Genomic DNA, 45,416 nt, shown 5'->3' with positions numbered 1-45,416 from the left:
GTTGGCGCCCCTCCCCCCTCCCCCCCCCCCCCCCCCCCCCCCGCACCCCCCCCCCCCCCCCCCCCCCCCCCCCCCCCCCCCCCCCCCCCCCCCCCCGAACCCCTTTGATCCCTTATTAAGAGGAGACCGGAAATGAGAATGGACAAGCGCCCCTCGCGCGTCGTGCGCGCGGGGGCGGCGGCCGCCGCGGCGGCCCTGCTGGTCGCCGGGTGCGGCGACGGACGCCCCAACGGCGGGGGCGGCGACGAGGTCGTCCTCGAAGGCGTCGACGACGGCACCACCCTCACCATGTGGACGCGCGCGGCCACCGAGGCCCAGTCCCAGGCCCTCGTGGACGCCTACAACGCGAGCCACGAGAACCAGATCGAGCTCACCGTGATCCCCACGGACGACTACCAGACCCGCGTCGGCACCGCCGCGGGCAACCAGGAGCTGCCCGACCTGTTCGCCCTCGACGTGGTGTTCGCCCCGAACTTCACCACCTCCGGGGCCTACCTCGACATCACCGACCGGATCGACTCGCTCGAGTTCAAGGACGCCCTCGCGCCCTCGCACCTCGACGTCGGCACCGTGGACGGCGCCCAGTACCTCGTGCCGCACACCCTCGACCTCTCCGTCCTGTTCTACAACAAGGACCTCTACACGCAAGCAGGCCTGGACCCGGAGAAGCCGCCGACCACGCTCGCCGAGTTCGCGGAGCAGGCCCGCGCCGTGGACGCCCTCGGCGGGGACGTGAGCGGCACCTTCTTCGGCGGCAACTGCGGCGGCTGCTTCGTCTTCACCTGGTGGCCGACCCTCTGGGCCGAAGGCGTCGAGGTCATGAACGAGGAGGGCACCGAATCGCTGCTCGCCTCCCCTGAGGCGCAGGAACTCTACGCGACCTACCGGAGCCTCGTCGAGGACGACATCGTCGCCCCCGGCCACAACGAGGAGACCGGCGCGACCTGGGTCTCGCTGTTCCCCGAAGGGAACATCGGCGTCATGCCGATGCCCTCCACGATGCTCGGCCTCATGCCCGAGGACATGAACATCGGCGTCGCGCCCATCCCGGGCCTCACCGGCGGCGAGTCCACGTTCATCGGCGGCGACTCGATCGGCATCAGCGCCAACTCCGAGAACCCGAACCAGGCCTGGGACTTCCTGCGCTGGAGCCTCGAAGAGGAGCAGCAGGTCGACATCCTCGCCGCGAACGGCGACGTCATGGCCCGCACCGACCTCGGCGACAACGAGTACTACGCGGACAACCCGAACGCGGTCATCATCAACGACCTCGTCGGCGTCGGCCGCACCCCGTACTCGCTGCACTTCGGCCAGACCTTCAACGACCCGCAGGGCCCGTGGCTCCCGCTGGTCCGCGAAGCGGTCTACGGCGAGGCGGGCGCGGACCTGAACGCGCTCAACGACGACGTCACGGCCTCCCTCTCCAGTTAGGAAGCAAACTCCATATGCGTTACTCGCGCAAGCTGGCCGGCATGCTCTACGCCGCTCCCGTAGCGGCCTTCGTGCTGGTCTTCTTCGTCGCGCCGCTGCTGCTGGTCGGACGCATGTCCGCGTCCGACTGGCCGCTGCTGAAGGGCGACCTCGGCATCAACATGCCGCAGAACTACGAAGGCATCGCCGACAACCCGCTGTTCTGGCCCGCCGTGGGCTTCACGCTCAAGTACACCGGGATCGTCGTCGTCGTCCTCATCGGGCTCTCGCTGCTCCTGGCGCTCATCGTCGCCGACCGCCGCAAGGGCACCGGGTTCTTCCGCACCGCGTTCTTCCTGCCGACCACGCTCGGGCTCGCCTCGGCGTCCCTGCTGTTCTTCGGGTTCTACAGCCCCGCGATCGGCCCGCTCGACCCGATGCTGGAAACCCTCGGCCTCGAACCCGTCTCCTGGCTCGGAACCCCAACGGCCGCTTTGTGGTCCACGGTGCTCCTCGTCGTCTGGAAGATGGCCGGGTTCTTCATGATCATCCTGCTCGTCGGCCTGCAAGGGATCTCGCCGGACGTCTACGAGGCCGCCCGCCTCGACGGCGCGAACCGCTGGCAGTCCTTCTGGCACGTCACCGTCCCGCTCCTGCGGCCCGCGCTCGGACTCGTGTTCATCCTGTCCGTCACCGGCTCGCTCCTGGCGTTCGACCAGTTCTTCATCCTCACCAAGGGCGGCCCGGACAACTCCACGGTCACCGTCGTGCAGCTCGTCTACCGGGAGGCATTCCAGCGCTTCGACCTCGGCGCGGCCGCCGCCATCTCCGTCGTCGTCCTCGCCGCGCTCCTAGTGCTCAACATCGGCCAGTTCCGGGCCCTCAGAAAGGAAAGCTGATGAGCACCACTGAGCGCACAAAACCACTCTGGACGACGTCCTACTACGTGCTCGCCGGGGGCCTCTCCGTCCTCTTCCTCTTCCCGCTCGTCTGGACCGGCTACGCCTCTGTGGCCCCCGCCGGGGCCACCAACCAGCAGGACGGCTTCGGCTTCGGGAACTACGCGAGCCTCCTCGACTACGACGCCGGGCTCGGCCGCTACCTGTGGAACAGCGCGTACGTCTCGATCCTGACCGTCGCGTTCACCCTCGCGCTCTCGATCGCGGGCGGGTACGCGTTCGCGCGCTTCACGTTCCGCGGCCGCGACACCTTGTTCCTGCTCACCCTCGCGATCCTCATGGTCCCGTACTCGACCCTGCTCATCCCGCTCTACACGATGCTGGGGGACCTGGGCCTGCGCAACACCCTCTTCGGGCTCGCCCTGGTCCTCACCCTCTACCAGCTGCCGTTCGCGGTGTTCATGATGCGCATCTCCTTCGAGTCCGTGCCCAAGGAGATCGAGGAGTCCGCGATGTGCGACGGCGCCGGGACCTTCGGCGTCCTCACCCGCATCATGCTGTTCGCGGTCTGGCCCGGCCTCATCACCGTCGGCCTCTTCTCGTTCCTCGCCGCCTGGAACGACTTCATCGCCCCGCTCATTCTCGTCAGCGACGCCGACAAGGCCGTGCTGCCGGTGGCCATCGCCAACCTCCGCCAGCAGTCGATGGGCGCCATCGACTTCGGGGCGACCCAGGCCGGCGTGGTCGTCATGGCGCTGCCGTGCCTGGTGCTCTTCGCCCTGCTGCAGCGCCACTATGTCCGAGGATTCATGTCAGGAGCACTCAAGGGATGAACACCCCAACACCAGTCCTGCCTTCCACGGGCGCGCTGCGCCCGCTGGGGCTCGGCGAGGTCCGCATCACCGGAGGCCATTGGGGCCAGCGGCAGCGGACGAACGCCGAGAGCATCATCCGGCACTGCCTTCACTGGATCGAGCGGACCGGCTGGCTCGAGAACTTCACCAGGGCCGCCACCGGCGCCCCGTTCGAGCGGTCCGGACGCGAGTTCTCCGACTCCGAGGTCTACAAGCTCGCCGAGGCCATGGCCTGGGAGATCGGCCGCACCGGCGACCCGGGCCTCGAAGCGCGGTTCGCCGAGATCACCGCGCTCGTCAGCGCCGCCCAGGACGAGGACGGCTACGTCAGCACCATGTTCGGCCGCCCCGGCCAGCCGCCGCGCTACTCCGACCTCGAATGGGGCCACGAGCTCTACTGCTTCGGCCACCTCATCCAGGCCGGGGTGGCGCGGCTGCGGACCCGCGGCGAGGACGCGTTCACGCGGCTGTGCCGCCGCGCCGCCGACCACGTCTGCGCGGCCTTCGGGCCCGGCGGCATCGAGAGGGTCTGCGGCCACGCCGTCATCGAAACGGCCCTCGCCGAGTTCGCCCGCGCCACCGGCGAGACCCGCTACCTCGAGCAGGCCCGCCTCTTCATCGAACGGCGCGGCACCCACACACTCGCCGACGAAGGCTTCGGCCGCGCCTACTACCAGGACGACACGCCCGTCCGCGACGCCGAAGTCCTACGCGGGCACGTCGTGCGGTCCCTCTACCTCGCCTCCGGAGCGGTCGACGTCGCAGTGGACACCGGCGACGAGGAACTGCTGAAAGCCGTTGGACGCCAATGGCAGCGCACCCTGGCGCGCCGCACCCACCTCACCGGCGGCATGGGCTCGCGCTACATCGACGAGGCCTTCGGGCCCGACTACGCACTGCCCCCCGACCGCGCCTACTCCGAGTCCTGCGCGGGCGTCGCCGCCGTCATGACCGCCTGGCGGCTCATGCTCGCCACCGGCGACATGGGCTACGGCGACATGATCGAACGCGTCGCGCTGAACGTCCTCTCCGGAGCGGCCGCCCCCGACGGGCAGTCCTTCTTCTACGCCAACCCGCTCCACGTGCGCACCGCCGACGAAGCGCCGCCCCACGACCACGCCCTCCCGCACCAGGCCGCCCGCGGCCAGCGCGCCCCCTGGTACGACGTGTCGTGCTGCCCCACGAACCTGGCGCGCACGTTCGCGCAGTTCGCCGTCTACATAGCCACGGCCGACGATGCGGGCGTCCAGATCCACCAGTACGCCCCGGCGGTCATCGACACCGTCGTCGACGGCACCCGGTTCGCGCTCACCACGGCCACCTCCTATCCGGACGACGGCACGGTCGTGGTCCGCATCGACGCCAACGAAGGCGGCGAACGCACCGTCTCGCTCCGCGTCCCGGCCTGGGCCGAAGGCGCCACCGTGACCGGACCCGACGGCGCGCCCCGCGAGGTCGCGGCCGGGAGCACCGCCCACGTGACTGCTGCTTTCGCAGCGGGCGACAAGATCCGCCTGCACCTGCCGGTGGCCGCGCGCTGGACCGTCCCGGACCCGAGAGTCGACGCCGTTCGCGGCTGCGCCGCCGTCGAACGGGGCCCGATCGTGCTGTGCGCCGAGTCGATCGACCTCCCCGGCGGGGCCGACGTGGCGGAACTCACGGTCGACACTTCGGTCGCGCCGGTCGAGCGCGACGGCCGGATCTTCGTGTCCGCGCAGGTCCACGACCGCGAGAGCGACTGGCCCTACGGTCCGGCCGCACCGGACGCGGACGGCAAGTCTGCCGAGGTCGCGCTGATTCCCTTCCACCGCAGGGCGACTCGCGGCCCGGCGTCCATGAGGGTGTGGCTGCCGCTCGGCTGACCGGATTGGGCCGGTGCGACCCGTAATGCGGGGACACCGGCCCTTCTCGTGTAACACGACGGAAATATCCGGCGGAACATCGCACTGGGAGTCCAAGTGCCGCATGGCCTTGCACCTTTAGGATGAGGTCCGTCGGGTGGGGTCGTACGGAGACGAGGAACCGAATAATGATCGAGCTGCTGGAAATCCTGGGCACCGCGGAGCAGGCGGCCGAGACGGCGGTGGCGGCGATCCGGGCGGGACTCGGGCGCGAACGCTCCATCAGCGGCAAAGGCGACCGCGATTTCGCGACGGACCTCGACTACGCCGCCGAAGACGCCGTCCGCGCGTTCCTCGAACAGGAGACCCCCGAGATCCCGCTGCTCGGTGAGGAGCGGGGCCGCACCGGCGACACCGAATCCCACTACGAATGGGTCCTCGACCCGATCGACGGGACCATCAACTTCGCCCACGGCTCCCCGATGTTCGCCGTCTCGCTCGCCTTGATGCGCAACGGGATGCCCGTCGTCGGCGTCGTCCACGCCCCTATGTCCGAAGAGCGCTTCAGCGCGGCACTCGGCCACGGCACGGCCCTCAACAAGCAGGCGCTCCACACGACCGGCCCCGCCGAACTCGCCGAGGCCGTCGTCGCCATGGGCGACTTCTCGGTCGGCCCCGACGCGGACAAGCGCAACCTCCGCCGCCTCGCCACCCTCCAGCGGCTCGTGCCGAAGGTGCAGCGCATCCGCATGCTCGGCACCGCCGCCCTCGACATGTGCTGGCTCGCCGCCGGACGCGTCGACGCGGTCTTCCACGAGCGCGTCAACCTCTGGGACGTCGCCGCCGGCACGGTCATCTGCCGCGAAGCCGGTCTCCTGGTCACCGACCTCGACGGCGTCGACTACGGCGACGGCGCCCTGTCGGTCCTCGCGGCGGGCCCGGCCATCCACCGCGCCCTCCTCGCCGAACTCGCCTGAACCGCAAACGACTTCGGATCGTGTCTGTTTGATGTCGGACCCGTGTGGGAGAGTCGTCTCATTTCTTCGGTTGGTAGGAGGCGGATGCGGGTGGGAAGGGGCACGCCCTACGCGGCGAGCGCCTGCTCGTCGTAGGCCTTCCTCGCCTCGATGATGTCGGGCTGGTGGCGCTGGGCCCAGTCGAGCAGGCCGGTGAGGTGCCCGTACAGCTCGCGCGCGCTCGGGGTCGCGTTGTACTCGACCTTCGGCGGGACGGTCGGGTAGACCGTGCGCTCGAGGAGGCCGTCGCGTTCGAGGTTCCGCAGGGTCAGGGTCAGCATGCGGCGGCTGATGCCGGGGACCGCGCGCTCGAGTTCGGTGTAGCGCACCGGGTTCCGGATGGCGGCGACGAGGATGGACACCGACCACTTGCCCGCGACGCGGTCGATGATCTGGACGATCGGGCAGGCCTCGGCCTGCACGTCGGACTTCGGCAGCACGCAGTCGTCGCTCATCTGAACCTCCATTGACGCGGTCCGGGCCACATGTGACCCGCTTCATAGCGAGGGCTTTTGGCCGATGACCTGGACAGGAACATCCCTGTACCCCCAGGCACATGAAAGTGCCTTCTTACGGATCGCTCCATTGGAACACATGATTACCCCAGGAACAAAACGTTCCCCATGAGGTCCAGTTCTTAGGAGCATCCGATGTCACCCATTGCAGCCCAAAGCCTCCGCACCCGGTGGCTCGCCGTGATCGCCCTCGCGGCCGCCCAGGTCATGATCGTCCTGGACCAGAACATCGTCAGCATCGCGCTCCCGGCCATCCGCGAAGACCTCGCGTTCAGCCAGGCGAACCTCGTGTGGACCGTCAACGCCTACGTGATCCCCTTCGGCGGCCTGCTGCTCCTGGCCGGACGCCTCGGCGACCTGGTCAGCCGCAAGTACGTGTTCCTCGCCGGCCTGGCGCTCTTCACCCTCGCCTCCGTCGCGGCGGCGCTGTCCGACTCGCAGGGCTTCCTTCTGGCGGCCCGCTTCGTGCAGGGCATCGGCGGCGCGATCACCGCCGCCGGGCTGCTGGGCATGATCGTCACGATCTTCCCCGAGCCCGAACACCAGGTGAAGGCCATCGGCGTCTACGGATTCGCCTCCGCAGGCGGCGGCGCCGCGGGCAGCGTGGTGGGCGGCGTGCTCACCGAAACCCTCGGCTGGGAATCGGTCTTCTACGTGAACCTCCCGCTGGGCCTGATCGTGGCCGCGATGGCCTGGAAGCTGCTCCCGACCGACCGCGGCATCGGCATGAAGGCCGGGGCCGACGTGATCGGCGCGGCCCTCGTCACCTCCGGCATCATGCTCGCCGTCTACACCCTGATCGAGACCGAGCGCAACGGCTTCACCTCGGCCCGCACCCTGGGCCTCGGCGCCCTTGCCATCGTCCTGCTCGCCGGGTTCGCCGTCCGCCAGGCCAAGGCCGCCTCGCCGCTGATCCCGCCGCGCATCCTTCGCTCCCGCAACGTCAACGGCGCGAACATCGCCCAGGCGCTCATGGTCGGCTCGGCCTTCGGGTTCATGTTCTTCACCGTGCTCTACCTGCAGCAGGTGCTCGAGTTCGCGCCGCTCGCGGCCGGCCTGGCGTTCCTGCCCGCGCCCATCGTGATCGCGGTGGTCTCGATGTGGCTGGCCCCGAAGCTCCTGACCCGCTTCGGCGCCCGTCCGATGGTCCTCACCGGCCTTGCCCTCATGGTCGCCGGGTTCATCCTCTTCGCCCAGATGCGGGCCGATGGCAACTACCTGGTCGACGTCCTGCCCGGCATGATCACCGCGCCGCTCGGTTTCGGCGTGGCGATGCCCGCCCTGATGACCCTCGGGATGGCCGACTCCAAGCCCGAGGACGCCGGTGTCACCTCCGGCCTGTTCAACACCGCCCAGCAGGTCGGCGGCGCGGTCGGCCTCGCAGTCATCAGCACCGCGGTCTCGGCCCGCACCGGCACCCTCCTCGAAACCGGTGCGGCCCAGGCCGAAGCCCTGACCGGCGGCTTCCGCCTCGGCTACTGGGTCGCCGCCGGACTCGCAGCCGCAGCCCTGCTCATCGCCTTCACCGTCATCAAGGCCCGCAAGGCCTCCGAGACCGAAGCCGACCAGATCCCGGTCGCCATCGGCTAAATGAACACCAACGCCCGGGGCCGCCTTCCGCACTGGAAGGCGGCCCCGGGCGTATGTCCGTCTTCTACCTGCGCGATCATCAAGCTGACTTGACACGGCGCTTGTTCGAGCAGCGCAAAAACACCGTATCCGGTGGTGCAGGGTGTGCCGTGATCGCGTTGGCGGCCGCGGGCGCGCTCATCGCGGGCGCTTTCGCCATAGCGCAGATTCCCCGGGGCGCATAAGCGCTCAGCCGGGGAACATGATGGCCCAGGCGGGTACGTGGTCGGTGAGCCAGACGCCGTTGTCGGAGCGGTGGAAGACGTACCCCGCTTCGGCCATTCGGGCCGCGTCGACCACTAGGACCACGGGTGCGCCGCGTCGCGAACCGACCCGCACGGCCGTCTCGCGGTCGGGGGACAAGTGGACGTCGTGGCGGTTCATGGCCTTCAGGCCCTCGTTGCGGATCGCTTCGACGAAGCCGCCCGTGGTGCCGTGGAAGAGCACGGCCGGGGGGTGGGCCGGTTCCAGGGCGAGGTCGACCTCAACGGAGTGGCCCTGACTCGCGCGGATCTTCCCGTCTCGCATGGCGAACCGCTGCTTGTCGTTGCGGGCCACCACTTCGTCGAGCTCTTCGCGCGAGACCGCGAACCGCTGGGCGGCGAGGGCCTTCAACAGCACGTCGACCTCGACCCAGCCGTGTTCGTCGAGTTCGATCCCGATCCGGGCCGGGTCGTGGCGCAGGTGCCGCGAGAGGTATTTCGAGACCTTCACCAGCCGGCGGTCGTCCACTTGAAACTCCGTTCTGAGGGGACCGCCAGACTATCGCGGCGCCCTACAGCTGCGTCAACGCGAAAACCAAGGCGAGCAGCGGGAACAGGCCCTGCTTGAGCGCGGCCGAGGCCATCGACCGGTCCTTCAGTACGAGCACGAGCGCTGCGCCGAGCATTGAGCCGCACGCGAACACGATGAGCGTCATGCCCACTGCGTGCGCGGACTGGACTACGGCGACGCCGACCAGCGCCCCGATGGCGAGGAACAGGTTGTACCAGCCCTGGTTGAACGCCCAGGAGCGGACGGTCTCGACGTTCGCTGTCGCCACCCGGAACACCCCGTGGTGGACCTTGGGGTCGGAGAAGCGCAGGCACTCCATGACCCAGATGTAGACATGGAGGAGCCCGGCGAGGGCGGCGAGGATCTGGACTGCGATCAGCATGGACTGCATTCTTCCCGATGCGGAGCCGCGCCGGGCCCGGACTCAGCTCCCGTCGAGCACGAGCAGGTCGGGCGGCACGAGCGTCCGCGTACGCAGGAGCTCGGTGACGAGGTTGTGGTTGAGCATGTTTCCCACCGGTTCCCCGACCTCCTCGCGGGTCAGACCCGGCACGCCCGCCGCCGAGAGCCGCTTGCGCACGCCCGCCACCAGGTGCTCGGCCTTCTTCGGCCGCCAGCCGCCGCCGGGGTGCAGTTCGGCGAGCTCGGCCGCGACCTGCTTCCACGACACCGGCTGCGGGTAGGCGTCGTGGAGGAGGTACCGCTGGGCGAGGCACACGAGCGCCAGCCGCTCGTCCGCGTCGAGCTTCCACGGCTTGTCCTTCAATGTGGACGCTTCGGGCACGGGCGTGGGCAGGCGCCCGTCGTCGCCCGCTACGTACAGCTCGACGAGGTGCCGCCGCCGAGCGGTGCCGCTGATGAACACCGGCGTGTACCCGGTCTCGAGCGGGTAGGCCTCGTCCTCGGGGAACAGCATCCGCGCGCCGGGCAGCTGGAGCGGCAGGTGCCCGGTGTTGGCGAGCCACCAGTGGTCCCCGCGCCGCGCGAGCCGCCCTTGGTTGCGGCTGACGCGGCGGTCGTCCTCGCCGACGCAGACGTGCACGTCGGGCCGGTTGCGTCCGAACAGGACGACTCGTTCCTCCTTGGGCCGGAACCGGACCCCGCCGGAGACGGAGAGGGCGTAGATCGTGCCCGGCTCGGATTCGGGCACCCCGAACGCGAGGCTCGCGTGGCTCGCGGGCAGCGGTTCGAGGCCCTCGACCTGGGGGATGTCGGTCATGGCGACCTCCTTTCCGCCTCCAGCCTGGCACGGTTCCCCGGGACCCGTCCCGAGCCGCATCGCTTACAACGGAATGCCAAGCGCTCCTAGGCGTCCGGCAGTGCCTCCGCCGCCGGACCGGCCATGGCGACGGCGAGGTCGCACAGCTCCTCCTGCGGGTCCTCGGGGGTGCCGAGCACCCAGATCCGCAGGGTCTCGGTGGTGATGGTGCCGTCCTGATCGGCGCTGGGGAACTGGCGGTAGACGACGCTGACCAGGCACGAGTCCTCGTCCCAGTGGTTGCCCTCGTTGTACGCGGGCAGGCCGGCGAATTCGAGGCGCTCGCCGTCGTCGGCCTCCGGCGGGTCGTCCCGGTCGAAGAGGACGCGCACCATCGTGTCGCTCGTGGTGCTCACCCACCAGCAGCTCCACCCGCCGAACCCTTCGAGCGGGTCGTCGGCGGCGACGCCCGGGAAGTGTTCGAGCCCTTCGTCGTCGAGCAGTTCGCAGGCGTCGAGATAGAACAGCGACTCCGGGTCCTCCCCGTGTTCGCGCCGCGCCATAGGGCCCTGCGCGAGTACGTCGAGGGCGGCGGTGGCGGCGGTATCGATGATCGGGCAGATCTCGGTCTCCTCGCCGGGGTCCTGCTTCGCGGTCATCTCGACGAAGTGCTCGCCGTCGGGGAAGATCAGCGTCCGGGTGCAGTTGTCATGGGAGCCTTCGTCGCTGACGAGGCCGAAGTCGCCGACCATGGCGACCTCGCCCTCCTGGAGCGGGTCGCCGTTCGTCTCGTAGAGGTACAGGTTGAGGTCGACGCCGCCGGTGGCGTTCTCGATGCGCAGGTCGCAGCTTTCGAAGGAGCCGTTGTCGGTGTCGATCTCGGTCGGCCCGTAGACGCCGAGTGCCGTTTCGTCCCACAGCGCGCACGGGTCGGCGGTGGTCTGGTCGCCCACGAAGTCCCACGGGTCGAGCGCGGCGGCCTCGCCTCCGGGCGTCTCAGTGTCGTTGTCGGGCAGGCCGTTCCACACGAACGCGGCGAGCACCACCAGGGCCGCGGCGGCGGCGCCGCCGACGATCCAGCGTCTCTTGAGACCGGTCCGGCGCGCGGCCCCGACCGCCGCCTCGCCGCCGATCCTCCCGAGTTCGATCCGCGCCTCGTCGATCTTGATGCGCCGCTTCGGGTCGGTCTGGAGGAGCCGGTCGAGCAGCGGCGCGAGCGCCCCGGCCCGCTTCGGTTCGACCCGGTCGCCCTGGGCGGTCCGCCACAGCAGCGAGTGCGCGTTCCCCTCGCCGAACGGCGACGTGCCCTCGACCAGGTGGAAGATGGTGGCGCCCAACGAGAAGACGTCAGCGGCCTGAGTGAACTTCCCGCCCCGCACCACTTCAGGCGCGACGTACCCGGGCGTGCCGGTGACCGCGCCGGTCCCGGTGAACGTCGGCTCCGCGTGGACCTGCCGGGCGATCCCGAAGTCGGCGAGCTTCGCGAGCCCGGACGCGGTGACCATGACGTTCGCGGGTTTGATGTCGCGGTGCAGGATGCCCTTGGCGTGCACCGCCTCCAGGCCCCCGGCGAGCTGCGCGCCGTACCGCGCGGCCTGCTCGGCGGCCACGGTCCCCGCCTCGGCCAGGGTCCGGCCGTCCACGTACTCCATGACGATCCACCAGTCGCCGTCCTCCTCGACGGCGTCGTAGACCGTGACCACGCTGGGGTGGTTCACGCTCGCGAGCACCTCGGCCTCGCGCCGGACCTTCGCCGCGGCTGCCGCGTCACCGCCCGTCAGCGCCCGCTTGAGCGCGACAGACCGCTCGCGCAGCCGCAGGTCGGCCGCGCGCCACACCTGCCCCTGGCTGCCCGAACCGAGCCGCTCTTCCAACCTGTACCGATCGCCCACAACCTGCCCAGCGCGCAACCGTCTCTCCGCTCGCCTAAACCCGAATCGCCCCCATGTGTCGCGCTCCACATTAACGCACTGAAGCGACGCAAACCCGCCCCGGAAGGCGCAGTCCGGTCGCAACCGCACCTGTGTCCGGAACCACGCGCCAAAGTAGTTGCACTCAGTGCATCGTTGCGCTTAGTGTAATCAGCATGCCAGCGACTTCAGCGCCCGGCGACCGCCGTGCCGCTCTGAAAGCCAAGAGCCGCAAGGCGATACTCGACGCCGCCGCGGAACTCATGAACGAGCGCCGCAACGCCGACTTCTCCGTCGACGAACTCGCCGCCGCCGCCGACGTCGCCCGCCGCACCGTCTTCAACCACTTCGACTCCCTCGACGAAGTGGTCACCGCCGTCGCCGGCGACCTCCTCGTCGAGATCGTCGACGCCATGGAAGCCGAAGCCGAGAGCGCCTCCGGCGACGACGCCACCGTCCTCGGCTACCTCGCCGCCGCGAGCTCCGCCGACCACCTCGTGCCCACCGTCGCCTACCTCATCGAAGTCCTCGGCGGCTCCGCGAGGCAGCCCACCGAACGCGGCGCCGTCCTCATGCAGCGCGCCGTCGCCCTCTTCACCGCCCAGATCACGGCCGCCGTCGCCCGCCGCTACCCCGAAGTGGACGAACTCCGCGCCGGGTTCCTCGTCGACGCCTTCAGCGGCGGCATCGTCGGCCTCACCCAGCGCTGGTCCATCGCGACCGGCGGCGCCGACACCGCCGCCTCCCGCCGCGTCTGGAACGACCTCCTCACGCAGCTCATCGCCGTACTGCGCGAACCCGCAGCCTGACCGATCCTCCTGAACCCGAAAGGCCGACCCATGGCTGAATTCCTGTACCGCGTGGGCCGCTGGTGCGCCCGCCGCGCCAAAACCGTCATTGCGGCCTGGGTCGCGGTCCTCGCCGCCGCCGCAGGCGCGTACGTGCTCTTCGGCGGCACCGTCACCTCCGTGATCACCATCCCCGGCACGCCCACCGAGGCCGTCACCGAACAACTCAAGGACGCCATGCCCGAAGCCGCGGGCGGCACCGGCACCATCGTCGTCAGCACCGAGAACGGCGAGGCGTTCACCGCCGAGCAGCAAGCGGCCATCACCGGCCTCGTCACCCGCGCCGCCGACACCGACGGCGTCGAGACCGCCGTCGACCCCTTCGCCACCGAAGCCGGACGCGCCGCGCAGGCCCAGGCCATCGCCGACGGCCGCACCCAGATCGAAACGGCCCAAACAGAACTCAACGCCGCGCAGGACCAGCTCGACCTCGCCCGCGAACAGCTCGGCGACACCCCCGAGCTCGCCGCCCAGCAGGCCCAGCTCGACGCCGGGCAGGACGAACTCGACCTCCAGGCCAACGCCCTCTCACAGGGCGAGGCCCTGCTCCGGCTCGCGTCCGGCATCACCATGGTCGCCGAGGACGGCAGCGCCGCAGTCGTCTCCATCGCCTTCACCGAACCCCAGATGGAGGTCACCCCCGAGACCAAGGCCGCCGTCACCGACCTCTTCGACGACAACCCGATCGACGGCGTCGAGACCGACTACTCCTCCGACATGCTCGAATCCGTGCCCAGCGTCTTCGGCGTCGGCGAGGTCATCGGCCTCGTCGTGGCCGCCGTCGCCCTCATCGTCATGCTCGGCACGCTCATCGGCGCGGCCCTCCCGCTGCTCACCGCGCTCGTCGGCGTGGGCGTCGGCGCCATGACGACCATGTCCCTCTCCGGCGTCATCGACATGACCTCGGTGACCCCGGTCCTCGGCCTCATGCTCGGCCTCGCCGTCGGCATCGACTACTCGCTGTTCATCGTCAACCGCCACCGCCGCCAGCTCAAAGAGGGCTACGACCTCGACGAGTCGATCGCCCTCGCCACCGGCACCTCCGGCAACGCCGTCGTCTTCGCGGGCGCCACCGTGCTCATCGCGCTGGCGGCCCTGAACGTCACCGGCATCCCGTTCCTCGGCCTGATGGGCACGGCCGGGGCGCTGTGCATCGCCGTCGCAGTCCTCGTCGCCGTCACCTTCATCCCGGCCCTGCTCTCCTTGGCGGGCATGAAGATCCTCCGCCGCTCCGAACGCGCCGCCATCGCCGATGCGCACCCGACGCCCGATACCGAAGCCGAACCGGCCGTGAAGGCCATGCGCACCCCGAGCGCGCTCCTGCGCGTCCTCGTCGGCATCGGCGCACTCGTGGTCGTCGCGATCCCCGCGCTCGACCTGCGCCTCAACCTGCCCGACGGCTCCTCCGAAGCGCACGACACCACCCAGTACCAGGCGTACGCCACCGTGGCCGAGCGGTTCGGCGAGGGCGCGAACGGGCCGCTGCTCGTCGTCGCGACCCTCCCCGGCGGCGCCGACGAGGCCGAAGCCGCCCAGTTCAAGATCGCGACGGCGCTCGGCACCCAGGAAGGCGTCGTCGCCGTCGCCCCGATCGGCACCTCCGAGGACGGCACCGTCGCCGCGTTCCAAGTCCTGCCCGAATCCGGGCCGACCAGCGAGGCGACCGAGGAACTCGTGCACACCCTGCGCGGCCTCGACATCGACGGTGTCGACTCGATCGGCGTGGCGGGCAGCGCCAGCGGCAACATCGACATCTCCGACAAGCTCGCCGACGCCCTCCCGGTCTACCTCGGCGTCGTCGTCGGCCTCTCGCTGCTCATCCTCGTCCTCGTGTTCCGCTCGGTCTTCGTGCCGATCGTCGCGACCCTCGGGTTCGTCCTCAGCTACTTCGCCGCGCTCGGCGGCGTCGTCGCGATCTACCAGTGGGGCTGGCTCGCCGACGTCTTCGGCGTCGACAGCCCCGGCCCGATCCTGAACTTCCTTCCCACCTTGCTCGTCGGCATCCTGTTCGGACTCGCCATGGACTACATGCTGTTCCTCGGCTCGGGGATGCGCGAGGCCTACGCCCACGGCGTGCCGGCCCGCCTCGCCGTCGTCCACGGCCTGCGCGCCGGACGCTCGGTCGTCACGGCCGCCGCGATCATCATGATCGCCGTCTTCGGCGGGTTCGTGTTCTCGCACTCGGCGATGATCCGGCCGATCGGGTTCGCGCTCGCGTTCGGCGTCCTGGTCGACGCGTTCCTGGTGCGGATGCTCATCATCCCGGCGCTCATGCACCTGTTCGGCGAGAAGGTCTGGTGGCTCCCGAAGTGGCTCGACCGCCTGCTGCCCGATGTGGACGTCGAAGGAGCGGCCCTGGAACGGCGCCACCCGCACGTCGAGCACGTCGAACGGGAAACGGTACACAGTGCATAAATAAGCTCAGCGCATCTCGGAGGCCGCCGACCGGCTGAGTCACCGGATGCGCTGGGCCGCAACGGCTGCGGCCACCGCCATGACCCCGGTGAGGGCGAAGGTCCCGGCCAGCGCTGCGGTGGTCGTCCCGCCGTACTGGTTCGCGAACGCGATCGCCGCGCCGCCGAGCCCGCTCACCACGGCCACCGAGAGCGTCTGCGCGAGCTGCAGCGAGCCGCTCGCCTCGCCCTGGCGCTCGGCGGGCGCCTGCTCGAGCGCGTCCGTCGTGGCGGCGTTGAACGCGATGCCCATGCCGGTGCCGCCCACGGCCCAGCCGAGGATCGCCACCAGCGGCGGCACGGCCTCGACGAGGACCGCGATGCCGAGAATGACCACGCCTGCCGCGAGCAGCGCGGAGCCGAGCCGGATCGGCACCGCCCGGGAGCGCCCGCTCCAGCGCTCGTCCGCGCGGCCCTGCCAGGCCGCGCCCGCGACCCAGGTGATCGCGCCGGCCGAGAGGCCCAGCCCTGCTACTGCGGCGCTGATGCCGCGCAGTTCGATCAGGCCGAGCGGCAGGAACGCCTCGCTGCCGAAGTAGGCGCCGCACAAGAGGAACCGGATGACGATCCCGGTAGGCACGCCCCGCTCGCCGCGCAGCGTCCCGGCGGGGAGCACCGCGCGCAGGCCGATCACCGCCGCGAAGGCACCGGCGATCGCCAGCGGCACGAGCAGCAGGAGCCGGTCGAGCTCCAGGCTCAGCAGCAGCAGGCCCGTGCCGACACTGATGAGGACGCTGAGCGCGACCGGCCCGCGCCACCACGGGCCGCGCGGCACCGGGGTCGCCTCCCGCTCGCGGTCGCGGCGCAGGAGCGGCGGTAGCGACATGGCCGAGGCGAGCGCGATGAGCGGCAGCAGGAGGACGAACACCCCGCGCCAGTGCGCGTATTCGGCGATGACCCCGGCGAGCACGGGCCCGGCGAGCGAGGGCACGGTCCAGGCGCCGGAGACGAGCGCGTACATCCGGGACTTGAGCCGGTCGGGGTAGTGGACGCCGATCACGGTGTAGGCCAAGGCCATCACCGCGCCGACGCCGAGGCCCTGGATGAAGCGGCCGGCGAGGAACAGCGGCCAGTTCCCGGCGGCCCCGGCGGCGGCGCACCCGATCGCGAAGACGGCGAGTCCGATGCCGAGCGGGCGCGCCGGGCCGTGCCGGTCGGCGGCGCTGCCCGCCGCGATCGTGCCGATGACGTTGGCGAGCATGAGGGCCGAGAGCCCCCAGCCGTAGGCGCCGAGGCCGCCGAGCCGGTCCGCGACCTCGGGCAGGATCGTGGCGACGCCCATGGATTCGAACGCCACCAGGCCCACTGAGAGCACGATGCCCCAGGTCAGGGCGGCATAGGGTGGCTGGAAGACGCTGCGGGGGAGTGTCTGGACGGCGGACACGGCAACCTCCTATTATATTTCGTTACGGAACGGAACGAAATTAAGGCTACTATACTGACCGCCATGAGGGAATCCTGGAGCGGCGTGGCCCGCGCCTCCGACAAGACCGTCGGACGGCCCCGCGACACGCGGCTCGACGCCGCGATCCTCACCGCCACCAGGGAACTGCTCGACGAGGTCGGCTACACCGGACTGACCATGGAGGCCGTCGCCGCCCGCGCGGGCACCTCGAAACCGGCCATCCGCCGCCGCTGGGCCTCGCGCCAGCTCCTCGCCGTCACCGCCCTCGGCGAGATCATGGGCACCTCGCCGACCCCCGACACCGGCTGCACCCACTGCGACCTGATCCAGGGCATCGAGACCATCGGCCGGGCCTTCGGCGGCGACTTCGGCCGCCGCACCCTCCCCGGCCTCATCGCCGACCTCGCCGACGACCCCGAACTCGACCGGGTCTTCGCCGAGACGGTCTTCCACCCCCGCCGCGCCACCACGCTCGCCGCGCTCCGGCGCGGTGTCGAACGCGGCGACCTCCGCGAGGACGCCGACCTCGACCTCCTGCTCGACCTCCTGGCGGCCACCACCTACCATCGCATCCTCTTCGGACACGCCCCCGTCGGCGAACGCCTCGCCCACGACGTCGTCATCACGGTCCTCGAAGGCGCGGCCACGCCGCAATGGCGCGAGCACTACCTGGAGCAGCACCGCCACTGAAGACGAAAAGAAGCCGCCGACCGGCACTGCCGGTCGGCGGCTTTCGCGTCGAGTGGTCGACTACATGCTCTCGACGACCTCGTAGGTGCCGTCGCTGTCGTTGTCCTCGGCGTACGTGTCCAGGAAGCCGTCCGCGTCGGTGTCGGCCTCGACGGTGTTGACGAAGCCGTCGTTGTCCGTGTCCGTGCCGTAGGTGTCCAGGTACGTGTCGCCGTCGGTGTCCACGAGGATCGACTCGGAGTAGCCGTCGCCGTCCGCGTCGGTCGTCACGGTGTCGACCCAGCCGTCGCCGTTCATGTCCGACTCGACGGTTTCGTTGTAGCCGTCCCCGTCGAGGTCGTACGAGGTCGACTCGTTCACGCCGTCGCCGTCGACATCGGTGTCCGCCACGGAGGTGTAGACGTCGTCCGAGGACGAGTCGTCGGCGTAGGCGTCCTCGGTGTACGAGTCGTCCGTGTACGAAGTCGAGTCCTCAGTGGAAAACTCATCGACCGAGTCGGAACCGTAACCGTCAGTGGTGTAGTCGTCCTCGACCGTGTCGAATTCGCTCATCGCTAAGTCCTGCCTCGGGATTGAGAAGTGTTCGGTGCTGTCGTTGGAAACCATAGATCGCAAACGCAAACCGGTTCCTCCCAGGATCGTGCCACTCCTGTCGCGCGTTTCCCGGAGGTCAGGCGGCGACGGTCTCCTTCGGCTGCGTCTGCTTGGGCGGCAACGCCTCCGCGGGAACGTGGTCGTCGACCAGCACCGCCTCGTTGAACGGCTCGTCGCCCGCGAACACCCGGTTCGCCCGGTCGCGGTCGAAGCCCTTCGTCCACGTCCCGATGAGGACCGTGGCGACCGCGTTGCCCGCGAAGTTCGTCAGCGCCCGCGCCTCGGACATGAACCGGTCGATGCCGAGGATGAACCCGACACCGTCAACCAGCTCGGGCCGGTGCGACTGCAGGCCGCCAGCGAGCGTCGCGATGCCCGCGCCGCTCACCCCGGCCGCGCCCTTCGAGGCGATGACCATGAACACCAGCAGCGAGATCTGCTCGGCCAGGCCCAGGGGCTGGCCCTGCGCGGTCGCGATGAACAGCGTCGCCATCGTCAGGTAGATCGCGGTGCCGTCCAGGTTGAACGAGTACCCGGTCGGCACGGTGATGCCCACGACCGGCTTGCTCACGCCCAGGTGCTCCATCTTCGCGATCAGCCGCGGCAGCGCCGACTCCGAAGAGGACGTCGACACGATCAGCAGGAACTCCCGGCCGAGGTAGCGCAGCAGCTTGAACAGGTTGACCCGGGCCGCGAACCACAGCACCGCGCCCAGCACGCACACCACGAACACCAGGCACGTCGCGTAGAAGCCGAACATGATCACCGCGAGGCTCTTCAAAGCGTCCCAGCCGGTCTCGCCGACCACGGCCGCGATCGCCCCGAACGCGCCCACCGGCGCCGCCCACATGATCATCCCGAGGATGCGGAACACCAGCTTCTGCAGGTGCCCGATCCCGCGCAGGACCGGCTCGCCCGCCGTGCCCATCTTCTGCAGTGCGAACCCGGCGAGCAGCGCCACCAGCAGCGCCTGCAGCACCGAGCCGTCAGTGAACGCCGAGACCAGGCTCTCGGGGATGATCCCGAGCAGGAAGTCGACGGTGGTGTGCGAGCCCGCCTCGGCCGCCGTCTCCTGCGCCGCAGTGGCCGCCTCCGGGTCGAGGTCCATGCCCGAACCCGGGTTCAGGAGGTTGCCGACGACCAGGCCGATCGCCAGCGCGCACGTCGACATGACCAGGAAGTAGCAGAGGGCGATCAGGCCGACCTTGCCGACGCTCGCGGCCTTCGCCACCGAGCCGATGCCGAGCACGATCGTGCAGAAGATGATCGGGACGATCATCATCTTGATGAGGGCTACGAACCCGGTGCCGAGCGGCTTGAGCTGCACGGCGAACTCCGGGACGGCGAAGCCGACCAGGACGCCGAGCACCACGGCCGCGATGACGGCCAGATAGAGGAAGTGCGTGCGGTCGCGCCGCTTCGGGGGCGGGGGAGTGGACATCTTCGTCTCCTCGTTCATGGGGGGAATGACGAAAGTTTCCATCGACTTGTGAAGCCAGTCACGATTCTGTTCATTTCGGTCTCGTGACTGGCACGTGTACACATGGTGGGTGACCAAACCGTGGACCCTCGCCCGGCAGCTCCTCGTGCTGCAGCTGGTCCTGGTCGGCCTGCTCGTCGGCGCGGGCGCGGTCCTCGCCTACCTCGACGCGGGCCGCGCGACCGAGGACAACGCGCGCGAGACCGCCGTCGCGGTCGCCGAGACCGTCGCGGACTCCCCGAGCCTCACCGCCGCCCTCGCCCACGACGACCCCTCCCGCGACCTGCAGCCGTTCGCCGAACAGGTGCGCGCCGACACCGGGGTCGCCTTCATCACGATCATGGACCCGGACGGCATCCGCTACACCCACCCCGACCCCGCCCGCATCGGCGAACCGTTCATCGGCAACACCGCGAAAGCCCTTGCGGGCCAAGCATTCACCGAGACCTACACCGGCACCCTCGGGCCGTCCGTGCGCGCGGTCGTCCCCGTCTTCGACGCGGAGGGCGACGTGGTCGCCCTCGTGGCCGCGGGCATCACCGTCGAGGCGATCTCGGCCGAACTCAACGAGCGGCTCGCGCCCCTCGCCGGGGTCGCCGCCGCCGTGCTCCTCGCCGGCATCGCGGGCAGCTACTTCGTGAGCGCCCGCCTCGGCCGCCAGACCCGCGGGGCCGCGCCCGCCGAACTGCGCGACATGTTCGAGTACTACCAGGCGATCCTGCACTCGGTCAGGGAAGGACTCGTCCTCGTCGGCAGCGACGGCCGCGTCGTCCTCTGCAACGACGCCGCCCGCGACCTCCTCGGCCTGCCCGAGGACAGCCGCGGTGTCCCGGTCGCCGACCTCGGCCTCGCCGACGACCTCGCGGCCGCGTTCACCTCGACCGAGCCGCGCGGCGACGAACTGCACCTCACCGACACCCGGCTCCTGCTCGTCAACTCGGTGCCCGTGCGCTCCCGCGACCGCCGCATGGGCAACGCCGTCACCTTGCGCGACCACACCGAGCTGCAGAACCTCACCGGCGAACTCGACTCCGTGCGCGGCTTCGCCGAGTCCCTGCACGCCCAGGCGCACGAGTCCGCGAACCGGCTGCACGCCGTGATCTCGCTGATCGAGGTCGGCCGCGTCGACGGGGCCGTGGCGCTGGCGACGGCGGAGCTGGAGGTCGCGCAGCAGCTCACGGACCGGGTCGTCGGCTCGGTGGCCGAGCCGGTGCTGGCCGCGCTGCTGCTCGGCAAGCTGAGCGAGGCGAGCGAGCGCGGGGTCGAGCTGGAGCTGACCGCCGACACGGCCATGCAGGAGTCCGAGGGCGTGGACGCGCGCGACCTCATCACGATCCTGGGGAACCTCATCGACAACGCGATGGACGCCGCCGTCGAGCACGCGGCCGAACGCGCCCCGAAAGTCCAGGTCACCGTGCGGTCGGAACCGGACGGACTGTTCGTCCGCGTCGCCGACTCCGGCCCCGGCATCGCCGACCAGGCCGACATCTTCCGCCGCGGCTGGTCGACGAAGCCCGCCGCCGCGACCGGGCGCGGCCTCGGCCTCGCGCTCGTCGGGCAGGCCGTGCGCCGCTACGGCGGCCGCATCAAGGTCGCGAACGGCTACGAGAGCGGCGCCGTGTTCACCGTCCGCCTACCGATATCGTCGAGCCGATGATCAGGGTGCTCGTGGTCGAAGACGACCCGGTGGCCGCCGACGCCCACCGGGCCTACGTCGAGCGCGTCGCCGGGTTCACCGTCGCGGGCGTCGTGCACTCGGGCAACGAGGCGATCCGGTTCTGCTCCCGCAACCCCGTCGACCTGGTCCTCCTCGACTTCTACCTGCCCGACACGCACGGCCTCGCGGTGTGCGCGGCGCTGCGGGCCGCCAGCGCCCCCGTGGACGTCATCGCCGTGACCTCCGCGCGGGACCTGTCGGTCGTGCGCGCGGCCGTGTCCTCCGGTGTCATGCAGTACCTGCTCAAGCCGTTCACGTTCGCGACCCTGCGCGGGAAGCTCGAGACGTACGCGGCGTGGCGGGCGCAGGTCGTCGGGCCCGGCGAGGTCGGCGGCCAGAACGACGTCGACCGGATGCTGTCCGAGCTGCGCACCCCCGGCCAGGGCCCGCTCCCGAAAGGCCTCAGCGCCTCCACATTGGAGTCGATCAGCGCCGCGCTCGGCGACGCCGCCGAAGGCATGTCCGCCGCCGCGATCGCCACCACCGTCGGCATCGCGCGCGTCACCGCCCGCCGCTATCTCGAATACCTGGCCGACAACGGCATCGTGCAGCGCCGCCCCCACTACGGCAGCGTCGGCCGCCCCGAGGTCCGGTACCTCCTCGTCAGGAACTGAAAACGGCGTTTCGCGCCCGCGCAACGGGGAACTCCCGGAGGGCCGATCGTGGGAGGATGTGACGATGAAATCACAGCGGGACTTGCCGAAACACGACTCCGAGCCCGGCGTCGAGACCGACGCGCTCCGCCTGTCGGACATCGCAGGCGGCGACAGGGCCGAGTTCTACGAGCCCGAACCCGAAGACCTCCCGGTGCCCGCCTCCGAGAGCCGCACCGCGCGCATCGTCATGATCGCCGCCGTGGTCGGCATCGCGGCCGCCGCCGCAGTCGGCGCCAAGATCGCCTACGACCGCCGCAAGTCCGCCCAGGGCTACCGCAAAGCCGTCGAATACCTCGACGACGCCCGCGAAGCGCTCCTGACGGCCGCCGCCGAACTGCCCGAACGCGGCCGCGAAGTCCTGCAGCGCGTCACGCACCACTAAGGGCCGTAGCGGACCGGCGCGATCTCGGGTTGGATGGCATCCATGGCCCTCCACTCCTTCCACCTCGCCCACGCGCCCGTGCGCCGATCGGTCGGCGCCCTCGTGCGCCCGCCCGCGGCCCCCGGCCTGCGGCACGTCGAAGTCCTCGCCGCCATGGAACTGGGCGCACCCGTCGTCTCCCCGCGCCGCATGCAGCTGCGCCACCTCGCCGTGTTCGCCGAATGGGCCGACGAAGCGGCACTCGACGCGTTCCTCGCCGAACAGCCGCTCGGCCGGACCCTCGCCGCCGGCTGGCACGTCCGCCTCGAATACCTCCGCCGCTGGGGCGAGGTCCGCGAACTCGCGCACCTCCCCGCCGAGACCGGCCGCACCGACCCCGCCGAACCCGTCGTCGCCGTGACCCTCGCCCGGATGCGCCTGCCCGAACTCCCGCGCTTCCTCCACTGGGGCCGACCCGTCGAACGCCAGGTCCGCGACCACCCCGAGACCACCCTCGCGCTCGCCGCCATGCGCCCGGCCCGGACCGTCTCCACCTTCTCCGTCTGGACCAGCTCCCGCGCCATGACCGGCATGGTCCACGGCCGCGACCCCGGCCCCGCGGCCCGCCTCCACCACGAGGCCATGGCCGAACGCGAACGCCGCGACTTCCACCGCGAGTTCACCACGCTCCGCTTCCGCCCCCTCGCCGAACACGGCGCCTGGGAAGGCCGAACGAACATCGTCCCGAACTGAGGCGACAAAAAACCCGCACGGGCATCAGATGCCGTGCGGGTCAATGCTGTAGCCCGGGTGGGATTCGAACCCACACTGTACGGGTTTTGAATCCGTCTTCTCTGCCAGTTGGAATACCGGGCCGGAGCCGGTGCAAATGATACCCGGTGGGAGGCGGCCGCCGATTCGCCGGTCCCGCCGCCCGTTCCGCGCCTTCGCGGGTTGCGCCGCTCACGTTTCAGTTCCATCGTCCGAAACGCTCGGCATAGGAGCGTGCGGGCCCGGAACGCGGCGGCTAAGCTAGCGTCCTGGTGTGCCTGAAACGACGCACGCCCCCACCACGTCCATACGCGCACGAAAGGTACGGACCCGCATGACGAGCAAGGCCGCCGAGGAGCCGCGCAAGCGCGTGCTCATCGCCGAAGACGAGGGGCTCATTCGCCTCGACCTGGCCGAGATGCTCACCGAGGAGGGCTACGAGGTCGTGGCCGAGGCCGCCGACGGTGAAGCCGCCGTCCGCCTCGCCCAGGAGCACCAGCCCGACCTGGTCATCTGCGATATCCAGATGCCGATCATGGACGGCCTCCAGGCCGCGGAGAAGATCGTCTCCGCACGCATCGCCCCGGTTGTGATCCTCACCGCCTTCAGCCAGCGCGACCTCATCAGCCGCGCCCAGTCGGCCGGTGCCATGGCCTACCTCGTGAAGCCCTTCCAGAAGTCGGACCTGGTCCCCGCGATCGAGCTCTCCCTCACCCGCTTCGCCGAGATGACCGCCCTCGAGAAGGAGGTCGCGAACCTCACCGAACGCCTCGAGGTCCGCAAACTCGTCGACCGCGCCAAGGGCCTCCTCATGACCCAGTACGGCATGCCCGAGCCCGACGCGTTCCGCTGGATCCAGCGCGCCGCGATGGACCACCGCCTCTCGATGCGCGCCGTCGCCGAACGCGTCATCGCCGAGGCCGAGCAGAAGGAAGCCCAGGAAGCCGAGTAGGTTCCCACAGGTTTTCGAAGGCCCGCGTCACCTGACGCGGGCCTTTCTCTTGCCCGAGCCACGCCGTCTCCGGCTTGTGCCGGACTTGTCGGACCCACTCGCTAGGCTCGTGGACGTGACCGCTACGCAACCGCGCCTGCTCCTGATCGACGGCCATTCGATGGCCTTCCGCGCCTTCTTCGCGCTGCCCGCCGAGAAGTTCGCCACCGACGACGGCCAAGTCACCAACGCCGTCTACGGGTTCGCCTCGATGCTCATCAACCTGCTCAAGGCCGAGGAGCCCACCCACGTCGCGGTCGCCTTCGACGTCTCCCGCAAGTCCTTCCGCACCGAGGAGTACCCCGCCTACAAGGACGGCCGCGGCGAGACCCCCGAGGAGTTCAAGGGCCAGATCCCGATCATCCAGGAGATCCTGGACGCCTTCGGCATCAAATGGCTCACCAAGCAGAACTTCGAGGCCGACGACATCATCGCCACCCTCGCCACCCGCGCCGAATCCGCCGGGCTCGCCACCCTCATCTCCTCCGGCGACCGCGACGCCATCCAGCTCGTCAACGAGGCCACCACCCTCCTCTACCCGATCAAGGGCGTCACCGAACTCGCCCGCTACACCCCCGACAAGGTCGAGGAGAAGTACGGCGTCACCCCCGACCGCTACCGCGACCTCGCCGCGCTCGTAGGGGAGAAGGCCGACAACCTCCCCGGCGTCCCCGGCGTCGGCCCCAAGACCGCCGCGAAGTGGATCGTCAAGTACGGGTCCCTCGACGGCCTCGTCGCCAAAGTGGACGAGATCACCGGCAAGGCCGGGCAGAGCCTGCGCGACCACCTCGACGACGTGCTCCGCAACCACCGCCTCAACAACCTCGTCCGCGACCTCGAACTCGACAAGGCCGTCGAGGACCTGGAGTGGGAGGGCTGGTCGGTCGCCGAGACCAACCGCCTGTTCGACGCCCTCCAGTTCCGCGCCCTCGGCGAACGCCTCAACGCCAACCTCGCCGGGAAGGCCGTCGGCGCCGTCGACGCGGTCCCCGCCGCCGAGGTCGCCAGCACCGAAGCGGCCGCGCTCGAACCCGGCGGGCTCGCCGCCTGGCTCGGCGCACGCGAAGCCGACGTGGCGATCGCCTTCACCGGGACCTTCGCGTCCGGCGCGGGCTCGTTCGACTCGGTCGCGCTGGCCGAAGGGGGCCAGGCGCTCTGGTTCGAACCGTCGCAGCTCGATGCCGAGGACGAGTCGGCCTGGGCCGCATGGCTCGCCGACCCGGCCAAGGGCAAGGTCGTGCACGACGCGAAGGCGTTCCTGTGGGGCGCCGACGCGGCGGGCTGGCCCGAGGTCGCCGGTATCAAGGCCGACACCGTGCTCGCCGCGTACCTGCTCAAGCCCGAGCAGCGCTCGTACGCGCTCGGCGACCTCGCGATGCAGTTCCTCGGCCGCGAGCTGGAGACCCCGGAGTCGCCCGCCGACGACGGCGCTCTGGTCGGCCTCGATGCCGCGATGAGCGACGGTTCCGCGAAGCTCGAAGCCGACTGCGCCGCAGCCGCCGTCATCGGCGACCTCGCCGTGGAGCAGACCGCGCGGCTGGCCGACCGGCACCAGGCGGCGCTCGCCGAGAACATGGAGTACCCGCTCGCCAGCGTCCTGGCTCGCATGGAGATCCTCGGGATCGCCGCCGACGAGGGCCACTTCGCGGACATCGAGTCCGGGTTCGCGATGCAGTCGAAGGAGGCCACGGACCGCGCCCACGAGATCGTGGGCCGCCCGTTCAACGTCGGCTCGCCCAAGCAGCTTCAGGAGATCCTCTTCGAGGAGCTGAAGATGCCCAAGACCAAGCGCACCAAGACCGGCTACACGACCAATGCCGAAGCGCTGCAGCAGCTCTACGCGAAGAACCAGCACCCGCTCCTGGAGCAGCTGCTGCGGTTCCGCGACGTGGAGAAGCTGAAGCAGATCGTCGCGACGCTGCGCGCCACGATCCAGACGGACGGTCGCATCCACACCACGTTCCACCAGACCGTGGCCGCCACCGGGCGCCTCTCCTCGGCCGACCCGAACATCCAGAACATCCCGGTCCGCTCCGAGGCCGGGCGCAACATCCGCGCCGGGTTCGTCGTCTCCGACGGCTTCGAGTCGCTGATGACCATCGACTACAGCCAGATCGAGATGCGGATCATGGCGAGCCTCACCGGCGACGAGGGCCTGATCGACGCGTTCGTCGCGGGCGAGGACATCCACAACGCCGTCGCCGCGAAGGTCTTCGCCGTCGCGCCCGAGAAGGTGACCGCCGAGCACCGCCGCAAGATCAAGGCCATGTCCTACGGGCTCGCCTACGGCCTGTCCACGTACGGGCTCAGCCAGCAGCTCGCGGTCTCCACCGAGGAGGCCCAGCAGCTCTCCAACGACTACTTCGCGCGCTTCGGGAAGGTCCGCGACTACCTGCACCGCGTCGTCGAGGAGGCCCGCAAGACCGGGTACACCGAGACGATCATGGGCCGGCGCCGGTACTTCCCGGACCTCACCTCCGACAACCGCCAGCGCCGCGAGATGGCCGAGCGGGCCGCGCTCAACGCCCCGATCCAGGGCAGCGCCGCCGACATCATGAAGACCGCGATGCTCGGCGTCGACCGGGAGCTGCGCGCCTCCGGGCTCGCCTCGCGCGTGCTGCTCCAGGTGCACGACGAATTGGTGTGCGAAGTCGCACCCGGTGAGTCGAAGGCGCTCGAAACGCTCGTCCGCGAGCAGATGTCGAACGCCGCCGAACTCGCGGTGCCCCTCACGGTGTCCGCCGGATTCGGTGAATCCTGGGAAGCCGCAGCCCATTAACCGGTCAAGGCGCCCGCTTGCCGGCCTTACATGCGCGTGGCAGTCGACACGAGGTCCCGGCCCGGACTGGCGCGCCGTAATCGCGCACGGTAACCTGGATTGGCCTGGGCATGTCCGCGTCCTCAGAAGGGAGCAGGACGCGTTGCCAGCGGCAAGGGCGGCCCGGGAACGAACTGCGAGCATTCGCGTCTAGCGAGGGCGCGGGCGCGAGCCCACGAATTTACGTATCCGGAGCACCAGCCCACATGACGAGCAGCATCGAGGCCACCTCGAGCAACGCTGAGAACAGCACGGTCGAAGAGTTTCTTTCGGACGAGGACCTCCTCGCCGCGATCGACGCGACCATCAAATACTTCAATGACGGCGATATCGTCGAAGGTACCGTCGTCAAGGTCGACCGGGATGAAGTCCTGCTCGACATCGGCTACAAGACCGAGGGCGTCATCCCCTCGCGCGAGCTGTCGATCAAGCATGACGTCGACCCTGAAGACGTCGTCTCTGTGGGCGACCACGTCGAGGCCCTCGTCCTCCAGAAGGAAGACAAAGAAGGCCGCCTGATCCTCTCCAAGAAGCGCGCTCAGTACGAGCGTGCCTGGGGCACCATCGAGAAGATCAAGGAAGAGGACGGCGTCGTTCGCGGCTCCGTCATCGAAGTGGTCAAGGGCGGTCTCATCCTCGACATCGGCCTGCGCGGCTTCCTGCCCGCGTCCCTGGTCGAGATGCGTCGTGTGCGCGACCTGCAGCCGTACGTCGGCCGCGAGCTCGAAGCCAAGATCATCGAGCTCGACAAGAACCGCAACAACGTGGTCCTGTCGCGTCGCGCGTGGCTCGAGCAGACCCAGTCCGAGGTCCGCACCGAGTTCCTGCACCAGCTCGCCAAGGGCCAGGTCCGCAAGGGCACGGTCTCCTCGATCGTCAACTTCGGCGCGTTCGTCGACCTGGGCGGCGTGGACGGCCTCGTGCACGTCTCCGAGCTGTCCTGGAAGCACATCGACCACCCGTCCGAGGTCGTCGAGGTCGGTCAGCCGGTCGAGGTCGAGGTCCTTGAAGTGGACCTGGACCGCGAGCGCGTCTCCCTGTCGCTGAAGGCGACCCAGGAAGACCCGTGGCGCCAGTTCGCCCGCACCCACGCGATCGGCCAGATCGTCCCGGGCAAGGTCACCAAGCTCGTCCCCTTCGGCGCGTTCGTGCGCGTCGAGGACGGCATCGAGGGCCTGGTGCACATCTCCGAGCTGGCCGAGCGCCACGTCGAGGTGCCCGAGCAGGTCGTCAAGGTCGGCTCCGACGCCATGGTCAAGGTCATCGACATCGACCTGGACCGCCGCCGGATCTCGCTCTCGCTCAAGCAGGCCAACGAGGCCTACGTCGAGAACGAGGAGCAGTTCGACCCGACGCTGTACGGCATGGCCGCGCAGTACGACGACCAGGGCAACTACATCTACCCGGACGGTTTCGACTCCGAGACCGGCGAGTGGATGGAAGGCTTCGACGAGGCCCGCGAGGAGTGGGAGCGTCAGTACGCCGAGGCCCGCACCCGCTGGGAAGAGCACGGCAAGCAGATCGCCGAGCGCGTCATCACCGAAGCGCCCGCCAAGCCCGCCGAGGGCGAAGCGGCCCCCAAGGGTGACAAGAAGGGCGGCAAGGCCCCTGAGAAGAAGTCGGCTCCGGCCGAGCCTCAGGGCACCCTCGCCACCGACGAGGCGCTCGCCGCGCTTCGCGAGAAGCTGGCCGGCAACTAGATTCGTCGCCCGTTTAGCTGAAATACACACTGCCCGTCCCAGGCCGTTCGCCTGGGGCGGGTAGTGTTTTATTTGTGCTTAGAGTCGCATTGACAGGTGGCATCGGAGCCGGTAAGAGCACGGTCGCAGCGAAGCTGTCAGAGCTCGGGGCCCGCGTCGTCGACGCGGACGCCCTCTCCCGCGAAGTCGTCGCCCCGAACACCGAGGGGCTGGCCGCGGTGGTCTCCCGCTTCGGTCCCGGAGTCCTGGACGCCGCAGGCGCGCTCGACCGCGCCGCGCTCGCGACGATCGTGTTCGACAGCCCGCCCGCCCGGGCGGAGCTGGAGGCGATCGTGCATCCGCGCGTCCGCGCCCGTGCCCGAGAACTCACCGACGCCATGCCCGAGGACGCGATCGTCGTCCAAGACATCCCGCTCCTGGCCGAGACCGGCCAGGCGCCCGGCTTCCACCTCAACATCGACGTGGAGGCGCCGCGAGAGCTCCGGCTCGAACGGCTCGAACAGCGCGGGCTGCCCCGCGCCGACGCCGTCCGCAGGATCGACGCCCAGGCCTCCGACGCGGAGCGCCGCGAGGTCTGCGACGTCGTCCTCCACAACGACGGGGACCTCCACGAGCTCGAACACCGCGTGAAGCTCCTGTGGGACGAGCGGATCGTGCCGTTCGCCGAGAACCTGGAGGCCGGGCGGTACGAGCCCCGGCCCGACAAGCTCCAGCTGGTCCACTCGGACCCGGCCTGGGAGCACCGCTTCGAGCACTTGGCGGCCCGCATCCGCCGGGTCATGGGGCCCAGCGCCGTCCGCATCGACCACGTCGGCTCGACCGCGGTGCCGGACTTCTTCGCGAAGGACGTCATCGACATCCAGGTCACCGTGGTGGCGCTCGCGCTCGTCGACGCGTTCGAGGACGCCCTCGGCGACGCCGGGTTCTTCGGGAAGACCGGGCAGGACACGCCCAAGCCGGAGTTCCCGTCGCTCGAGCAGTGGGAGAAGCGGTTCTACGGCTTCGCGGACCCGGGCAACATCGCCCACATCCACTTCCGGTCGATCGACAGCCCCGGCCAGCGGTTCGCGCTGCTGTTCCGCGACTGGCTGCGGGCCGACCCGCAGGCCCGCGCCGACTACGCCCACTCCAAGGGCGCGCTCGCCGCGAAGTTCGACTCCGCGCAGGACTACACGGAGGCCAAGGAGTCCTGGTTCAGCACGGAGGCCTGGCCCCGTGCGAACCGCTGGGCCGCCGAGACCGGATGGCACGCCCCGGTTTGCTGATCGGGAGGTGATGCAGACGGGCCCGGCCGAAAAACGGCCAGGCCCGTCGCATCGCCGACCGGGTCAGCCGATCTTCTCGGCGAGCTCCCAAGGGATCTCGACCATTGGGAAGTCCTCATCGGACAGTTCGGCGCTCGCGACGCCGTAGAAGGTCATCATCTCGACCTCGGCGAGGTCGTCCCCGCTGAGGTGGTAGCGGAACGCCGACTGGCCGGCGGCGGCCTCCGCGTCCCCGGCTACCGGGAACTCGACGACGTTCACCTCGGTGCCTTCGGATTCGTCGGTGCGCAGCAGGAACGCCTTCTCCTGCATCGTCTTCGCGTCGTCGGCCTCTTCAGCGGCCATCTCCAGGAGCCGGAACACCAGCGACTCGACAGCCCCGAAATGCTCGGCCGCGTCCTCGTCGGCGAGCGCGTGGGCCTCCCAGCCCTCGGTCGGCACGGTATCGGGAAGCGCATCGCCTTCGGCGGCAACGGTGGCGTACCCGCCGGGCCTGGCGAGGAACAGCCGCTGGCCGTTCGCGTCCGTCAGGTGCAGGTAGGCGGTCATGGTGCGCCAGTCAACCGAGCCGTAGCCCGTGGTCACCTGGCCGTCGCCCGTGGGCACGGTCAGTTCCACCTGGGCGGTGTCCTCCCAGTTGCCTTCGCGCACTTCGGCGATCGTCTGCGCCAGGTCTTCGTCGACGGCGGCGGGCGCGATCGCCGGGCCGCCCAGGAGGTCGTTGGCGACGAGCCCGCTCGCGTCGAATTCGACGTCGCGCAGGAAGTCCACCGACGACAGGCTCGCCTCGCCGGTGTTCACCTGGAACCGGCGCAGGTCCCCGGCGGCGTCGAGCGAGTACAGCGCTTCGGGGCTCGCCGCCCCCTGCTCGTCCGTCTCGACCATGATCGGCGCGCGGAAGGAGTCCACGGGCTCGCCGTCGATGATGCCTTCTTCGCGCCAGGTGGCCTTCTCGGCCAGTTCGGCCGGGTCGTCCGCTTCGGCGGCGGTCAGTGTGAACAGCGAGGACGCGAGGATGTCGACCGTGGTCTCCAGGGGCGTGACCGCGCCGGAGAGCATCTGCCGGGTCGTCCAGCCGTCCTCGGGGACCGCTAGCCCGCTGAAGGCCGCCTCGTCGTCCGCGTGGGTCGCGATGAGGCCCGGGATGGCCTGGACCAGCCGGTGGCCCTCGCCTTCGGGCACGCGCGCGTACAGCATCGGCACCTGCCAGTCGAGGTAGCCGTCGGCGACCACCGTCTCGCCGTCCATCGGGACGCTGAAGCGCACCGCGACCGGTTCGGCGCCGTGGTTGCGTTCGCGCATACCGGCCAGCAGCGCGGCCTCCTCCTCGTTCACGGGCCGCTCGGCGTTCGAGCGGCCGGGACTGCAGGAGACGGCGAACCAGCCGGCGACCGCGATGGCGACGAGGATGGCCAGGACCCACATCAGGGCCGATTTCCAGGGAACTGCGGTAGTGGAGCTCACGCAGGGACCAACGAGTCGGGCCGGGAAAAGTCACCGCCGATCGCGAAGAGTGTCGTACCCCGGCGCTACGGTTGGGCCGTGGCATTCGATATTCCGCGCGCCGAGGGGCGCTTCGAGGTGGTATCCGACTGGGAGCCGTCGGGGGACCAGCCGACCGCGATCAGGCAGCTGACCGAGCGCGTCGAGCGGGGCGAGCGGGACGTGGTCCTGCTCGGCGCGACCGGCACCGGCAAATCGGCCACGTCCGCGTGGCTCATCGAGCAGCTCCAGCGCCCGGCCCTGGTGATGGTCCACAACAAGACCCTCGCCGCGCAGCTGGCGAAGGAGCTGCGCGAGCTGCTGCCGAACAACGCCGTCGAGTACTACGTCTCCTACTACGACTACTACCAGCCCGAGGCCTACGTCGCGCAGTCCGACACCTACATCGAGAAGGACGCCTCGATCAACGAGGAGGTCGAGCGGCTGCGCCACCGCGCCACGTACTCGCTGCTGACCCGCCGCGACGTGGTCGTGGTGGCCACCGTCTCCGCGATCTACGGCCTCGCCACCCCCGCCGAGTACCTGGAGCAGGCCACCGAGGTGGCCGTGGGCCAGGAGTGGGACCGCGACAAGCTGCTGCGGCGGCTCGTCGACGTCCAATACGGCCGCAACGACATCGCGTTCACCCGCGGCACCTTCCGGGTGCGCGGCGATACGATCGAGATCATCCCGGCCTACGAGGAGCTGGCGATCCGCATCGAGATGTTCGGCGACGAGATCGACCGGCTCTACTACCTCCACCCGATCACCGGCGACGTCATCCGCGAGGTCGACCGGGTGCTCATCTTCCCCGGCTCGCACTACGCCACCGGCAACGAGCGGATGGCCCGCGCGATCCGCGACATCGAGGTCGAGCTCGAGGAGCGCCTCACCGAGCTGGAGTCCCAGGGCAAGCTCCTGGAGGCGCAGCGGCTGCGGATGCGCACCGTGTTCGACCTGGAGAACATGAAGCAGATCGGCACCTGCAACGGCATCGAGAACTACTCGCGGCACATCGACGGCCGCGCGGCGGGCACCCCGCCGCACACCCTGCTCGACTACTTCCCGTCCGATTTCGTCACCATCGTCGACGAGTCGCACCAGACCATCCCCCAGATCGGCGCGATGCACGAGGGCGACGCCTCGCGCAAGCGCAACCTCGTGGACTTCGGCTTCCGCCTGCCCAGCGCGCTGGACAACCGGCCGCTGCGCTTCGACGAGTTCCGCGAGCGCGTGGGCCAGAGCGTCTACCTCTCGGCGACCCCGGGCAAGTGGGAGCTGGAGCAGACCAAGGGCCAGTTCGTGGAGCAGGTCATCCGCCCCACCGGCCTGGTCGACCCGCACGTGGAGGTCCGCCCCACCAAGGGCCAGATCGACGACCTCATGTTCGAGATCAACGAGCGCGCCAAGAAAAACGAGCGCGTCCTGGTCACCACGCTGACCAAGAAGATGGCCGAGGACCTCACGGACTACTTCATGGACAACGGGATCCGGGTGCGGTACCTGCACTCCGAGGTCGAGACCCTGCGCCGGGTCGAGCTCCTGGGGGAGCTGCGGCGCGGCGACTACGACGTGCTCGTCGGCATCAACCTCCTCCGCGAGGGCCTCGACCTGCCCGAGGTCTCGCTCGTGGCGATCCTCGACGCGGACAAGGAGGGGTTCCTGCGTTCGGGGACCTCGCTGATCCAGACGATCGGCCGCGCGGCCCGCAACGTCTCGGGCACCGTGATCATGTACGCGGACAAGCTCACCGACTCGATGAAGACCGCGCTCGACGAGACCGACCGGCGCCGCGAGAAGCAGGTCGCCTACAACAAGGAGCACGGGATCGACCCGCAGCCGCTGCGCAAGCGCATCGGCGACATCATGGAGGACCTGTACGACTCGGCCGCCGAGACCGCGAAGATGGTCGAGGAGGACCCGTGGGCGACCCTCCCGAAGAAGCAGCGCGAGCAGGGCGCCGGGAAGGTCCGCTCCGAGATCCTGCAGCAGCTCGAAGAGCGCAACGACCAGATGCTCGCGGCCGCAAGGGAACTCAGGTTCGAGCTGGCCGCCGCCTACCGCGACGAGATCACCGACCTCAAGCGCGAACTCCGCCAGATCGACGAGGCGAGCTAGAGGTCCGCTGTGGCCCGGGTGGGCCGCCTGAGAGAAAATCTGGACTGCGGATCCTTCGTCGCAAGTACTGCTCCGCTGCGCTCCGCTTTACGTACTAGCTTCCTCACGATCCTTGCCAGATTTCCACTCAGACGGCCCGGGTGGCCCGGACCGTCAGTCGACGTCCTCGAAGTGCTCGACCAGCGGGGGCTGGGAGAAGTACGGGCTGATCGCCGCGCGCCACTTCGCGAACCGCTCGGTTTCGCGGAAGCCCTGCTCGTGCGCCTCGACGGAGTCCCACTCGATGAGGAGCACGAAGCGGGTCGGGGTCTCGACGCCCTGGGTCATGCGCATCGAGCGCAGGCCGGGGGAGACCTTGACGAATTCGCGGGCCTCGCGGTACGCCTGCTTGAAAGCGTCTTCCTGCCCGGGGGTGATCTTGATTTCAGCGACTTCGAGAACCATGCACGGAGCCTCCCACAGCTTCCGCCACACTGGCACCACCCGCTGTAGTGTCGAGAGTGAAGTCACAAATCTGACTGGTGACAAGTCGGCTTTCGGCAGGCAGAATGGTCCCGTCTGTTCAGAATCAGGTATGTGGGGAGTATCCCGCAGCGCCCAGCGCTGTTAGCGTCGTCGTCAATGCACGGGACCGCGATCGGTCCCCGGTGGCGCTGGTCCGCGAGGATCGGGAGAGACCATGTGACCCTCCAAAGGCAAGGAAGGCAACACATTGGACCTCCCCGCGTGGGCATGGGCTCTCACGATGGTGGTGCTGGCGTCCGTGGTCGTACTCGACCTGGCGATGGCCGTCCGCAACCCCCACAAACTCTCGACAAAGGAATCCGCGACCTGGGCGGGCGTTTACATCGGTGCGGCGCTGGTCTTCGGCCTCATCATGCTGGCCACCCAGGGCGCGCAGTACGGCGGGGAGTTCTTCGCCGGCTACCTGACCGAGCTGGCGCTCTCGGTCGACAACCTGTTCGTCTTCCTGCTCATCATCCAGGGCTTCCGGGTCCCGGCGGCGCTCCAGTCGCGCGTGCTGCTCGTCGGCATCGTCCTCTCGATCGTCCTCCGCGGCGGGTTCATCGCGGTCGGCTCGGTGCTCATCGCCAAGTTCAGCTGGGTCTTCCTCATCTTCGGCGCGATCCTCATCTGGACCGCGATCGGGCAGCTGCGGGAGAACTCCGAGGAGCACGACGGCGAGGAGGAGCACTACGAGAAGTCGCGCTTCATGAAGTTCGCCGAGTCGAAGCTGCGCGTCAGCGCCGACTACCACGGCAGCAAGCTGTTCGCCCGCATCGACGGCGTCAAGTTCGTGACCCCGCTGCTGCTGTCGATGATCGCGATCGGCTCCACGGACATCCTGTTCGCGCTCGACTCGATCCCGGCGATCTTCGGCCTCACCCAGGAGCCGTACCTGGTCTTCACGGCCACGATCTTCGCGCTCATGGGCCTGCGCCAGCTGTACTTCCTGCTGGCCGCGATGCTGAAGTCGCTCAAGTACCTGCACCTGGGCCTGGCCGCGATCCTCGGCTGGATCGGCGTCAAGCTCGTCATGAACGGCCTGGCCGAGAACCAGCTGCCGTTCATCAACGGCGGCCACCACATCGAGTGGATGCCGCACATCCCGACCTCGCTCTCGCTCGGCATCATCGCGGGCGTGCTGGCCACGGTCGTGTTCGCCAACTGGATTCTCCTGCGCCGCCAGGGCAAGTCCTTCAAGGAGCTCTTCGCGGAGTCCGAGGCCTCGATGGACGCCGGCAGCGGCGCCGCCGCCGTGGCCGTCGCCGAGAAGTAGGCACAGCAAGCGGAACGGCCCGCCTCCCCGCGATGGGGAGGCGGGCCGTTCCGCTTGTTTCCTACGGCTGCACGGGCAGGCGGCGGCACGCGGTGATGCCGGCCAGCTCGGAGTCCTTCAGCGATTCGATGACGACCTTGCCGTACACCGAGGACGAGAAGATGACCTCGGGCAGGTCCGACTGGCCGCGCTCGGCCATGATCGCCGGGGTCTTCGGGTCGCCGCCGTGCTCGATGAACACGAGGTCGCCGGGGTGCAGGTCCTCGAACTCGACGGCCGCGCCGGACTCGATGAGCGCGTCGTTGAAGCGCGGCACGTCGATGCCCAGCTGGCGGTAGACGATCCAGATCAGGCCCGGCGCGTCGATGCCGTAGGCGCTGACGCCGCCGTGCAGGTACGGGATCTCCAGGAGCTGCTGGGCGAGCTTGACCGCGTCGAGCCCGGCCGCGATGAGGCCCGTGGCGGGCGTGTCGCTGACCGGCTCGCTGGCGAGGTCCCGCTGGGGCACCCAGCCGGGCTGCCGCGGCCCGGGCAGGCCCACGGGGACCCAGCCGCGGTAGGCGGCGCCGACGACCCGCAGGCGCGTGCCGAGCGTGACGCCGGGGATGGCGACGTCGCCGCCCGGCTCGTCCCGCACGGCGGTCGCGGTGGCGCTCACGAAGTGCTCGACGCCGTCGGTGTCGCCCTCGGCGGGGTACACGATCTGGTCGAGCGGGACCCAGCCGGAGGTGTGCTGCTGCTCGCAGGCGACCTCCGCCCAGCCGTCGGCGACCTGGCGGACCTCGACGCGGGTGCCGAGGAGGCACTGGGAGCGCACGCGTCCTTTGAGGCCGTTGGCGCGGATGTCGTTGGTGAGCCGGGCGACCCATTCGCGGATGGCGGACGGCACGCCGAGTGCGAGGCGGTCCTCCGGTCCGGGGGCCGAGGGCTGGGCCCAGAGGGTCGCGACGGCGACGTTGATCAACGCCGGTTGTCCAGGTGCGATCGGCACGGTTGGTTCTCTCCGGATGGCTCGAGCGGTTTCGTCGTATGAAACGCGAGCAGGGGGGACCTCCACCAGCCCGCCGCGTTCGTCGCAGCACCGACCACCCACTGTAGCAAGTGTATCCAGATCACGACGCTGCGGTCTGAGTGTGATGTCGGAGGCCTATTCCGCGCATTGGCCGTGAACCATGCGAAATATCCCTGTGACCGTGCTGTGGCAAGATTTTTGCCATGACCGCAGTGCACGAAGCCCTCAGCCGCCTGTCCGCCGCCGCCGACGCGGGGGAGGTCCCGGCCGCCGCCGATCTCGAAGCGGTGCTTGCCAGCGCGGACGCCGAGCTCATGGACGTGGTCGCCGCCGCCGCGCGGCTTCGCTTCCGCCACTTCGGGAACACCGTGAAGCTGAACTACCTGGTGAACCTCAAGAGCGGGCTGTGCCCGGAGGACTGCAACTACTGCTCGCAGCGGCTCGGCTCGAAGGCCGACGTGCTGAAGTACACGTGGCTGAGCCCGGAGCAGGCGGCCGAGCAGGCCGCCGCCGGTGTGGCGGGCGGGGCGTCGCGGGTGTGCCTGGTGGCGAGCGGGCGCGGTCCGACCGATATGGACGTCGAGCGGGTGGGCAAGACGATCGCGGCGGTGAAGAACGCGGCGCCGGGCGTCGAGGTGTGCGCGTGCCTGGGGCTGCTCAAGGGCGGGCAGGCCGAGCGCCTGGCCGACCTCGGGGCCGACGCGTACAACCACAACCTGAACACCTCTGAGGACTCGTACGCCGAGATCTGCTCGACGCACACGTTCAACGACCGCGTGGACACGGTGAACGCGGCGCACGGCGCGGGCCTGTCGCCGTGCTCGGGACTGATCGCGGGCATGGGGGAGTCGGACGCGGACCTGGTCTCGGTCGCCTTGGGGCTCAGGGGTCTCGACGTGGACTCGATCCCGGTGAACTTCCTGCTGCCGTTCGACGGGACGCCGCTGGAGGACACGTGGGAGCTGGACCCGCGCCGGTGCCTGCGCATCCTGGCGATGGTGCGCCTGGCGAACCCGGCCGCGGAGGTCCGCCTGGCGGCCGGGCGCGAGGTGCACCTGCGGCACATGCAGGGCGTGGCGCTGCAGGTCGTCAACTCGATCTTCTTGGGGGACTACCTGACCAGCGAGGGGCAGGCCGCGAAGGACGACCTCGCGCTCATCGCGGACGCGGGGCTGGTGCCGCTCGGTCTGGACAGTGCCTTCCTCGACAATGCCCCTGAAGCGGTCCGTGAAGCGGTGAAGCCGCGGAAGCGGGGCGCGGGCACGGACGTGGCGCCGAACGCGTAGGGCGCCGAACGGCCGATCTGATATCCGGCCGAACGCCGGACCCCAAAAATCGACAAAAGCGCATACGATTTCGCTCTGACCTTTACTTACTCGTGAGTAAGTGACTCATCGGTAGCGAATACACCTCGAGGTGATCGGAATGCGTTCCCCCGCAACAACGTCGGCGTTTGCGGCACTGGCCGCGGCGGCATCGCTCGCCCTCGTGGCGTGCAGTGAACCGGAGGCGGCGCCCACGCCCGGCGTCACCGACACGACGGTGACGATCGGCACGCACCAGCCGCTGACCGGGCCCGCCGCGGCCGGGTACGCGGCCGTCTCGGCGGCCACCCAGGCGTACTTCGCGTACGTGAACGCGAACGGCGGCATCAACGGCCGCACGATCGAGTACCTGGTCAAGGACGACGCTTACGACCCGGTCGCCACCCAGACGGCCGTGACCGAGCTCGTCGAGCGGGACGACGTGCTCGCGATCGTCAACGGCCTCGGCACCCCCACGCACTCCTCGGTCCTGGACTACGTCGACGACGAGGGCGTGCCCGACCTGTTCATCTCCTCGGGCTCGCGCGTGTGGAACCAGCCGGACATCTACCCCAACACCTTCGGCTACAACGCCGAGTACGTGACCGAGGGCGCCGCGCTGGCCCGGTACGCCGTCGACCGGGAGCCGGGCGCCACCGTGTGCGTCCTCGGCCAGGACGACGACTACGGCGAGGGCATCCTCGAAGGCGTCGAGATCGTCGTATCGAGCAATGAGATCACCGAGGTCCAGACCTACGCATCCTCCGACGAGGACCTGAACACCCAGATCGGCGCGCTCATGGCCGCCGGGTGCGAGGTGAACATCCTCGGCACCATCAACGGGTTCACCGCGATGGCGATGGCTACGGCCGCGCAGCTCGACTGGTCGCCGCAGTGGTACGTCTCCTCTTCGGGCGCGGACTACCCGACGCTCCTGCAGTACCTCGGCGACGCGGGCCCCCACCTCCTCGAGGGCATGGTGAGCGTCAACTACCTGCCGTTCAACGCCGACAGCGACTGGAACGCGCTGTTCAGGGAGATCAACGACGAGTACAACGACGGCGCGCCGTTCACCGCGAACACGGTGTTCGGCATGAGCGTCGGGTACCTGTTCGCGGAGGCCCTGGCCGCCGCCGGGGACGAGCCGACCCGCGAGTCGCTCATCGCGGCGGTCGAGTCAGGGGAGCTGCAGGGCAACGGCATCGTGCCGCTGAGCTACAGCGAGTCCAACCACGCCGGGTACCAGACCGTCGGCATCGCCACGATCAGCGACGGCGTCCAGAGCTACGAGGGCACCACCTACCGCGTGGACGTGGCCGAGGTGACCGAGGTCGACGCCGCACCGGTGCCGCTGGAGCACCTCGGCATCCCGCAGAGCTAGGCCAGGCGCGCAGTCGACTCGCGCACCACGAGCTCGGTGGCGAGTTCGAGGCGCGGGGAGTCGATGTCGTTGCCCGCGGCCATCTCCAGGACCGTGCGGGCGGCGAGGGCGCCCATCTCGGCGAGGGGCTGGCGGATCGTGGTCAGCGGCGGGCTGCACCAGCGCGACTCCGGCAGGTCGTCGAAGCCGATGACGCTGACGTGCTCGGGGATGCGCAGGCCGGCCTGGCGGATCGCCTCGTACGCGCCGAAGGCCATCTGGTCGGAGGACGCGAAGATCGCGGTCGGCGGCTCGGGCAGGCGCATCAGCGCGGTCGCGGCGTCGAAGCCGGACTGGTGGTAGAAGTCGCCGTCGTAGATCAGGGTCGGGTCGTACGCGATGCCCGCCGCGTCCAGCGCCGCCCGGTAGCCGTCGAAGCGCGCCCGCGAGCACAGGACCTGCTTGGGTCCGTGGATGAAGCCGATACGCGTGTGGCCCAAGGAGATCAGGTGCTCGGTCGCGGCCAGGCCGCCCGCCCAGTTCGTGGCGCCGATCGCCGGGGCGTCCATCGTCGGGCCGCCTGAAGGATCGAGCACGACCATCGGGACGCCCAGGTGCCGCAGCTGCTCCAGGATCGGGGACGCGAGCTGCGAGACCACCAGGATGACGCCGTCGGAGGCGCGGGTGCGGAGGTTGTCCAGCCACTGCTCGGTCGAGGCGCGGCGGCGGTGGACCGCCGAGACCACGGTGCCGACCCCGGCGGCGTGGGCCGCGTCCTCGACGCCGCGGATGATCTCCACGGCCCAGGGGCTGTCCAACTCGTTGAAGACCAGGTCGACCAGGCGCGCGCGGCTGGGCGCGCGCGTGGAGCGGCGCCGCTGGTAGCCGCGCTCGTTCAGCAGCTCCTCGACGCGCTTGCGCGTCTCGGGGGCGACGTCCGAGCGGCCGTTGATGACGCGCGAGACCGTCGGCACGCTGACGCCGGCTTCGTCCGCGATGGCGCGGATGGTGACGCGGCCGTGTTCGTCTTCGCTCAAGGGTCCTCCTGGTCGTTCCTGCCCAACCGTAGTGCCGACATCTTATAGCGGCGCCTCTGGGCTCCCGGATTCCACCCGAAACTTTCGAGAACTTCGCTCGATCAACCGGCCTGGGCAAACGCATCCCACGATGAAATCAAGCCTGGAAGTACCCCGTCATCAATGTTATGGTGTGCAAACCTGTATCGAAAACGATCAGAAAAGTTTCAGAAACTATCGGCCCGGAACCAGCAGTTCCAGCGTTCCGGGCCGCTTGAGTGGAGCAGCATGGACACCGACACCCCCGCCGACGCGACCGAACGGGCCGCCGGTCTGGTCAAGCGCATGACGCTTGAGGAGAAATGCGCGCAGCTGTACAGCCTCTGGCTCGGCGTCGACGCGGACGCCGGCGACATGGCCCCGCACCAGAGCGAGCAGGCAGGCGGCAACGGCGCGGGCGAGGAGGGCGACCCCACCGCCCACGGACTGGGCCAGATCACGCGCCCCTTCGGCTCGGCCCCCGTCCCCGCCGCCGAAGGCGCCGCCAACCTCGCCGCCTTCCAGCGCCGCGTCCGCGCCAACAGCCGCTTCGGCATCGCCGCCCTCGCCCACGAGGAATGCCTCACCGGGTTCATGGCCCACGGCGCCACCATCTTCCCGACCGCCCTCGCCTGGGGCGCGACCTTCGACCCCGAGCTCATCGGCGCGATGGCCCAGCAGATCGGCGTCACGATGCGCAGCGTCGGCGTCCACCAGGGCCTCGCCCCCGTCCTCGACGTCGTCGCCGACTCCCGCTGGGGCCGCACCGAGGAGACCATGGGCGAGGACCCCTACCTCACCGGCACACTCGCGACCGCGTACGTCTCCGGCCTCCAGGACTCCGGCATCATCGCCACCCTCAAGCACTTCGCCGGGTACTCCGCCTCCCACGCCGCCCGCAACTTCGGGCCGGTCTACATGGGCCCGCGGCAGTTCGCCGAGACCTACCTGACCCCCTTCGAGATGGCCGTGCGCATCGGCCGCGCCGGGTCCGTGATGCCCTCCTACGCCGCCAACGACGGCATCGCCTCCCACGCCAACCCCGAACTCCTGCAGACGATCCTGCGCGACGAATGGGGCTTCGACGGCACCGTCGTCTCCGACTACTTCGGCGTCAACTTCCTCAACTCCCTCCACAGCGTCGCCGCCGACAAGACCGAGGCGGCCGTCCTCGGCCTCGCGGGCGGCGTCGACGTCGAACTCCCCGGCGTCGACTGCTACGGCGGGCCCCTGCAGGCCGCCGTCGCCTCCGGCCGCCTCGACGAGGGCGTCGTCGACCGCGCCGTCGAACGCGTCCTCACCCAGAAGATCCACCTCGGCCTGCTCGACGAGCTCCCCGAGCCCGCCGCCGTGATCGACCTCGACCCGCCGAGCGCCCGCGCGCTGGCCGCCGAGGTCGCCCGCAAGTCGATCGTGCTCCTGGAGAACGACGGCACGCTGCCGCTCAAGGCCGACCTCGGCCGCATCGCGCTCGTCGGGCCCGTCGCGGACGACAAGGCCGTCATGCTCGGCTGCTACGCCTTCCCGAACCACCACGGCCGCAACGACGCCGCGTCGATCGACTCGGACGACCCGTACCCGCACGTGGACATGGGCGTCGCGATCGCCACGGTCCTGGACCGGCTCGCCGCCGACCTGCCGGGCGCGGTCGTCGAGCACCTCGCCGCGGGCTCGGTCCTGGACGCCACCGACACCGAGATCAGCGCCGCCGCGAACGCCGCCGCCGCGGCCGACCTCGCGATCGTCGCCGTCGGCGACCGCTCCGGTCTCTTCGGCCGGGGCACCTCCGGCGAAGGCTGCGACGCGCCCTCGCACGCGCTGCCGGGCCGCCAGGCCGAGCTGCTCGAAGCGGTCCTCGACTCGGGCACGCCCACGGTGGTCGTCGTGATCTCCGGGCGCCCGTACGCGCTCGGCACGGCCCCCGAGCGGGCCGCCGCGATCGTGCAGGCGTTCCTGCCCGGCCAGGAGGGCGCGAGCGCGATCAGCGCGGTGCTCACCGGCGCGGCCGAACCGGAAGGCCGCCTCCCGGTCGGCGTCCCGGCCCGCCCCGACTCGCCGCCCGCGACCTACCTCGCGCCTGAACTTGCGCGCCGTTCCTCGGTCTCGTCGGTGGACCCGACGGCCCGCTACGTCTTCGGCTACGGCCGGTCCTACACCGAGTTCGCCTGGGACGCGGCGGAACTCGTGTCCGGCGCCGAGGTCGGCCCCGAAGGCACCGTGGAAGTGGCGGTGCGCGTGCGCAACACCGGCGAGCGCCACGGCACCGAGGTCGTGCAGCTGTACCTCCACGACCCGGTCGCCTCCGCGGTCCGGCCCGTGCAGCGCCTCGTGGGCTTCGCGCGGCTCGACCTGGCCCCCGGTGAGACCCGCGAGGCCCGCTTCGCCATGCCCGTCGACCTCGCCGCGTTCGTGGGCGTGGACGGCGAGTGGACCGTCGAGGCCGGGGCGCTCGAACTGCGCCTGGCCCGCTCGGCCGCGGACACCATGGCCTCCCTGAACGTGGAGGTGACCGGCAGCCGCCGCCTGGAGCCGGGCACCCGCGCTTTGGCGACCCAGGTCACCTCGAAGACCGTCGTCGGCTAGTATCGACAAGACGCTGGAAAACGCTTACACAACCGTTGTGACGAAGGAGTCCACTGTGTCCTCCCCCTACCGCCTCGCCGTGGTCGGCACCGGCGGCATCGCCCATCTGCACGCCGAGCAGCTGCGCGAACACTGCAAGGGCCGCATCGAACTGGTCGCGGCCGTCGACCCCGACGCCGACCGCCTCGAAGCGTTCAAGACCAAGTTCGACGTCGAAAGCGGCTATGCCTCGATCGAAGAGCTGCTCGCCGCCGAGACCCTCGACCTGGTCGACCTCTGCACCCCGCCCGTGGCCCACGCGCCCGGCGCCATCGCCGCCCTCGAAGCCGGCGTCGGCGTCATCTGCGAGAAGCCCCCGGCGCTGAGCCTGGAGGAGTTCGACCGGATCGCGGCCGCCGCGTCCGCCTCCACCGCCGACTTCGCGCTCATCTCCCAGCACCGCTTCGGCTCCGCGGCCGAACGCGTGCGCGACATGACCGCCTCCGGCGTCCTCGGGCGCCTCGCCGTCGCCAAGTGCGACACCCTCTGGTACCGCCCCGAGGAGTACTTCGCGGTCGAGTGGCGCGGGCGCTGGGAGACCGAGGGCGGCGGCCCCACCATGGGCCACGGTATCCACCAGATCGACACGCTCCTGTCCCTCGTCGGGCCCTGGGCCGAGGTCGTCGCCACCGCGCACCGCCACCGCCGCATCACCAACACCGAGGACGTCTCGCACGCGATCGTCACCCTCGAATCCGGTGCGTCCGTGGTCATCACGAACTCGCTGCTCTCCCCGCGCGAGGTCTCGCAGATCCGGCTCGACTTCGACAACGCCACCGTCGAACTCGACCACCTCTACGGGTACGGCGACGACAACTGGTCGGTCCACCCGATCGAATCCGCCGCCGAGGAAGTGAACCTCGCCTGGGCGGGCGAGCCGCGCGGCAAGTCCTCCGGCCACTACGCCCAGTTCCTGCGCATCGCCGACGCCCTCGACGGCAAGACCGCCCCGCCGGTCACCATCGAGGACTCCCGCCGCACCCTGGAACTCCTCGCCGCGATCTACGCCTCCGCGTTCACCGGCAAGCGCGTCCGCGCCGGGGAGATCGACCCGACCTCGCCCTTCTACCAGCGCATGGACGGCACGGGCGCCCCGTGGCCGGACCGCAAGTGACCGCAGAGAACTGGAGAGAACACCGATGACGCTGCAACTCGCCGACGACGGCACCGCCCTCTCGATCACCAAGGGCGACCTGGAGATCCTGCGGTACGTGTACCGTCCCGACAACGCCCAGTTCGAGTCCCCGCGGCCCTACTTCGAGCCGCTGCGCGACCTCGCGGGCAACCAGGTGAGCCTCTACCGCCCGCACGACCACGTGTGGCACAAGGGCATCGCCCTCTCGATCCCGAACGCCGGGCCCGAGAACTTCTGGGGCGGGGCCACCTTCCGCCGCGGCAAGGGCTACGTGGACGAGAAGAACGACGGCTCCATGGTCCACCAGGAGTTCACCGAGGTCACGGCCGACGAGAACGGCGTGAAGGTCGCCGAGCGCCTCGACTGGACCACCCAGGACGGCCGCCACTTCTTCTCCGAAGTGCGCAACTTCGCCGTCACCGTCCTCTCGGACGACAAGTGGGTGCTGTCCTTCACGACCGCGTTCACCAACGACACCGAGGACACGGTCGTCATGGGCAGCCCCACCACCGAGGGCCGCGAGAACGCCGGCTACGGCGGGTTCTTCTGGCGCGGGCCGCGCTCCTTCACCGAGGGCCACGTCTACACGCCCGAGGCCGAGGGCGGCGACGAGCTCATGGGCGTGCGCGGCGACTGGCTCGCCTTCCGCGGCAAGCACGACTCGGTCGACGCGGTCTCGACGCTGGTCTTCACCGACCACGCCGAGAACCCGACCGCGCCGGTCAAGTGGTTCGTCCGCACGACCCCGTTCGCCGCGGTCTGCCCCGCGCCGTTCTTCGACACCGAGCTGCCGATGGCGCCCGGCGACACCGTCACCCTGCGCCACGCCGTCGCGATCTGCAACGGCGACACCGGCACCGACGGCGCCGCCAAGACCGCCGACCTGGCCGCCGCCGAACTGGCCCGGCTGGGGTAGCGATGAGCGGCTTCCCCGGCGGCACCGCCGTCTCCCTCGTCACGGTCTACGACTGGCCCACCGTGGACGGTCAGGCGGGCGGCAGCCCGCACCTGCACACCGCCTCCACCGAAGGCTATGTCGTGGTCAGCGGCACCGGAGCGGTCGAGACCCTCTCGGGGAACGGCTACGAGCGCCGCGACCTCAAGCGGGGGACCGTCCTGTGGTTCACCCCGGGCACCGTGCACCGCCTCGTCAACGGCTCGGGCGACCTCCAGCTCGTGGTGGTCATGCAGAACGCCGGCATCCCCGAGGCCGGGGACGCCGTGTTCACCTTCCCCGAAGCGGTCCTCGCCGACCCGGAGGCGTACCTCGCCGCCGCGACGGCACCGGCCGCCCAGGGACTCACCGAGGACGAACGCGGCGAAGCCACCAGGGCCCGCCGGGACCTCGCCATCGACGGCTACCTCGCCCTGCGCGAAGGCGTCGAGACCGAAGGCCCGGCGGCCATGCAGCCCCTGTGGGACCAGGCGGCCAAGCTCGTCTCGTCCCGCACCGAGACCTGGCGGAAACTCTGGGCCGCAGGGCCCAAGGCCCAGGCCGACGCCACCGGCGCCCACCTGGACGCCCTCGCGAAGGCCGACCCGGCCCACCTGTGCGACGCCCACGTCGCCGACGCCGGGGACCCCGCCGCCAAATGGGGCATGTGCGGCCGCCTGGAGACCTGGGACCTGCGTCCCTGACCGGTGCGCCTCTGACACGAGCACGGCAGCGGGGGGGGGGGGGGGGGGGGGGGGGGGGGGGGGGGGGGGGGGGGGGGGGGGGGGGGGGGGGGGGGGGGGGGGGGGGGGGGGGGGG

At 70.1% G+C, this 45,416-nt stretch carries 38 protein-coding genes and 1 tRNA gene; 26 read left to right on the top strand and 13 right to left on the bottom strand.

Annotation, left to right across the window (positions count from 1 at the left end):
* Positions 1-132: 132 nt before the first annotated feature.
* From ACZ60M_RS21970 to ACZ60M_RS21950, 5 genes are all read left to right on the top strand, one after another.
* Complete coding sequence (locus tag ACZ60M_RS21970) at positions 133-1,431, top strand: ABC transporter substrate-binding protein (RefSeq protein ID WP_465420820.1); 1,299 nt, start codon at positions 133-135, stop codon at positions 1,429-1,431.
* Positions 1,432-1,445: 14 nt separating this feature from the next.
* Positions 1,446-2,309: a carbohydrate ABC transporter permease gene (locus ACZ60M_RS21965; protein ID WP_465420818.1), complete on the top strand. Its 864-nt coding sequence runs from the start codon at positions 1,446-1,448 to the stop codon at positions 2,307-2,309.
* Complete coding sequence (locus ACZ60M_RS21960) at positions 2,309-3,142, top strand: carbohydrate ABC transporter permease (protein WP_465420816.1); 834 nt, start codon at positions 2,309-2,311, stop codon at positions 3,140-3,142. Before ACZ60M_RS21965 ends, ACZ60M_RS21960 begins: the two co-directional genes overlap by 1 nt.
* A complete protein-coding gene (locus ACZ60M_RS21955) occupies positions 3,139-5,025 on the top strand; it encodes a glycoside hydrolase family 127 protein (protein ID WP_465420814.1) in 1,887 nt (628 codons plus the stop codon). Before ACZ60M_RS21960 ends, ACZ60M_RS21955 begins: the two co-directional genes overlap by 4 nt.
* A 167-nt stretch (positions 5,026-5,192) precedes the next feature.
* On the top strand, positions 5,193-5,981 hold the full coding sequence (locus ACZ60M_RS21950; RefSeq protein ID WP_465420813.1) for an inositol monophosphatase family protein: 789 nt from the start codon (positions 5,193-5,195) through the stop codon (positions 5,979-5,981).
* Positions 5,982-6,088: 107 nt separating this feature from the next.
* On the opposite strand, the gene ACZ60M_RS21945 is transcribed toward ACZ60M_RS21950, so the two are convergent.
* The gene (locus ACZ60M_RS21945; RefSeq protein WP_465420811.1) at positions 6,089-6,475 is read right to left on the bottom strand and encodes a winged helix-turn-helix transcriptional regulator; all 387 of its coding nucleotides are present in this window, start codon (positions 6,473-6,475) and stop codon (positions 6,089-6,091) included.
* A 195-nt stretch (positions 6,476-6,670) separates the two neighbouring features.
* Between ACZ60M_RS21945 and ACZ60M_RS21940 the strand changes: the two genes are divergently transcribed.
* The gene (locus ACZ60M_RS21940; RefSeq protein ID WP_465420810.1) at positions 6,671-8,125 is read left to right on the top strand and encodes an MFS transporter; all 1,455 of its coding nucleotides are present in this window, start codon (positions 6,671-6,673) and stop codon (positions 8,123-8,125) included.
* A gap of 53 nt (positions 8,126-8,178) precedes the next feature.
* On the top strand, positions 8,179-8,349 hold the full coding sequence (locus ACZ60M_RS21935) for a hypothetical protein (RefSeq protein WP_465420808.1): 171 nt from the start codon (positions 8,179-8,181) through the stop codon (positions 8,347-8,349).
* A 4-nt stretch (positions 8,350-8,353) separates the two neighbouring features.
* On the opposite strand, the gene ACZ60M_RS21930 is transcribed toward ACZ60M_RS21935, so the two are convergent.
* From ACZ60M_RS21930 to ACZ60M_RS21915, 4 genes are all read right to left on the bottom strand, one after another.
* Positions 8,354-8,896 (bottom strand): RNA 2'-phosphotransferase, encoded by a 543-nt coding sequence (locus ACZ60M_RS21930; protein ID WP_465420807.1) that lies wholly within the window; start codon positions 8,894-8,896, stop codon positions 8,354-8,356.
* 43 nt (positions 8,897-8,939) lie between these two features.
* On the bottom strand, positions 8,940-9,320 hold the full coding sequence (locus tag ACZ60M_RS21925; RefSeq protein ID WP_465420806.1) for a DUF1304 domain-containing protein: 381 nt from the start codon (positions 9,318-9,320) through the stop codon (positions 8,940-8,942).
* 42 nt (positions 9,321-9,362) lie between these two features.
* Entirely contained in the window at positions 9,363-10,157 is a 795-nt protein-coding gene (locus ACZ60M_RS21920; protein WP_465420805.1) for an FHA domain-containing protein, read from the bottom strand.
* An 86-nt stretch (positions 10,158-10,243) separates the two neighbouring features.
* Positions 10,244-12,010: a serine/threonine-protein kinase gene (locus ACZ60M_RS21915; RefSeq protein WP_465420803.1), complete on the bottom strand. Its 1,767-nt coding sequence runs from the start codon at positions 12,008-12,010 to the stop codon at positions 10,244-10,246.
* A gap of 212 nt (positions 12,011-12,222) precedes the next feature.
* Between ACZ60M_RS21915 and ACZ60M_RS21910 the strand changes: the two genes are divergently transcribed.
* Both ACZ60M_RS21910 and ACZ60M_RS21905 read left to right on the top strand, forming a co-directional pair.
* The gene (locus ACZ60M_RS21910; RefSeq protein WP_465420801.1) at positions 12,223-12,855 is read left to right on the top strand and encodes a TetR family transcriptional regulator; all 633 of its coding nucleotides are present in this window, start codon (positions 12,223-12,225) and stop codon (positions 12,853-12,855) included.
* 30 nt (positions 12,856-12,885) lie between these two features.
* The gene (locus tag ACZ60M_RS21905; protein WP_465420799.1) at positions 12,886-15,309 is read left to right on the top strand and encodes an MMPL family transporter; all 2,424 of its coding nucleotides are present in this window, start codon (positions 12,886-12,888) and stop codon (positions 15,307-15,309) included.
* A gap of 39 nt (positions 15,310-15,348) precedes the next feature.
* On the opposite strand, the gene ACZ60M_RS21900 is transcribed toward ACZ60M_RS21905, so the two are convergent.
* Positions 15,349-16,731 (bottom strand): MFS transporter, encoded by a 1,383-nt coding sequence (locus ACZ60M_RS21900; protein WP_465420797.1) that lies wholly within the window; start codon positions 16,729-16,731, stop codon positions 15,349-15,351.
* Between the two features lie 63 nt (positions 16,732-16,794).
* On the opposite strand from ACZ60M_RS21900, the gene ACZ60M_RS21895 reads away from it, so the two are divergent.
* Positions 16,795-17,442 (top strand): TetR/AcrR family transcriptional regulator, encoded by a 648-nt coding sequence (locus ACZ60M_RS21895; protein WP_465420795.1) that lies wholly within the window; start codon positions 16,795-16,797, stop codon positions 17,440-17,442.
* 60 nt (positions 17,443-17,502) lie between these two features.
* Here the strand turns inward: ACZ60M_RS21895 and ACZ60M_RS21890 are convergent, their stop codons facing one another.
* A complete protein-coding gene (locus ACZ60M_RS21890) occupies positions 17,503-17,994 on the bottom strand; it encodes a hypothetical protein (protein ID WP_465420793.1) in 492 nt (163 codons plus the stop codon).
* Positions 17,995-18,112: 118 nt separating this feature from the next.
* On the bottom strand, positions 18,113-19,477 hold the full coding sequence (locus ACZ60M_RS21885) for a cation:dicarboxylate symporter family transporter (protein WP_465420792.1): 1,365 nt from the start codon (positions 19,475-19,477) through the stop codon (positions 18,113-18,115).
* Positions 19,478-19,586: 109 nt separating this feature from the next.
* On the opposite strand from ACZ60M_RS21885, the gene ACZ60M_RS21880 reads away from it, so the two are divergent.
* The 4 genes from ACZ60M_RS21880 (at position 19,587) to ACZ60M_RS21865 (ending at position 23,003) form a co-directional block, all read left to right on the top strand.
* Entirely contained in the window at positions 19,587-21,173 is a 1,587-nt protein-coding gene (locus ACZ60M_RS21880) for an ATP-binding protein (RefSeq protein ID WP_465420790.1), read from the top strand.
* Entirely contained in the window at positions 21,170-21,847 is a 678-nt protein-coding gene (locus ACZ60M_RS21875; protein ID WP_465420788.1) for a response regulator, read from the top strand. Before ACZ60M_RS21880 ends, ACZ60M_RS21875 begins: the two co-directional genes overlap by 4 nt.
* Positions 21,848-21,911: 64 nt before the next feature.
* On the top strand, positions 21,912-22,271 hold the full coding sequence (locus ACZ60M_RS21870; protein ID WP_465420787.1) for a hypothetical protein: 360 nt from the start codon (positions 21,912-21,914) through the stop codon (positions 22,269-22,271).
* Between the two features lie 42 nt (positions 22,272-22,313).
* Positions 22,314-23,003, top strand: coding sequence for a hypothetical protein (locus ACZ60M_RS21865; protein WP_465420785.1), 690 nt, complete (start codon positions 22,314-22,316; stop codon positions 23,001-23,003).
* Between the two features lie 49 nt (positions 23,004-23,052).
* Here the strand turns inward: ACZ60M_RS21865 and ACZ60M_RS21860 are convergent.
* Positions 23,053-23,126, bottom strand: a tRNA-Leu gene (locus ACZ60M_RS21860).
* A gap of 229 nt (positions 23,127-23,355) precedes the next feature.
* Between ACZ60M_RS21860 and ACZ60M_RS21855 the strand changes: the two genes are divergently transcribed.
* The 4 genes from ACZ60M_RS21855 (at position 23,356) to coaE (ending at position 29,795) form a co-directional block, all read left to right on the top strand.
* Positions 23,356-23,973: an ANTAR domain-containing response regulator gene (locus ACZ60M_RS21855; protein WP_091038394.1), complete on the top strand. Its 618-nt coding sequence runs from the start codon at positions 23,356-23,358 to the stop codon at positions 23,971-23,973.
* A 115-nt stretch (positions 23,974-24,088) separates the two neighbouring features.
* Positions 24,089-26,791: a DNA polymerase I gene (gene polA, locus ACZ60M_RS21850; protein WP_465420783.1), complete on the top strand. Its 2,703-nt coding sequence runs from the start codon at positions 24,089-24,091 to the stop codon at positions 26,789-26,791.
* A gap of 245 nt (positions 26,792-27,036) precedes the next feature.
* Positions 27,037-28,530, top strand: a complete 1,494-nt coding sequence (gene rpsA / locus ACZ60M_RS21845) for a 30S ribosomal protein S1 (RefSeq protein ID WP_208494375.1) — start codon at positions 27,037-27,039, stop codon at positions 28,528-28,530.
* A gap of 74 nt (positions 28,531-28,604) precedes the next feature.
* Positions 28,605-29,795 (top strand): dephospho-CoA kinase, encoded by a 1,191-nt coding sequence (gene coaE / locus ACZ60M_RS21840; RefSeq protein WP_465420781.1) that lies wholly within the window; start codon positions 28,605-28,607, stop codon positions 29,793-29,795.
* A gap of 63 nt (positions 29,796-29,858) precedes the next feature.
* Here coaE and ACZ60M_RS21835 read toward each other — a convergent pair whose 3' ends face one another.
* Complete coding sequence (locus ACZ60M_RS21835; RefSeq protein WP_465420780.1) at positions 29,859-31,259, bottom strand: hypothetical protein; 1,401 nt, start codon at positions 31,257-31,259, stop codon at positions 29,859-29,861.
* Positions 31,260-31,337: 78 nt separating this feature from the next.
* On the opposite strand from ACZ60M_RS21835, the gene uvrB reads away from it, so the two are divergent.
* The gene (uvrB, locus tag ACZ60M_RS21830; protein WP_465420778.1) at positions 31,338-33,395 is read left to right on the top strand and encodes an excinuclease ABC subunit UvrB; all 2,058 of its coding nucleotides are present in this window, start codon (positions 31,338-31,340) and stop codon (positions 33,393-33,395) included.
* A gap of 153 nt (positions 33,396-33,548) precedes the next feature.
* On the opposite strand, the gene ACZ60M_RS21825 is transcribed toward uvrB, so the two are convergent.
* The gene (locus tag ACZ60M_RS21825) at positions 33,549-33,839 is read right to left on the bottom strand and encodes an antibiotic biosynthesis monooxygenase family protein (RefSeq protein WP_465420777.1); all 291 of its coding nucleotides are present in this window, start codon (positions 33,837-33,839) and stop codon (positions 33,549-33,551) included.
* A 268-nt stretch (positions 33,840-34,107) separates the two neighbouring features.
* On the opposite strand from ACZ60M_RS21825, the gene ACZ60M_RS21820 reads away from it, so the two are divergent.
* Positions 34,108-35,175, top strand: coding sequence for a TerC/Alx family metal homeostasis membrane protein (locus ACZ60M_RS21820; RefSeq protein ID WP_465420775.1), 1,068 nt, complete (start codon positions 34,108-34,110; stop codon positions 35,173-35,175).
* Positions 35,176-35,236: 61 nt separating this feature from the next.
* Here the strand turns inward: ACZ60M_RS21820 and ACZ60M_RS21815 are convergent, their stop codons facing one another.
* Positions 35,237-36,166 (bottom strand): C40 family peptidase, encoded by a 930-nt coding sequence (locus ACZ60M_RS21815; protein ID WP_465420774.1) that lies wholly within the window; start codon positions 36,164-36,166, stop codon positions 35,237-35,239.
* Between the two features lie 224 nt (positions 36,167-36,390).
* Here ACZ60M_RS21815 and bioB point away from each other — a divergent pair, with 224 nt between their 5' ends.
* Positions 36,391-37,473 carry a biotin synthase BioB gene (gene bioB / locus ACZ60M_RS21810; RefSeq protein WP_465420772.1) on the top strand — a complete coding sequence of 361 codons (1,083 nt, stop codon included), beginning with the start codon at positions 36,391-36,393 and terminating at the stop codon, positions 37,471-37,473.
* 139 nt (positions 37,474-37,612) lie between these two features.
* Entirely contained in the window at positions 37,613-38,872 is a 1,260-nt protein-coding gene (locus ACZ60M_RS21805; RefSeq protein ID WP_465420770.1) for an ABC transporter substrate-binding protein, read from the top strand.
* Here the strand turns inward: ACZ60M_RS21805 and ACZ60M_RS21800 are convergent.
* Positions 38,869-39,888: a LacI family DNA-binding transcriptional regulator gene (locus ACZ60M_RS21800; RefSeq protein WP_465420769.1), complete on the bottom strand. Its 1,020-nt coding sequence runs from the start codon at positions 39,886-39,888 to the stop codon at positions 38,869-38,871. The genes ACZ60M_RS21805 and ACZ60M_RS21800 overlap by 4 nt on opposite strands.
* Before the next feature lie 267 nt (positions 39,889-40,155).
* Here ACZ60M_RS21800 and ACZ60M_RS21795 point away from each other — a divergent pair, with 267 nt between their 5' ends.
* Genes ACZ60M_RS21795 through ACZ60M_RS21780 form a run of 4 tightly spaced genes read left to right on the top strand, consistent with a single transcriptional unit; the run spans position 40,156 to position 45,301 of the window.
* Positions 40,156-42,489, top strand: coding sequence for a beta-glucosidase (locus ACZ60M_RS21795; RefSeq protein WP_465420768.1), 2,334 nt, complete (start codon positions 40,156-40,158; stop codon positions 42,487-42,489).
* Between the two features lie 55 nt (positions 42,490-42,544).
* Positions 42,545-43,642 carry a Gfo/Idh/MocA family protein gene (locus ACZ60M_RS21790; protein ID WP_465420766.1) on the top strand — a complete coding sequence of 366 codons (1,098 nt, stop codon included), beginning with the start codon at positions 42,545-42,547 and terminating at the stop codon, positions 43,640-43,642.
* Between the two features lie 25 nt (positions 43,643-43,667).
* A complete protein-coding gene (locus ACZ60M_RS21785) occupies positions 43,668-44,579 on the top strand; it encodes a DUF6807 domain-containing protein (protein WP_465420764.1) in 912 nt (303 codons plus the stop codon).
* A gap of 2 nt (positions 44,580-44,581) precedes the next feature.
* Positions 44,582-45,301 (top strand): cupin domain-containing protein, encoded by a 720-nt coding sequence (locus tag ACZ60M_RS21780; protein WP_465420763.1) that lies wholly within the window; start codon positions 44,582-44,584, stop codon positions 45,299-45,301.
* The last annotated feature ends 115 nt before the right edge of the window (positions 45,302-45,416 follow it).

This window comes from Glycomyces sp. NPDC050141 (genome assembly GCF_055586545.1).
This window is presented reverse-complemented; position numbering and strand designations above follow the sequence as displayed.

Excerpts from the sequence above, each read along its gene's own strand:
- ACZ60M_RS21910 (WP_465420801.1), top strand. The coding sequence starts at position 12,223 with ATGCCAGCGACTTCAGCGCCCGGCGACCGCCGTGCCGCTCTGAAAGCC.
- ACZ60M_RS21780 (WP_465420763.1), top strand. The coding sequence starts at position 44,582 with ATGAGCGGCTTCCCCGGCGGCACCGCCGTCTCCCTCGTCACGGTCTAC.
- ACZ60M_RS21955 (WP_465420814.1), top strand. The coding sequence starts at position 3,139 with ATGAACACCCCAACACCAGTCCTGCCTTCCACGGGCGCGCTGCGCCCG.
- ACZ60M_RS21920 (WP_465420805.1), bottom strand. The coding sequence starts at position 10,157 with ATGACCGACATCCCCCAGGTCGAGGGCCTCGAACCGCTGCCCGCGAGC.
- ACZ60M_RS21805 (WP_465420770.1), top strand. The coding sequence starts at position 37,613 with ATGCGTTCCCCCGCAACAACGTCGGCGTTTGCGGCACTGGCCGCGGCG.
- ACZ60M_RS21795 (WP_465420768.1), top strand. The coding sequence starts at position 40,156 with ATGGACACCGACACCCCCGCCGACGCGACCGAACGGGCCGCCGGTCTG.
- ACZ60M_RS21870 (WP_465420787.1), top strand. The coding sequence starts at position 21,912 with ATGAAATCACAGCGGGACTTGCCGAAACACGACTCCGAGCCCGGCGTC.
- ACZ60M_RS21945 (WP_465420811.1), bottom strand. The coding sequence starts at position 6,475 with ATGAGCGACGACTGCGTGCTGCCGAAGTCCGACGTGCAGGCCGAGGCC.
- ACZ60M_RS21935 (WP_465420808.1), top strand. The coding sequence starts at position 8,179 with ATGTCCGTCTTCTACCTGCGCGATCATCAAGCTGACTTGACACGGCGC.
- ACZ60M_RS21960 (WP_465420816.1), top strand. The coding sequence starts at position 2,309 with ATGAGCACCACTGAGCGCACAAAACCACTCTGGACGACGTCCTACTAC.
- ACZ60M_RS21895 (WP_465420795.1), top strand. The coding sequence starts at position 16,795 with ATGAGGGAATCCTGGAGCGGCGTGGCCCGCGCCTCCGACAAGACCGTC.
- ACZ60M_RS21950 (WP_465420813.1), top strand. The coding sequence starts at position 5,193 with ATGATCGAGCTGCTGGAAATCCTGGGCACCGCGGAGCAGGCGGCCGAG.
- ACZ60M_RS21865 (WP_465420785.1), top strand. The coding sequence starts at position 22,314 with ATGGCCCTCCACTCCTTCCACCTCGCCCACGCGCCCGTGCGCCGATCG.
- ACZ60M_RS21885 (WP_465420792.1), bottom strand. The coding sequence starts at position 19,477 with ATGTCCACTCCCCCGCCCCCGAAGCGGCGCGACCGCACGCACTTCCTC.
- ACZ60M_RS21925 (WP_465420806.1), bottom strand. The coding sequence starts at position 9,320 with ATGCTGATCGCAGTCCAGATCCTCGCCGCCCTCGCCGGGCTCCTCCAT.
- ACZ60M_RS21905 (WP_465420799.1), top strand. The coding sequence starts at position 12,886 with ATGGCTGAATTCCTGTACCGCGTGGGCCGCTGGTGCGCCCGCCGCGCC.
- rpsA (WP_208494375.1), top strand. The coding sequence starts at position 27,037 with ATGACGAGCAGCATCGAGGCCACCTCGAGCAACGCTGAGAACAGCACG.
- bioB (WP_465420772.1), top strand. The coding sequence starts at position 36,391 with ATGACCGCAGTGCACGAAGCCCTCAGCCGCCTGTCCGCCGCCGCCGAC.
- ACZ60M_RS21855 (WP_091038394.1), top strand. The coding sequence starts at position 23,356 with ATGACGAGCAAGGCCGCCGAGGAGCCGCGCAAGCGCGTGCTCATCGCC.
- ACZ60M_RS21965 (WP_465420818.1), top strand. The coding sequence starts at position 1,446 with ATGCGTTACTCGCGCAAGCTGGCCGGCATGCTCTACGCCGCTCCCGTA.
- ACZ60M_RS21825 (WP_465420777.1), bottom strand. The coding sequence starts at position 33,839 with ATGGTTCTCGAAGTCGCTGAAATCAAGATCACCCCCGGGCAGGAAGAC.
- ACZ60M_RS21890 (WP_465420793.1), bottom strand. The coding sequence starts at position 17,994 with ATGAGCGAATTCGACACGGTCGAGGACGACTACACCACTGACGGTTAC.
- ACZ60M_RS21875 (WP_465420788.1), top strand. The coding sequence starts at position 21,170 with ATGATCAGGGTGCTCGTGGTCGAAGACGACCCGGTGGCCGCCGACGCC.
- ACZ60M_RS21785 (WP_465420764.1), top strand. The coding sequence starts at position 43,668 with ATGACGCTGCAACTCGCCGACGACGGCACCGCCCTCTCGATCACCAAG.
- ACZ60M_RS21970 (WP_465420820.1), top strand. The coding sequence starts at position 133 with ATGAGAATGGACAAGCGCCCCTCGCGCGTCGTGCGCGCGGGGGCGGCG.
- ACZ60M_RS21940 (WP_465420810.1), top strand. The coding sequence starts at position 6,671 with ATGTCACCCATTGCAGCCCAAAGCCTCCGCACCCGGTGGCTCGCCGTG.